The sequence below is a fragment of the Vibrio phycocola genome (genome assembly GCF_053850235.1).
This window is the reverse complement of record NZ_JBSQDJ010000007.1, coordinates 115,344-172,196: the sequence shown is the minus strand read 5'-3', so window position 1 is coordinate 172,196 and position 56,853 is coordinate 115,344. Positions and strand designations below refer to the sequence as shown.

67 protein-coding genes (2 of these 67 running past the window's edge) are annotated in these 56,853 nt (G+C 42.7%); 12 read left to right on the top strand and 55 right to left on the bottom strand.

What is annotated here, in order from left to right; all coding sequences use genetic code 11:
• On the top strand, positions 1–39 hold the 3' portion of the coding sequence (locus tag ACWU4D_RS12175; RefSeq protein ID WP_456051704.1) for an FKBP-type peptidyl-prolyl cis-trans isomerase. It extends 582 nt beyond the left edge of the window; 39 of the gene's 621 nt are visible here — the last part of the coding sequence; its start codon lies beyond the left edge, outside the window; the stop codon is at positions 37–39.
• A gap of 124 nt (positions 40–163) precedes the next feature.
• Positions 164–1,432 carry an O-acetylhomoserine aminocarboxypropyltransferase/cysteine synthase family protein gene (locus ACWU4D_RS12170; RefSeq protein WP_456051703.1) on the top strand — a complete coding sequence of 423 codons (1,269 nt, stop codon included), beginning with the start codon at positions 164–166 and terminating at the stop codon, positions 1,430–1,432.
• Between the two features lie 183 nt (positions 1,433–1,615).
• Here ACWU4D_RS12170 and rplQ read toward each other — a convergent pair whose 3' ends face one another.
• The 37 genes from rplQ to kefG form a co-directional block, all read right to left on the bottom strand.
• Positions 1,616–2,002, bottom strand: a complete 387-nt coding sequence (gene rplQ, locus ACWU4D_RS12165; protein WP_456051702.1) for a 50S ribosomal protein L17 — start codon at positions 2,000–2,002, stop codon at positions 1,616–1,618.
• 26 nt (positions 2,003–2,028) lie between these two features.
• A complete protein-coding gene (locus ACWU4D_RS12160) occupies positions 2,029–3,021 on the bottom strand; it encodes a DNA-directed RNA polymerase subunit alpha (RefSeq protein ID WP_456051701.1) in 993 nt (330 codons plus the stop codon).
• 24 nt (positions 3,022–3,045) lie between these two features.
• Positions 3,046–3,666 (bottom strand): 30S ribosomal protein S4, encoded by a 621-nt coding sequence (rpsD, locus tag ACWU4D_RS12155; protein ID WP_456051700.1) that lies wholly within the window; start codon positions 3,664–3,666, stop codon positions 3,046–3,048.
• Between the two features lie 27 nt (positions 3,667–3,693).
• Positions 3,694–4,083, bottom strand: coding sequence for a 30S ribosomal protein S11 (rpsK, locus tag ACWU4D_RS12150; RefSeq protein WP_126575281.1), 390 nt, complete (start codon positions 4,081–4,083; stop codon positions 3,694–3,696).
• Positions 4,084–4,104: 21 nt separating this feature from the next.
• Positions 4,105–4,461: a 30S ribosomal protein S13 gene (rpsM, locus tag ACWU4D_RS12145; RefSeq protein ID WP_456051699.1), complete on the bottom strand. Its 357-nt coding sequence runs from the start codon at positions 4,459–4,461 to the stop codon at positions 4,105–4,107.
• 149 nt (positions 4,462–4,610) lie between these two features.
• The gene (gene rpmJ, locus ACWU4D_RS12140) at positions 4,611–4,727 is read right to left on the bottom strand and encodes a 50S ribosomal protein L36 (RefSeq protein ID WP_042478686.1); all 117 of its coding nucleotides are present in this window, start codon (positions 4,725–4,727) and stop codon (positions 4,611–4,613) included.
• A 42-nt stretch (positions 4,728–4,769) separates the two neighbouring features.
• The gene (gene secY, locus ACWU4D_RS12135) at positions 4,770–6,110 is read right to left on the bottom strand and encodes a preprotein translocase subunit SecY (protein ID WP_456051698.1); all 1,341 of its coding nucleotides are present in this window, start codon (positions 6,108–6,110) and stop codon (positions 4,770–4,772) included.
• A 20-nt stretch (positions 6,111–6,130) separates the two neighbouring features.
• Entirely contained in the window at positions 6,131–6,565 is a 435-nt protein-coding gene (gene rplO / locus ACWU4D_RS12130) for a 50S ribosomal protein L15 (protein ID WP_456051697.1), read from the bottom strand.
• 5 nt (positions 6,566–6,570) lie between these two features.
• On the bottom strand, positions 6,571–6,747 hold the full coding sequence (rpmD, locus tag ACWU4D_RS12125; protein WP_456051696.1) for a 50S ribosomal protein L30: 177 nt from the start codon (positions 6,745–6,747) through the stop codon (positions 6,571–6,573).
• A gap of 7 nt (positions 6,748–6,754) precedes the next feature.
• Positions 6,755–7,258: a 30S ribosomal protein S5 gene (gene rpsE, locus ACWU4D_RS12120; protein WP_456051695.1), complete on the bottom strand. Its 504-nt coding sequence runs from the start codon at positions 7,256–7,258 to the stop codon at positions 6,755–6,757.
• A gap of 14 nt (positions 7,259–7,272) precedes the next feature.
• A complete protein-coding gene (rplR, locus tag ACWU4D_RS12115) occupies positions 7,273–7,626 on the bottom strand; it encodes a 50S ribosomal protein L18 (RefSeq protein ID WP_456051694.1) in 354 nt (117 codons plus the stop codon).
• Positions 7,627–7,635: 9 nt separating this feature from the next.
• Complete coding sequence (gene rplF / locus ACWU4D_RS12110) at positions 7,636–8,169, bottom strand: 50S ribosomal protein L6 (RefSeq protein ID WP_456051693.1); 534 nt, start codon at positions 8,167–8,169, stop codon at positions 7,636–7,638.
• A gap of 15 nt (positions 8,170–8,184) precedes the next feature.
• Positions 8,185–8,577, bottom strand: a complete 393-nt coding sequence (gene rpsH, locus ACWU4D_RS12105) for a 30S ribosomal protein S8 (RefSeq protein WP_456051692.1) — start codon at positions 8,575–8,577, stop codon at positions 8,185–8,187.
• Positions 8,578–8,606: 29 nt separating this feature from the next.
• Complete coding sequence (rpsN, locus tag ACWU4D_RS12100) at positions 8,607–8,912, bottom strand: 30S ribosomal protein S14 (RefSeq protein ID WP_456051691.1); 306 nt, start codon at positions 8,910–8,912, stop codon at positions 8,607–8,609.
• A gap of 17 nt (positions 8,913–8,929) precedes the next feature.
• Positions 8,930–9,469, bottom strand: coding sequence for a 50S ribosomal protein L5 (gene rplE, locus ACWU4D_RS12095; protein WP_456051690.1), 540 nt, complete (start codon positions 9,467–9,469; stop codon positions 8,930–8,932).
• Between the two features lie 23 nt (positions 9,470–9,492).
• Positions 9,493–9,810: a 50S ribosomal protein L24 gene (gene rplX, locus ACWU4D_RS12090; RefSeq protein ID WP_456051689.1), complete on the bottom strand. Its 318-nt coding sequence runs from the start codon at positions 9,808–9,810 to the stop codon at positions 9,493–9,495.
• Between the two features lie 11 nt (positions 9,811–9,821).
• The gene (rplN, locus tag ACWU4D_RS12085) at positions 9,822–10,193 is read right to left on the bottom strand and encodes a 50S ribosomal protein L14 (RefSeq protein ID WP_456051688.1); all 372 of its coding nucleotides are present in this window, start codon (positions 10,191–10,193) and stop codon (positions 9,822–9,824) included.
• 158 nt (positions 10,194–10,351) lie between these two features.
• The gene (gene rpsQ, locus ACWU4D_RS12080) at positions 10,352–10,606 is read right to left on the bottom strand and encodes a 30S ribosomal protein S17 (protein WP_456051687.1); all 255 of its coding nucleotides are present in this window, start codon (positions 10,604–10,606) and stop codon (positions 10,352–10,354) included.
• Complete coding sequence (gene rpmC / locus ACWU4D_RS12075) at positions 10,606–10,797, bottom strand: 50S ribosomal protein L29 (protein ID WP_456051686.1); 192 nt, start codon at positions 10,795–10,797, stop codon at positions 10,606–10,608. Before rpmC ends, rpsQ begins: the two co-directional genes overlap by 1 nt.
• The gene (rplP, locus tag ACWU4D_RS12070; RefSeq protein ID WP_456051685.1) at positions 10,797–11,207 is read right to left on the bottom strand and encodes a 50S ribosomal protein L16; all 411 of its coding nucleotides are present in this window, start codon (positions 11,205–11,207) and stop codon (positions 10,797–10,799) included. Before rplP ends, rpmC begins: the two co-directional genes overlap by 1 nt.
• Before the next feature lie 11 nt (positions 11,208–11,218).
• Complete coding sequence (rpsC, locus tag ACWU4D_RS12065; protein ID WP_456051684.1) at positions 11,219–11,917, bottom strand: 30S ribosomal protein S3; 699 nt, start codon at positions 11,915–11,917, stop codon at positions 11,219–11,221.
• Positions 11,918–11,935: 18 nt separating this feature from the next.
• Positions 11,936–12,268, bottom strand: coding sequence for a 50S ribosomal protein L22 (gene rplV, locus ACWU4D_RS12060; RefSeq protein WP_456051683.1), 333 nt, complete (start codon positions 12,266–12,268; stop codon positions 11,936–11,938).
• A gap of 9 nt (positions 12,269–12,277) precedes the next feature.
• Complete coding sequence (rpsS, locus tag ACWU4D_RS12055) at positions 12,278–12,556, bottom strand: 30S ribosomal protein S19 (protein WP_004736729.1); 279 nt, start codon at positions 12,554–12,556, stop codon at positions 12,278–12,280.
• A gap of 20 nt (positions 12,557–12,576) precedes the next feature.
• Positions 12,577–13,401: a 50S ribosomal protein L2 gene (gene rplB, locus ACWU4D_RS12050; RefSeq protein ID WP_456051681.1), complete on the bottom strand. Its 825-nt coding sequence runs from the start codon at positions 13,399–13,401 to the stop codon at positions 12,577–12,579.
• A gap of 16 nt (positions 13,402–13,417) precedes the next feature.
• On the bottom strand, positions 13,418–13,720 hold the full coding sequence (rplW, locus tag ACWU4D_RS12045; protein WP_456051680.1) for a 50S ribosomal protein L23: 303 nt from the start codon (positions 13,718–13,720) through the stop codon (positions 13,418–13,420).
• Positions 13,717–14,319, bottom strand: coding sequence for a 50S ribosomal protein L4 (gene rplD, locus ACWU4D_RS12040; RefSeq protein ID WP_456051679.1), 603 nt, complete (start codon positions 14,317–14,319; stop codon positions 13,717–13,719). The genes rplW and rplD overlap by 4 nt, the downstream gene beginning before the upstream one ends.
• Before the next feature lie 16 nt (positions 14,320–14,335).
• The gene (gene rplC / locus ACWU4D_RS12035) at positions 14,336–14,965 is read right to left on the bottom strand and encodes a 50S ribosomal protein L3 (RefSeq protein ID WP_456051678.1); all 630 of its coding nucleotides are present in this window, start codon (positions 14,963–14,965) and stop codon (positions 14,336–14,338) included.
• Between the two features lie 14 nt (positions 14,966–14,979).
• The gene (gene rpsJ, locus ACWU4D_RS12030; RefSeq protein WP_001181007.1) at positions 14,980–15,291 is read right to left on the bottom strand and encodes a 30S ribosomal protein S10; all 312 of its coding nucleotides are present in this window, start codon (positions 15,289–15,291) and stop codon (positions 14,980–14,982) included.
• Positions 15,292–15,639: 348 nt separating this feature from the next.
• A complete protein-coding gene (rlmB, locus tag ACWU4D_RS12025; RefSeq protein WP_456051677.1) occupies positions 15,640–16,377 on the bottom strand; it encodes a 23S rRNA (guanosine(2251)-2'-O)-methyltransferase RlmB in 738 nt (245 codons plus the stop codon).
• A 12-nt stretch (positions 16,378–16,389) separates the two neighbouring features.
• Positions 16,390–18,837: a ribonuclease R gene (gene rnr, locus ACWU4D_RS12020; protein ID WP_456051676.1), complete on the bottom strand. Its 2,448-nt coding sequence runs from the start codon at positions 18,835–18,837 to the stop codon at positions 16,390–16,392.
• A gap of 192 nt (positions 18,838–19,029) precedes the next feature.
• Entirely contained in the window at positions 19,030–19,665 is a 636-nt protein-coding gene (motX, locus tag ACWU4D_RS12015; protein ID WP_456051675.1) for a flagellar protein MotX, read from the bottom strand.
• 235 nt (positions 19,666–19,900) lie between these two features.
• Positions 19,901–21,199 carry an adenylosuccinate synthase gene (locus tag ACWU4D_RS12010; RefSeq protein ID WP_456051674.1) on the bottom strand — a complete coding sequence of 433 codons (1,299 nt, stop codon included), beginning with the start codon at positions 21,197–21,199 and terminating at the stop codon, positions 19,901–19,903.
• Positions 21,200–21,367: 168 nt separating this feature from the next.
• A complete protein-coding gene (locus tag ACWU4D_RS12005) occupies positions 21,368–22,309 on the bottom strand; it encodes an isoaspartyl peptidase/L-asparaginase family protein (protein ID WP_456051767.1) in 942 nt (313 codons plus the stop codon).
• A 93-nt stretch (positions 22,310–22,402) separates the two neighbouring features.
• Positions 22,403–22,993, bottom strand: a complete 591-nt coding sequence (gene slyD, locus ACWU4D_RS12000; protein ID WP_456051673.1) for a peptidylprolyl isomerase — start codon at positions 22,991–22,993, stop codon at positions 22,403–22,405.
• An 89-nt stretch (positions 22,994–23,082) separates the two neighbouring features.
• The gene (locus ACWU4D_RS11995; RefSeq protein ID WP_456051672.1) at positions 23,083–23,277 is read right to left on the bottom strand and encodes a YheV family putative zinc ribbon protein; all 195 of its coding nucleotides are present in this window, start codon (positions 23,275–23,277) and stop codon (positions 23,083–23,085) included.
• Between the two features lie 3 nt (positions 23,278–23,280).
• Positions 23,281–25,089 carry a glutathione-regulated potassium-efflux system protein KefB gene (kefB, locus tag ACWU4D_RS11990; protein ID WP_456051671.1) on the bottom strand — a complete coding sequence of 603 codons (1,809 nt, stop codon included), beginning with the start codon at positions 25,087–25,089 and terminating at the stop codon, positions 23,281–23,283.
• A 1-nt stretch (position 25,090) separates the two neighbouring features.
• On the bottom strand, positions 25,091–25,657 hold the full coding sequence (gene kefG, locus ACWU4D_RS11985; RefSeq protein ID WP_456051670.1) for a glutathione-regulated potassium-efflux system ancillary protein KefG: 567 nt from the start codon (positions 25,655–25,657) through the stop codon (positions 25,091–25,093).
• 129 nt (positions 25,658–25,786) lie between these two features.
• On the opposite strand from kefG, the gene ACWU4D_RS11980 reads away from it, so the two are divergent.
• From ACWU4D_RS11980 to crp, 5 genes are all read left to right on the top strand, one after another.
• Positions 25,787–27,706 carry an ABC transporter ATP-binding protein gene (locus ACWU4D_RS11980; protein WP_456051669.1) on the top strand — a complete coding sequence of 640 codons (1,920 nt, stop codon included), beginning with the start codon at positions 25,787–25,789 and terminating at the stop codon, positions 27,704–27,706.
• Positions 27,706–28,167 carry a TIGR02444 family protein gene (locus tag ACWU4D_RS11975; protein WP_456051668.1) on the top strand — a complete coding sequence of 154 codons (462 nt, stop codon included), beginning with the start codon at positions 27,706–27,708 and terminating at the stop codon, positions 28,165–28,167. Before ACWU4D_RS11980 ends, ACWU4D_RS11975 begins: the two co-directional genes overlap by 1 nt.
• 141 nt (positions 28,168–28,308) lie before the next feature.
• The gene (locus ACWU4D_RS11970) at positions 28,309–28,524 is read left to right on the top strand and encodes a YheU family protein (RefSeq protein ID WP_456051667.1); all 216 of its coding nucleotides are present in this window, start codon (positions 28,309–28,311) and stop codon (positions 28,522–28,524) included.
• 79 nt (positions 28,525–28,603) lie between these two features.
• Positions 28,604–29,473, top strand: a complete 870-nt coding sequence (locus tag ACWU4D_RS11965) for a phosphoribulokinase (protein WP_456051666.1) — start codon at positions 28,604–28,606, stop codon at positions 29,471–29,473.
• Between the two features lie 275 nt (positions 29,474–29,748).
• Positions 29,749–30,381: a cAMP-activated global transcriptional regulator CRP gene (crp, locus tag ACWU4D_RS11960; RefSeq protein WP_456051665.1), complete on the top strand. Its 633-nt coding sequence runs from the start codon at positions 29,749–29,751 to the stop codon at positions 30,379–30,381.
• An 84-nt stretch (positions 30,382–30,465) separates the two neighbouring features.
• Here the strand turns inward: crp and ACWU4D_RS11955 are convergent, their stop codons facing one another.
• From ACWU4D_RS11955 to pilM, 14 genes are all read right to left on the bottom strand, one after another.
• Positions 30,466–31,263 carry a 2-oxoadipate dioxygenase/decarboxylase family protein gene (locus ACWU4D_RS11955; RefSeq protein ID WP_456051664.1) on the bottom strand — a complete coding sequence of 266 codons (798 nt, stop codon included), beginning with the start codon at positions 31,261–31,263 and terminating at the stop codon, positions 30,466–30,468.
• 319 nt (positions 31,264–31,582) lie between these two features.
• Positions 31,583–32,797, bottom strand: a complete 1,215-nt coding sequence (locus ACWU4D_RS11950; protein ID WP_456051663.1) for an aspartate aminotransferase family protein — start codon at positions 32,795–32,797, stop codon at positions 31,583–31,585.
• A 257-nt stretch (positions 32,798–33,054) separates the two neighbouring features.
• Positions 33,055–33,633 carry an aminodeoxychorismate/anthranilate synthase component II gene (locus tag ACWU4D_RS11945; protein ID WP_456051662.1) on the bottom strand — a complete coding sequence of 193 codons (579 nt, stop codon included), beginning with the start codon at positions 33,631–33,633 and terminating at the stop codon, positions 33,055–33,057.
• A gap of 122 nt (positions 33,634–33,755) precedes the next feature.
• A complete protein-coding gene (gene trpS, locus ACWU4D_RS11940) occupies positions 33,756–34,772 on the bottom strand; it encodes a tryptophan--tRNA ligase (protein ID WP_456051661.1) in 1,017 nt (338 codons plus the stop codon).
• A gap of 107 nt (positions 34,773–34,879) precedes the next feature.
• Positions 34,880–35,560: a phosphoglycolate phosphatase gene (locus ACWU4D_RS11935; protein ID WP_456051660.1), complete on the bottom strand. Its 681-nt coding sequence runs from the start codon at positions 35,558–35,560 to the stop codon at positions 34,880–34,882.
• Between the two features lie 174 nt (positions 35,561–35,734).
• Positions 35,735–36,409, bottom strand: coding sequence for a ribulose-phosphate 3-epimerase (rpe, locus tag ACWU4D_RS11930; RefSeq protein ID WP_456051659.1), 675 nt, complete (start codon positions 36,407–36,409; stop codon positions 35,735–35,737).
• A 132-nt stretch (positions 36,410–36,541) separates the two neighbouring features.
• On the bottom strand, positions 36,542–37,366 hold the full coding sequence (locus ACWU4D_RS11925; protein WP_456051658.1) for a Dam family site-specific DNA-(adenine-N6)-methyltransferase: 825 nt from the start codon (positions 37,364–37,366) through the stop codon (positions 36,542–36,544).
• Positions 37,367–37,438: 72 nt separating this feature from the next.
• Positions 37,439–39,058, bottom strand: a complete 1,620-nt coding sequence (locus ACWU4D_RS11920; RefSeq protein ID WP_456051657.1) for an AAA family ATPase — start codon at positions 39,056–39,058, stop codon at positions 37,439–37,441.
• Between the two features lie 73 nt (positions 39,059–39,131).
• Entirely contained in the window at positions 39,132–40,220 is a 1,089-nt protein-coding gene (gene aroB, locus ACWU4D_RS11915; protein WP_456051656.1) for a 3-dehydroquinate synthase, read from the bottom strand.
• Positions 40,221–40,243: 23 nt separating this feature from the next.
• The gene (gene aroK, locus ACWU4D_RS11910; RefSeq protein WP_456051655.1) at positions 40,244–40,762 is read right to left on the bottom strand and encodes a shikimate kinase AroK; all 519 of its coding nucleotides are present in this window, start codon (positions 40,760–40,762) and stop codon (positions 40,244–40,246) included.
• Between the two features lie 186 nt (positions 40,763–40,948).
• Positions 40,949–42,145 carry a type IV pilus secretin PilQ gene (gene pilQ / locus ACWU4D_RS11905; protein WP_456051654.1) on the bottom strand — a complete coding sequence of 399 codons (1,197 nt, stop codon included), beginning with the start codon at positions 42,143–42,145 and terminating at the stop codon, positions 40,949–40,951.
• Positions 42,142–42,750, bottom strand: a complete 609-nt coding sequence (gene pilO / locus ACWU4D_RS11900; protein WP_456051653.1) for a type 4a pilus biogenesis protein PilO — start codon at positions 42,748–42,750, stop codon at positions 42,142–42,144. The genes pilQ and pilO overlap by 4 nt, the downstream gene beginning before the upstream one ends.
• Complete coding sequence (locus tag ACWU4D_RS11895; protein ID WP_456051652.1) at positions 42,743–43,300, bottom strand: PilN domain-containing protein; 558 nt, start codon at positions 43,298–43,300, stop codon at positions 42,743–42,745. Before ACWU4D_RS11895 ends, pilO begins: the two co-directional genes overlap by 8 nt.
• Positions 43,290–44,201, bottom strand: coding sequence for a pilus assembly protein PilM (gene pilM / locus ACWU4D_RS11890; protein ID WP_456051651.1), 912 nt, complete (start codon positions 44,199–44,201; stop codon positions 43,290–43,292). The genes ACWU4D_RS11895 and pilM overlap by 11 nt, the downstream gene beginning before the upstream one ends.
• Before the next feature lie 133 nt (positions 44,202–44,334).
• Between pilM and ACWU4D_RS11885 the strand changes: the two genes are divergently transcribed.
• The gene (locus ACWU4D_RS11885) at positions 44,335–46,785 is read left to right on the top strand and encodes a penicillin-binding protein 1A (RefSeq protein ID WP_456051650.1); all 2,451 of its coding nucleotides are present in this window, start codon (positions 44,335–44,337) and stop codon (positions 46,783–46,785) included.
• A 132-nt stretch (positions 46,786–46,917) separates the two neighbouring features.
• On the opposite strand, the gene oxyR is transcribed toward ACWU4D_RS11885, so the two are convergent.
• Positions 46,918–47,814 carry a DNA-binding transcriptional regulator OxyR gene (gene oxyR, locus ACWU4D_RS11880; protein ID WP_456051649.1) on the bottom strand — a complete coding sequence of 299 codons (897 nt, stop codon included), beginning with the start codon at positions 47,812–47,814 and terminating at the stop codon, positions 46,918–46,920.
• Positions 47,815–47,963: 149 nt separating this feature from the next.
• On the opposite strand from oxyR, the gene ACWU4D_RS11875 reads away from it, so the two are divergent.
• Positions 47,964–48,692: a glutathione peroxidase gene (locus ACWU4D_RS11875; protein WP_456051648.1), complete on the top strand. Its 729-nt coding sequence runs from the start codon at positions 47,964–47,966 to the stop codon at positions 48,690–48,692.
• 140 nt (positions 48,693–48,832) lie between these two features.
• Positions 48,833–49,081 carry a DUF3624 domain-containing protein gene (locus tag ACWU4D_RS11870; protein WP_456051647.1) on the top strand — a complete coding sequence of 83 codons (249 nt, stop codon included), beginning with the start codon at positions 48,833–48,835 and terminating at the stop codon, positions 49,079–49,081.
• A gap of 222 nt (positions 49,082–49,303) precedes the next feature.
• Here ACWU4D_RS11870 and argH read toward each other — a convergent pair whose 3' ends face one another.
• The 3 genes from argH to argC form a co-directional block, all read right to left on the bottom strand.
• The gene (gene argH, locus ACWU4D_RS11865) at positions 49,304–51,178 is read right to left on the bottom strand and encodes an argininosuccinate lyase (protein WP_456051646.1); all 1,875 of its coding nucleotides are present in this window, start codon (positions 51,176–51,178) and stop codon (positions 49,304–49,306) included.
• A 174-nt stretch (positions 51,179–51,352) separates the two neighbouring features.
• Positions 51,353–52,138 carry an acetylglutamate kinase gene (argB, locus tag ACWU4D_RS11860; protein WP_456051645.1) on the bottom strand — a complete coding sequence of 262 codons (786 nt, stop codon included), beginning with the start codon at positions 52,136–52,138 and terminating at the stop codon, positions 51,353–51,355.
• Positions 52,139–52,147: 9 nt separating this feature from the next.
• The gene (argC, locus tag ACWU4D_RS11855) at positions 52,148–53,152 is read right to left on the bottom strand and encodes an N-acetyl-gamma-glutamyl-phosphate reductase (protein ID WP_456051644.1); all 1,005 of its coding nucleotides are present in this window, start codon (positions 53,150–53,152) and stop codon (positions 52,148–52,150) included.
• A gap of 156 nt (positions 53,153–53,308) precedes the next feature.
• Here argC and argE point away from each other — a divergent pair, with 156 nt between their 5' ends.
• Both argE and ppc read left to right on the top strand, forming a co-directional pair.
• Complete coding sequence (argE, locus tag ACWU4D_RS11850; RefSeq protein WP_456051643.1) at positions 53,309–54,445, top strand: acetylornithine deacetylase; 1,137 nt, start codon at positions 53,309–53,311, stop codon at positions 54,443–54,445.
• Between the two features lie 197 nt (positions 54,446–54,642).
• Positions 54,643–56,853: the 5' portion of a phosphoenolpyruvate carboxylase gene (gene ppc, locus ACWU4D_RS11845; RefSeq protein WP_456051642.1), read on the top strand. It continues 423 nt past the right edge of the window; only the first 2,211 of its 2,634 coding nucleotides appear in the window; it begins with the start codon at positions 54,643–54,645; its stop codon lies beyond the right edge, outside the window.

Sequence of the window (56,853 nt, the reverse complement as noted above, 5' to 3'; positions counted from 1 at the left end):
GCTCTTGTATTTGAAGTTGAACTTCTAGCAATCCTATAATTTCCGTTTAAATCCCCATACCTAAAGGCAGTTCAAACTTTGACTGCCTTTTTTTGTCCTCTGCTTTCATCTAAATTAGCTTTGTGTTTTTATATCATCACTTTATCTAGATGGATTGATGAAAATGAAAGACGAAACACTCGCGATTCACCATGGGTACGAAACGGACCCAACCACAAAATCTGTTGCTGTTCCTATTTTTCAAACTGCAGCGTACGAATTTGATAACGCTCAACACGGTGCAGATCTATTCAACCTAGATGTTCCCGGAAATATCTATACACGATTAATGAACCCAACCAATGATGTGTTAGAAAAACGTTTGGCCGCATTAGAAGGGGGATTAGCCGCATTAGTGACAAGTTCAGGAAGTGCTGCCATTCACTATGCCATTCTTTCTTTAGCCAAATCGGGCGATAACATTGTATCTACTCCTCAGCTTTATGGCGGTACCTATACACTATTCGCTCACATGCTTCCTAACCTTGGTATTCAAGTTAAGTTTGCCAAAGATGATAAGCCTGAAAGCCTTGCAGAGTTAATCGATGACAATACCAAAGCAATATATTGCGAGTCGATAGGTAACCCCGCGGGTAATATTGTTGATTTAGGAAAAATTGCTGAATTAGCCCATGCTGAAGGTGTCCCTGTCATCGTCGACAATACGGTTGCAACACCAGTATTATGTAAGCCCATTGCTCATGGTGCTGATATTGTCGTTCATTCCATCACTAAATATGTTGGTGGTCATGGGACTTCTCTAGGCGGCGCAATTATTGACTCGGGTAATTTTGACTGGGTCAAAAATGCTGACCGCTTCCCTGAATTTAATCAGCCTGAGCCTTCATATCATGGTGTCGTGTATGCTGAGCAATTTGGAGCAGCAGCATTTATCGCGAGAGCGAGAACCGTCCCAATGCGAAACACAGGTTCAACCCTTTCGCCAATGAATGCCTTTCTATTGTTACAAGGACTAGAGACTCTCTCTTTGCGCATGGAGCGTCATTGTGAGAACGCATTTAAAGTTGCTGAATTTCTTCAAAATCATGAAAAAGTAAGTTGGGTCAGTTACGCTGGACTCAAAGATTCTCCTTTTTTTGGCCTAGCGCAAAAATATATGGATGGAAAGCCATCGGCGATTTTATCATTTGGTTTAAAAGGTGGATACGATGCTGGCGTGCAGTTCTACGATGCACTAACCATGGTAAAACGATTAGTGAATATTGGTGATGCTAAAACATTAGCCTGTCACCCTGCGTCGACAACCCATCGTCAACTAGAGCCAGAGGAACAGAAAAAAGCGGGTGTTGTTCCTGAAATGATTCGCTTATCTATTGGTATTGAGCATATCGAAGATATCATTGCTGACTTGGATCAAGCTCTGAGCTCTTGAGTAAGATAAAGGATAATAGCTCCGTAATCATCCATTGCTATTATGGACTTAGCCTCATCAGTTCTGTAATTAATGTATCAAATTGACGTATCTATGAGGTCAAAATAAAAAATCTGGCAACAAACAACAGATATAAAAAAACCGAGCTTTCGCTCGGTTTTCTCTTATTGAGTTACGAACTCATTATTCAGTTTCTGCTTCCGCATCAACTTCTGGGCGATCTACAAGCTCAATGTATGCCATTGGAGCTTTATCACCTGCACGGAAACCACACTTAAGAATACGAGTGTAGCCACCTTGACGTGCAGAGAAACGTGGACCGATTTCGTTAAATAATTTTGCTACAACTTCGTTATCACGAGTTCGTGCAAATGCTAGACGACGGTTAGCAACACTGTCTGTCTTAGCTAATGTAATCAAAGGCTCAATTACGCGACGTAGTTCTTTTGCTTTAGGCACGGTAGTTTTAATAACTTCGTGACGAACAAGAGAGCTAGCCATGTTGCTGAACATCGCTTTGCGATGACTGCTGTTGCGGTTGAGTTGACGACCACTCTTACGATGGCGCATGACCTAATCCTTCTAACTAGTATCGATTAATCTTCAGCGATTGACGCTGGCGGCCAGTTCTCTAGGCGCATGCCAAGAGAAAGACCACGTGAAGCAAGTACGTCTTTAATCTCTGTAAGAGATTTCTTACCAAGGTTGGGCGTTTTAAGTAGCTCAACTTCAGTACGCTGTACCAGATCACCGATGTAGTGAATCGCTTCTGCTTTCAAACAGTTAGCAGAGCGAACTGTTAGTTCAAGATCGTCTACAGGACGCAATAGGATCGGATCGAACTCTGGCTTCTCTTCTTTAGCCTCAGGTACACGTACATCGCGAAGATCTACGAACGCATCCAACTGTTCAGCAAGCACTGTTGCTGCACGGCGGATAGCTTCCTCAGGTTCAATAGTTCCATTCGTTTCCATATCGATAACGAGCTTATCTAAATCTGTACGTTGCTCAACACGAGCAGCTTCAACGGCGTAGGCAATTTTGTCTACTGGGCTGTAAGTTGCATCGACTAGCAAACGACCGATTGGACGCTCATCTTCTTCAGTATGAATACGCGCAGAAGCCGGAATATAACCACGACCACGCTCAACTTTGATACGCATAGCGATCTCAGCGTTGTCATCAGTTAGATGACAAATCACGTGTTCAGGGTTTACGATCTCAACATCACCATCATGAGTGATGTCACCTGCAACAACAGGGCCTGAACCGGACTTGTTAAGTGTAATGAACACTTCATCTTTACCATCGGCAACGCGAACAGCAAGACCTTTTAGGTTAAGAAGAATCTCTAGGATATCTTCTTGAATTCCCTCTTTGGTGCTGTATTCGTGTAGTACGCCTTCAATTTCAACTTCAGTCACTGCGCAACCTGGCATTGATGAAAGAAGAATACGACGAAGTGCATTACCCAGAGTATGGCCAAAGCCACGCTCTAACGGCTCAAGAGTTACTTTTGCGTGTGTCGCGCTGATCTGTTCAATATCAACAAGACGTGGCTTAAGAAATTCTGTTACAGAACCCTGCATTGTGTCCTCTCTTTTGTTTAAACCTTACTTAGAGTAAAGTTCGACGATCAATTGTTCGTTGATATCAGCTGATAGATCTGAACGCTCAGGCAAACGCTTGAATGTTGCTTCCATCTTGCTTCCATCTACTTCAATCCAAGTTGGTTTTTCACGTTGTTCTGCAACTTCTAGAGCAGCTTTAATACGTGATTGAGCTTTCGCTTTTTCACGAATAGAAACAACGTCATTCGCCGATACTTTGAATGAAGGAATGTTTACCACGTTACCGTTAACTAAAATAGCCTTGTGGCTAACAAGTTGACGAGCTTCAGCACGAGTTGCGCCAAAACCAATACGGTAAACTACGTTATCTAGACGACCTTCAAGAAGTTGAAGCAGGTTTTCGCCTGTGTTGCCTTTAATACGCGCAGCATCTTTGTAGTAGTTACGGAACTGTTTTTCTAGCACGCCGTACATACGACGAACTTTTTGCTTCTCACGAAGCTGTACACCATAATCTGATAGACGGCCACGACGAGCGCCGTGAACACCTGGTGCATTATCAATTTTACACTTGGTATCTATCGCACGAACACCAGACTTAAGGAATAAGTCGGTACCTTCGCGGCGACTAAGCTTTAGCTTAGGACCCAAATATCTAGCCATGATCTTTCTCCAATATTCCTAGAAACGTTATACGCGACGTTTCTTCGGTGGACGACAACCGTTATGAGGGATAGGAGTCGCATCAACAATATTAGTGATACGGAAACCTGCTGCATTCAGTGCGCGAACTGTTGATTCACGACCTGGACCAGGACCCTTAACCATAACTTCCAGATTCTTCAGGCCATATTCTTTAGCCATTTCAGCACAACGCTCAGCTGCAACTTGCGCTGCAAATGGAGTTGACTTACGAGAACCACGGAAACCAGAACCTCCTGCAGTAGCCCAAGCTAATGCATTACCTTGACGGTCAGTAATGGTTACGATTGTGTTATTAAAAGATGCATGGATATGTGCCACACCATCTGCGACTTGTTTGCGTGCACGTTTGCGCGCGCGTGTTGGTTGTTTAGCCATTGTACTCTCTACCTCACCCGATTATTTTTTGATCGGCTTACGCGGACCCTTACGGGTACGAGCGTTGGTTTTAGTACGCTGTCCACGTAGTGGTAGACTGCGACGATGACGAAGACCACGGTAACAACCAAGGTCCATAAGACGCTTGATGTTCATGGAAACTTCACGACGAAGATCACCCTCTACAGTGTATTTAGCTACACCATCACGCAGTTGATCGATCTGCTCTTCAGTTAGTTCACTGATCTTAACATCTTCAGCAATACTCAACTCAGCTAAAATAGCTTGAGAACGAGTTTTACCGATGCCATAAATTGCAGTTAATGCGATTACAGCGTGTTTTTGATCAGGAATGTTAATGCCTGCTATACGGGCCACTATTCACTCCTAGTACTTTTAATAAGAAATTATCCGTAACAAAGCCCGCTGAGGATACGTTACGGAATGCTACTTCTTTTGCACACAAAAGGTAGGCCGAGGAATATACTCGACCGACCCCTAATTTTCAAGTAAAAATTTCTGCTTAATTAGCCTTGGCGTTGTTTATGCTTTGGCTCACTGCTACAAATCACGCGAACGACACCGTTACGCTTGATAACTTTACAGTTACGACAGATTTTTTTAACGGAAGCACGAACTTTCATTGCTAAACTCCGTAAATAACATCTTCAAGTAATACAACCAGCTTAACGGTTGTAGTCTTTTAGATTTGCTTTTTTCAACACAGAATCATATTGACTTGACATCAAATGAGTCTGTACCTGTGCCATAAAATCCATGATAACCACTACTACGATAAGTAGAGAGGTACCGCCGAAATAAAAACGAACATTCCAAGCGATAGTCATGAACTGTGGGATCAGACAGATAAAGGTAATATACAGCGCACCGGCTAAGGTTAAACGAGTCATTACTTTATCTATGTATTTCGCAGTCTGCTCACCTGGGCGGATTCCCGGTACGAACGCTCCGGACTTCTTAAGATTATCAGCTGTTTCACGCGGGTTAAACATCAACGCCGAATAGAAGAAACAGAAGAAAATAATCGCTACTGCGTAAAGTATTACATAAAGTGGTTGTCCTGGGCTTAATGCCAAAGACACGTCGGTTAACCAGCTAAACGCTGAACCTTCGCCACCTAAACTACTACCAAACCACTGAGCCAGCGTCCCTGGAAATAGAATAATACTTGATGCGAAAATCGCTGGAATAACACCGGCCATATTAACTTTCAATGGCAAGTGAGTACTCTGTGCAGCAAAAACTTTACGACCTTGTTGACGTTTTGCATAGTTAACAACGATACGACGTTGACCACGCTCCATGAAAACAACGAAATAAATAACTGCAAACGAAATCACACCGATTAACAGCAGAAGAAGCACGTGCAATTCACCTTGACGAGCTTGCTCGATTGTTTGTCCGATTGCCTGAGGCAACCCAGCAACGATACCTGCAAAGATCAGTAATGAAATACCATTACCAATTCCACGCTCAGTGATCTGTTCACCTAACCACATTAAGAACATGGTGCCAGTTACTAGACTCACGGTAGCGATAAACGTAAACATGGTTTGGTCTATAACAACCAGATTAGAGACCATGTTTGGTAGTCCTGTCGCAATACCTAAAGCTTGGAATGTTGCAAGCACAAGCGTGCCATAACGCGTATATTGGCTAATCTTACGACGCCCTGCTTCACCCTCTTTCTTGAGTTCAGCTAACGCGGGATGAACTACAGTCAGCAATTGGATAACAATAGAAGCCGAAATATACGGCATGATACCCAATGCTAATATAGATGCACGCGACAGTGCACCACCGGAGAACATGTTAAACATTTCAACGATGGTACCTGTTTGCTGTTCGACTAAATCGGCAAGTACAGCTGCGTCAATACCAGGGATCGGCACAAATGAGCCGGCTCGGAAGACTAGAAGTGCACCAATTACAAAAAGTATTCGTGACTTCAGTTCACTTAAACCGCTTTTAGTACTACTAAAATCTTGTCCTGGTTTCTTAGCCATCTGTACCTCGTTCCTCGAGATTATTCCTCGATTTTACCGCCAGCAGCTTCAATAGCAGCTTTAGCACCTTTAGTCACGCGTAGACCTTTGACAGTCACAGCTTTCGCTAGTTCACCAGAAAGAACGATTTTAACGTTCACGATATTCTTAGTGACTAAGTTAGCTGCTTTAAGACTGTTCAGGTCAACAACATCACCCGTTACTTTCGCTAGTTCACCTAGACGAACTTCAGCAGACACTAGACTCTTACGAGAAGTGAAGCCAAATTTTGGTAGACGTTGTTTCAAAGGCATTTGACCACCTTCGAAACCTGGACGAACAGATCCGCCAGAACGTGATTTTTGGCCTTTATGACCACGGCCACCAGTTTTACCTAGGCCTGAACCGATACCACGACCTAAACGCTTCTTAGAAGGTTTAGAACCGTCAGCCGGTGATAGAGTATTCAAACGCATTCTGATTACTCCTCAACTTTAATCATATAGTAAACCTTGTTGATCATTCCGCGAACACACGGAGTATCTTCAAGTTCTACTGTATGATTGATTTTACGAAGACCTAAACCGCGCAAAGTAGCTTTGTGCTTTGGTAGGCGTCCAATTGAGCTCTTAGTTTGAGTTACTTTAATAGTTGCCATGGTGTTCTTACTCCGAAATAGCTTCAACAGTGAGACCACGCTTAGCAGCAACCATGTCTGGTGACTTAATGCTGCTCAAAGCGTCAATCGTTGCGCGAACAACGTTGATTGGGTTCGTTGAACCGTATGCTTTAGACAGAACATTATGTACACCTGCAACTTCAAGAACTGAACGCATCGCACCACCTGCGATAACACCAGTACCTTCTGAAGCTGGTTGCATGTAAACTTTAGAGCCTGAGTGGCGACCTTTCACTGCGTGGTGAAGAGTACCTTCTTTAAGCGCAACAGTAACCATGTTACGACGCGCTTTTTCCATTGCTTTTTGAATCGCAGCAGGAACTTCACGGGCTTTACCGTAACCGAAACCTACACGACCATTACCGTCACCAACTACTGTTAGTGCAGTGAAGCTCATGATTCGACCACCTTTAACCGTCTTAGATACACGGTTAACAGCAATCAATTTTTCTTGCAAATCACTTGCTTGAGATTGTTGTTCTTTAGCCATCTTCCAACCCTACCTTAGAATTTGAGACCAGCTTCGCGAGCAGAATCTGCTAGCGCTGCTACTCGACCGTGGTATTGGAAACCAGAACGATCAAATGCGACTTGTGCTACGCCTTTTTCAAGTGCGCGCTCTGCAATAGCTTTACCTACTGCTTTAGCTGCATCGATGTTACCAGAATATTTTACTTGCTCACGGATCGCTTTTTCTACAGTAGAAGCTGCTGCGATAACCTCAGAGCCGTTCGCTGCAATTACCTGCGCGTACACATGACGAGGAGTACGGTGTACGACTAGGCGAGTTGCACCCAGTTCTGCAATCTTACGACGCGCACGTGTAGCACGACGGATGCGAGATGCTTTCTTATCCATAGCGTTACCTTACTTCTTCTTAGCTTCTTTAGTACGCACATTTTCATCTGCGTAACGAACACCTTTACCTTTATAAGGTTCAGGCTCACGGTAAGAACGAATGTCAGCTGCAACTTGACCAACTAATTGCTTATCACAACCAGTTAGAACAATTTCAGTTTGGCTTGGACATTCAGCTTTAACACCGGCTGGCAACGCGTGCTCAACTGGATGTGAGAAGCCAAGGGTCAGACCTACAGCGTTGCCTTTAATAGCAGCACGGTAACCAACACCTTTAAGTACAAGCTTCTTCGTGAAACCAGCTGTAACGCCAACAACCATGTTGTTAACTAGTGCACGAGCAGTACCTGCTTGTGCCCAAGCGTTTGCAGCGCCTTCACGAGGACCAAAAGTTAGCTTTCCATCTTCCTGTGCGATAATTACTGCGTTATTTACAACGCGAGTAAGCTCGCCTTTAGTACCTTTTACAGTAACTTCTTGGCCGTTTAATTTCACCTCTACGCCTGCTGGAATAGAGACTGGTGCTTTAGCAACACGAGACATAGTCTACTCCTTAAATTAAGCTACGTAGCAAATGATTTCACCGCCAAGACCTGCCTTGCGAGCAGCACGGTCTGACATCAGACCCTTGGAAGTGGATACAACAGCAACACCCAAACCGCCCATCACTGATGGAATATCGCCTTTTTTCTTATAGACGCGTAGACCAGGACGTGAAACACGTTGGATTTGCTCGATTACTGGTTTAGCTTGGAAATACTTAAGAGTAATTTCAAGCTCAGGTTTTGCTTCGCTATCAACAGCGAAGTCTTCGACGTAACCTTCAGCTTTAAGTAATGCAGCAATTGCAACTTTAAGCTTTGAAGAAGGCATTTTAACAGCAACTTTGTTTGCTGCCTGACCGTTACGAACGCGGGTCAGCATATCCGAAATCGGATCTTGCATGCTCATAAACTATACTCCAAATGATTAAGTGGCAATTACCAGCTAGCCTTACGAAGTCCAGGAATCTCGCCTTTCATGCAAGCTTCGCGAACTTTAATACGGCTGAGACCGAACTTACGTAGGTAACCGTGTGGACGACCAGTTTGGTTACAACGGTTGCGCTGACGTGATGCACTTGAATCACGTGGAAGTGCTTGTAGTTTTAGTACAGCGTCCCAACGTTCTTCTTCAGATGCGTTTACATCGTTAATTGTTGCTTTTAGCGCCGCACGCTTTTCAGCGAACTTTGCTACTAGCGTTGCACGTTTTGCTTCACGTGCTTTCATAGATATTTTAGCCATAACAGTAACCCTTCACCTTACTTACGGAATGGGAAGTTAAAGGCAGCCAGCAAAGCACGGCCTTCCTCATCGGAATCAGCAGTAGTCGTGATAGTGATATCAAGACCACGGATGCGATCTACTTTATCGTAGTCGATTTCCGGAAAGATGATTTGCTCGCGAACGCCCATGCTGTAGTTACCACGACCGTCAAAAGACTTCGCGCTAACGCCACGGAAATCACGTACACGTGGAAGAGCAATAGAGATTAAACGCTCTAAAAAATCCCACATACGCTCGCCACGCAAGGTTACTTTACAACCAATTGGGTAGCCTTCACGAATTTTGAAACCTGCAACAGATTTGCGCGCTTTTGTGATAAGTGGCTTTTGACCTGCGATCGTAGCCATATCAGACGCTGCATTCTCAAGCAGTTTCTTATCGTTGATTGCTTCACCAACGCCCATGTTTAGGGTGATTTTATCAATCCTAGGGACTTGCATGACGCTCGAGTAGCTGAACTCTTTGGTCAGTTCAGCGACTACAGACGACTTGTAGTAATCATGCAGTTTCGCCATAGTAGAACTCCAAATTACTTCTATTAGTTAGAAACAGTTTCGTTGTTAGATTTGAAGAAACGAACTTTCTTGCCATCTTCGATACGAAAACCGATACGATCTGCCTTACCAGTAGATGCGTTGAAAAGTGCAACGTTAGAAGCATCAATAGCCGCTTCTTGTTCAACGATGCCACCTTGTTGACCTTGAGCCGGAACCGGCTTTTGGTGTTTTTTAACAAGGTTGATACCTTCAACAACAACTTTACCAGTTGTCAGTACCTTAGTTACTTTACCTTTCTTGCCTTTATCTTTTCCAGCAAGAACGATAACTTCGTCATTTTGACGGATTTTAGCTGCCATTTTAGCGCTCCTTACAATACTTCTGGAGCCAGTGAGACGATTTTCATGAATTTCGCATTGCGAAGTTCACGCGTCACTGGACCAAAGATACGTGTGCCGACAGGTTGCTCTGTAGTGTTGTTCAACAATACGCAAGCATTACGGTCGAAGCGAATGACAGAACCGTCAGGACGACGTACGCCTTTACGGGTGCGAACTACCACCGCCTTCAGTACATCACCTTTTTTTACTTTACTGCGAGGAATTGCTTCTTTTACAGTAATTTTGATGATGTCACCGATATGTGCATAACGACGGTGTGAGCCACCCAGAACCTTAATACATTTTACGCTGCGGGCGCCTGAGTTATCAGCTGCGTCCAGCATACTTTGCATTTGGATCATGTTAGTGCTCCGCTAAATATTAAAACTAGACCCATCACGGGTCGGGCTGCCCTTAAAAAGGGACGCGAATTGTAACACCCTTTATCGTGATTGGGTAGTCTAAAAACAAACGGCCCCGAAATTAATAGGGGCCGTTTTCGTTTTTGTAGAAAAATCAATTACATTTTAGCTTTTTCTACAACTTTAACCAATGTCCAAGACTTAGTCTTAGACAATGGACGGCACTCTTTGATTTCAACGGTATCGCCTAAGCCACAGTCGTTGGTTTCATCGTGTGCGTGTACTTTTGTAGTGCGTTTAATGAACTTGCCGTAAATTGGATGTTTTACGACGCGCTCAATTGCAACAACAATAGATTTATCCATCTTGTTGCTAACAACACGACCAGTTTGAGTACGAATTTTGTCGCTCATTATGCGCCTGCCTTCTCAGTCAAAACCGTTTTAACACGTGCGATATCACGGCGAACAATTTTCAGAGTATGCGTTTGCTGTAATTGTCCAGTCGCAGCTTGCATGCGCAAGTTAAACTGTTCTTTCAGCAAATTCAGTAGCTCTGCGTTTAGCTCATCAACGCTTTTCTCGCGTAGATCTTGTGCTTTCATCACATCACCTGCTTAATTACGAAAGTAGTCTTGAACGGCAGTTTAGCAGATGCAAGAGCAAATGCTTCACGTGCCAACTCTTCAGGAACACCGTCCATTTCGTACATTACCTTTCCAGGTTGGATTTGGGCTACCCAGTACTCAACGTTACCTTTACCCTTACCCTGACGAACTTCAAGCGGCTTTTCTGTAATCGGCTTATCTGGGAATACTCGAATCCAGATTTGACCTTGACGTTTCACGTGACGAGTCATAGCACGACGTGCTGCTTCGATTTGGCGAGCAGTTAGACGACCACGGCCAACCGCTTTCAAACCAAATGTACCAAAGCTTACTTCAGTACCTTTCGCTAGACCACGGTTACGACCTGTATGAACCTTACGGAACTTAGTACGTTTAGGTTGTAGCATCTATCGACTCCTTACTTCCGGCCTTTACGCTGCTTCTTAGGCTTGTCAGCCTTTGGCTCTACTGCATTAGCTGCTGGCATTCCACCAAGGATTTCTCCTTTGAAGATCCAAACTTTAACGCCGATCACACCGTATTGAGTGTGAGCCGAAGAAGTTGCGTAATCAATGTCTGCACGTAGAGTATGTAGAGGTACACGACCTTCACGATACCACTCAGCACGTGCGATTTCAGCGCCGCCTAAACGACCACTTACTTCCACTTTGATACCTTTAGCGCCTAGACGCATAGCATTTTGTACCGCGCGCTTCATAGCACGACGGAACATAACGCGACGCTCTAGCTGAGACGAGATGCTATCAGCCACTAATTGACCGTCAAGCTCAGGCTTACGTACTTCAGCGATATTGATTTGTGCTGGTACACCTGCAATTTTAGCTACAGCTGTGCGTAGCTTCTCTACGTCTTCCCCTTTCTTACCGATAACAACGCCAGGGCGAGCAGTGTGAACAGTCACACGAATGCTTTTTGCTGGACGCTCAATAACGATGCGTGAAAGAGATGCGTTTTTCAATTCCTTAGTTAGGAATTGACGTACCTTGAAGTCGCCGTCTAGGTTGTCAGCGAACTCTTTGGTATTAGCAAACCATGTGGAATTCCAAGGCTTAATAATGCCGAGACGAATGCCATTTGGATGTACTTTCTGACCCATTGCTTATCTCCTAGTCCCTTAACGATCTGCTACAACAACAGTGATGTGGCTCGAACGCTTCAAGATACGATCCGCACGACCTTTAGCACGAGGCATAATACGCTTCATGATAGGTCCCTCATCTACGAAGATTTTAGCGACATTAAGATCGTCGATATCTGCACCTTCGTTGTGTTCCGCATTGGCGATTGCCGATTCTAGAACTTTCTTAATTAATACAGCAGCTTTCTTGTTGCTGAATATTAAGATTTCTAGAGCCTGATCAACCGATTTTCCACGGATTAAATCTGCAACTAAGCGAGCTTTCTGAGGAGAAATGCGAGCAAAGTTATGTTTAGCTACTGCTTCCATTATCTACTCCTATTTCTTCTTAGCTTTCTTATCTGCAGCATGGCCGCGGTAAGTACGAGTTGGTGCGAATTCGCCCAGTTTGTGGCCAATCATTTCTTCAGTCACAAATACTGGAACGTGCTGACGACCATTATGGACAGCGATGGTCAAACCGATCATTGTTGGAATGATCATTGAGCGACGGGACCAAGTCTTAATAGGCTTTTTGTCTCCGCTTTCCACCGCTTTCTCTACCTTCTTCAGCAAGTGTAGGTCAATAAATGGACCTTTCTTGAGAGAACGTGGCATGGCTTATCCTCTTTAATAGATTACTTATTACGACGACGTACGATGTACTTGTCGGTGCGTTTGTTCTTACGAGTCTTGTAGCCTTTAGTTGGCATACCCCATGGAGATACAGGGTGACGACCACCAGAGGTACGGCCTTCACCACCACCATGTGGGTGATCAACTGGGTTCATTACCACACCGCGGACGGTAGGACGAACACCACGCCAGCGCGAAGCACCAGCTTTACCAAGCTCACGTAGCATATGCTCAGAGTTACCAACTTCGCCGATTGTTGCACGGCACTCAGAAAGAACTTTGCGCATTTCACCAGAACGTAAACGGAGTGTTGCATATGAACTGTCGCGAGCGACTAGTTGAGCATATGCACCCGCAGAACGAGCTAGCTGTGCACCTTTACCAGGCTTAAGTTCAACACAGTGAATTGTAGAACCCACTGGGATGTTACGCATCGGCAGAGTGTTACCTGCTTTGATTGGCGCATCAACACCAGACTGGATTGCATCACCAGCTTGAACACCTTTTGGTGCAATAATGTAACGACGCTCACCGTCTGCGTACAGAACTAGAGCTATGTTAGCGCTACGGTTTGGATCGTATTCTAGACGCTCAACTTTCGCTGGAATGCCATCTTTTGTACGTTTGAAATCAATAACACGGTAATGGTGCTTATGACCACCACCTACATGACGTACAGTAATACGACCGTTATTGTTACGACCACCATTCTTAGAGTTTTTCTCTAGAAGAGGTGCGTATGGCTTACCCTTGTGTAGGTCAGCGTTAACAACTTTAACGACGTGACGACGACCAGGGGAAGTCGGCTTACATTTAACAATAGCCATTTTTCAACTACTCCTGTTATTCCGCACCGCCAACGAAGTCAAGATCCTGACCTTCTTTCAAAGTCACATACGCTTTCTTAACGTCGCTACGGCGACCTTGGCGTTGACCTTGACGTTTGGTCTTACCCTTAGTGATAAGAGTATTTACAGATTTAACTTCAACTTCGAATAGCTGTTCTACAGCTGCTTTAATCTCATTCTTAGTCGCATCTAATGATACTTTGAAAACGATAGTGTTCGCTTTCTCAGCAGTCATTGTTGCTTTTTCTGAGATATGTGGAGCACGTAAAACTTTTAGTAGACGCTCTTGTTTGCTCATCCTAGCATCTCCTCAACTTGCTTAACTGCAGCAGCAGTCATTACAACTTTGTCGAACGCGATTAGACTTACTGGATCAACACCAGCAACATCACGAACGTCAACTTTGTACAGGTTACGAGCCGCTAGAAATAGATTTTCGTCTACTTCACTAGTCACGATAAGAACATCGTTTAGCTCAAGCTCTTTTAGCTTAGCTACTAGCTCTTTTGTTTTTGGTGCTTCAACTGAGAAGTTATCAACAACGATTAAACGCTCTTGACGAACTAGCTCAGAAAGGATGCTTTTCATAGCACCACGGTACATTTTTTTGTTAACTTTTTGACTGTGATCTTGTGGTTTCGCAGCAAAAGTAACACCACCTGAACGCCAGATAGGGCTACGAATAGTACCAGCACGTGCACGGCCAGTACCTTTTTGACGCCATGGTTTAGCGCCGCCGCCAGAAACTTCTGAACGAGTCTTTTGAGCACGAGTACCTTGACGAGCACCTGCTGCATACGCAACAACTACTTGATGAACAAGGGATTCGTTAAACTCACGTCCGAAAGTAGTTTCGGAAACAGTTAGTGCATCAGCACCTTTAACTATCAATTCCATTACTTACTCCTAGACGTTATGCTTTCACAGCAGGTTTGACGATCACGTTAGCGCCAGTTGAGCCTGGTACTGCACCTTTAATAAGAAGCAGATTGCGCTCAGCGTCAACACGTACGATGTCCAAGTTTTGAGTCGTAACACGCTCAGCACCCATGTGACCTGACATTTTCTTGCCTTTAAACACGCGACCTGGAGTCTGACATTGACCGATAGAACCAGGAGCACGGTGAGACAATGAGTTACCGTGAGTCATATCTTGAGTACTGAAATTCCAACGCTTAACTACGCCTTGGAAGCCTTTACCTTTCGATGTACCAGTAACGTCTACTTTTTTTACTTCATTGAACAGTTCAACAGTTAGTTCTGAACCAACTTCAAACTCTTCGCCGTTTTCTAAACGGAATTCCCAAAGACCGCGGCCTGCTTCAACACCTGCTTTCGCAAAGTGACCAGCTTCAGGCTTAGTTACACGGTTAGCTTTCTTAGTACCAGCAGTTATTTGGATTGCTGCGTAGCCATCATTTTCAAGTGTTTTAACTTGAGAAATACGGTTCGCTTCAACTTCCACAACTGTAACTGGGATAGAAACGCCTTCTTCGGTAAATACGCGGGTCATACCCACTTTACGTCCGACTAGACCAATCATTATTCCTATCTCCCTTAACCTAGGCTGATTTGAACATCAACGCCAGCAGCTAGATCTAGACGCATCAAAGCATCAACAGTTTTATCTGTTGGCTCAACGATGTCGATTAGACGTTTGTGAGTACGAATTTCATACTGATCACGGGCATCTTTGTTGACGTGTGGAGAGATAAGAACAGTAAAACGCTCTTTACGAGTAGGCAGTGGAATAGGACCACGAACCTGTGCGCCGGTACGCTTAGCTGTTTCAACGATTTCCGCTGTAGAAGCATCGATTAGTTTGTAATCGAACGCTTTAAGGCGGATACGGATACGTTGGTTCTGCATGAGACAGAGCTCCAATTGTTAAATAATTACACAAACAATATCGCCACTCATACACACAAAAGTGAGAGAATGCCGATTGATTTATGTGAAACCGTAGCACCCAGATTGGGTACATTGTCAGCTAATAGATGATTAACTCTATTGAGTTAAATTTTAATTAACTGCGAACATAAGCTGAGTATACATTACTAGGCAGTGCCTACTCCTCGCTGCTCATTGGTTCACAACTGACTTAAGCCAGTGCGCTGCATTATACAGATCGAGTAAGAGGTTGCAAGCAGTGTTTAATAAATAATCGAAACATTAAGCACTGCTTGATTTTATAGGTAGGTGAACTAAGAAAATCGACTATTTCAAGCGTTGGCGCACAGCCTCAAATAGGCAAACCCCTGTTGCCACAGATACATTTAAGCTCGAAACACTTCCTGCCATTGGAATTTTAATTAGATCATCGCATGTTTCACGAGTAAGGCGGCGCATACCATCCCCCTCTGCGCCCATGACGATAGCCAAAGAACCGGTCAATTTTGCCTTATACACATCATGTTTCGCTTCACCAGCCGTACCGACAAACCAAACTCCTTGTTCCTGTAAGGCTCTCATTGTTCGAGCTAAGTTCGTCACACGAACCAACGGAACGGTTTCTGCCGCACCGCACGCAACTTTTGAGACAGTAGCAGTCATTGGTGCAGACTTATCCTTCGGCACAATCACAGCAGCAACGCCAGCCGCATCTGCATTACGCAAGCAAGCTCCTAGATTATGTGGGTCCGTGACACCATCTAACACCAGCAGCAGTGGGTTTTCATGTTGCGCTATGATGGCATCAAGATCGTGCTCATTAAGGTTTTTTGCGGGTTTGACTCGAGCAATCACTCCCTGGTGATTTGCTCCTTGAGCTTTATCATCCAAAGCTTTTCGCCCCATCTGTTGTACAGATATGCCTAAGCGCTGTAATTCGTTGAGTACCGGCAATAAGCGGTCATCTTGGCGCCCTTTTAATACAAACGCCTCAATAAAACGTTCAGGGGATTTGGCTAGTACTGCATTAATGGCATGGATACCATAAATAAATTCATTACTCATTTGCTACCTTAGTTACGACTTTGGTTTACTGCGAGACGCTTTGACTCTGGATTTCTTTTTACGAGCTTTACTCGCTTTGCTTTTTCGGCTGCGTTTTTTATCTGTGTCGCTCGTCGTCTCATCTGGCCGTTTGGTTGGCTCGACTAACGCTCGTGCTTTTGTTGGGTTTTTCGCCACTTTTTTACCACGGGCTTTTATACGAGCTTCCTCTGCGCGTTTCTTTGCTGTTTTACCCGCGCCACGCAGTTTACGGCTCGTTTCGACTAATTCAAAGTCAATATGTCGTTCATCTAGGTTTACCGCCGCCACTTTTACTTTGACTGTATCGCCAAGTCGATAAATATTACCAAAACTCTCCCCTATTAAGCGCTGGCCGATTGGGTCGAATTGATAGTAGTCGTTGGCCAAACTCGATATATGCACTAGTCCGTCGATATGATATTCCGTTAAGCGAACGAAGAAACCAAAACCTGTTACATTGGCTATGACGCCATCAAGTACTTCACCGACATGGTCTTGCATGTATTCACATTTTAGCCAGTCGCTTACTTCTCGAGTCGCATCGTCAGCACGACGTTCAGTCATTGAGCACTGTTCTCCAAACCCATCCATATCATCAAATGAATAGTGATATCCGCCCGTTGGAGTCCAGTGATTTGTGGTTGTGCCTTCTTTTTTCGCGATAAGATACTTAATTGCTCTGTGAAGTAATAAGTCGGGATAACGGCGAATTGGCGAGGTAAAGTGGCCATAACGTTTTAATGCTAAACCAAAGTGACCCACATTATCTGGACTATAAACGGCTTGTTTCATCGAACGCAGCAGCATAGTTTGAATCAATTCTTTATCCGGACGCTCAATGACTTGCTTCATTAAATCGGCATAGTCCGTCGGTGAAGGTTCTAGCCCCCCCGTTAGATTCAAACCAAGCTCACCTAAAAAGTCACGAAATCCGGTTAGCTTTAATTCCCCAGGGGTTTCGTGAATCCGATATAATGCGGGCTCTTTTGCTTTTTCCACTAAGGAAGCCGATGCGATATTAGCCAGGATCATACATTCTTCGATAATCTTGTGAGCATCATTACGTTCAACCGGTTCTATACGGTCAATTTTTCTTTCAGCATTAAATATAAATTTGGTTTCAACCGTTTCAAACTCAATTGCGCCGCGTTTTTCCCTAGCGACTTTAAGTACGTTATACATGCGATAAAGTTCATTGAGATGAGGAATCAATGGCTGATATCGCTCTATCAACTCTTCATCCCCTTCCAAAATAGCGCCAACCTTATTGTAGGTTAAGCGAGCATGAGAATTCATTACCGCTTCATAATGTTTATAGCCAGATAGTTTCCCTGATGCGGAAATGGTCATTTCACATACCATACATAGACGGTCTACCTGAGGGTTAAGCGAACATAAGCCGTTCGATAGAACCTCTGGTAGCATAGGGACAACTTGTGAAGGAAAATAAACCGAGTTACCTCGATTAATCGCTTCTTTATCGAGTGCAGTATTTGGGCGAACATAATGACTGACATCGGCAATCGCTACCCATAAACGCCATCCACCACCTTTCTTAGCTTCGCAGTATACCGCATCGTCAAAATCACGAGCATCTTCACCATCAATGGTGACTAAGGGAAGCTGACGAAGATCGACTCGCCCTTCCTTTGCTTCTTCAGGAACGTCTTCGCCGAATTTCTGAATTTGTTCTTCGACTGCTTGAGGCCATGTCTCCGGAATTTGATGAGTTCGGATCGCAATTTGCGTCTCCATTCCTGGTGCCATATTCTCCCCAAGAACATCGATAACTTTGCCCATCATTCCACGAGAACGGCTTCCTCGATCAGTAATTTCAATCACTACGACATTCCCCATACGGGCTGTTGCACGCTCTTCATTTGGAATCAAAATGTCATGATGAATTCGTGAGTCGTCGGGGACAACATAAGAAAACCCTTGTTCGAAGAAAAAACGGCCCACAATCTGCCCGTTTCTCTCTTCAAGAATTCTAACTAAACGCCCTTCTTTGCGCCCTTTTTTGTCGGTACCTGAAGGTTGAACTAAGACGAAGTCACCATGTACTAAGGTTCTCATTTGATGATGTGCTAAGACAATATCATTATCCCGACCAGTTGCACCTTCTGGACGTACCCACCCATACCCATCTTTATGACCAATGACGTAGCCTTTGATCATCTCAAGTTTTTCAGGAAGTGCGTAACATTGGCGACGAGTAAAGACCAACTGCCCATCTCGCTCCATTGCCCGTAAACGACGACGCAACCCTTCGTAATGGTCTTCACCTTCAAGCTTTAATGCTTCGAAAATATCATTTCGATTCATCGGAACCTTTGCTTTACGCAAAAACTCAGTAATAAATTCACGGCTCGGAATTGGGTTTTCGTAATTACTTGCTTCGCGGTCAGCAAATGGGTCGTTTTGAATTGAGTCAGACATAAGTCAGTCCTAAAATAGAGAGGAGAGCTGTTCATAATGTGCATTAGATGTTTTCTCAACATTCCAATGCTTATATTTATTATACTAGTGCTATGTGACTGTTTCTCTAAAAATTAGTCATTATCAAATATTAAATGCAAAAAAGGCCATTTTCTTCGGAAAAATGGCCTTTTTAAGAAAGTAATCATGACATTACCAGAATGTTTCTCGCATTTTTGCACGAGATACAATATTTTGTGGCATACGTAACTCCAATCCTTGTCGTAACAATGCAATCCTTTTATGGAGTCGAGAATCTGCAGTCACGGAATGATAAAGCCAACGGTACGCGTCTTCATAGTCAAGTGGGCTCCCATAATCACGAAGCAACAATTCTGCTAACTGAATACGGGCATTTAAGTTCCCCATCGCAGATGCTTCTCTAAAGTACGGTATTGCACGCTCTTTATCTTGTTGTACCATAATGCCCTGAGCATAATATCGACCCAGTTGTTCGAGTGCAGTATCTAACCCTTGATGCGCTGCCGATTCAATATAATACAAGCCCAAATCAACATCTTGATCCACACAAACACCCGAAGCCAGCATATCACCATATAAAAACTCGTAGGAAGGTAAGCTTACACGTGTCGCACGCGCTACAATATCTTCCACTAACTGGCAATGATCAGCTTTCACTCGTTCTAGGTGCTTATTTTTCTCAATTAATTTGAGTAGTTCAGCCTCAGAATAGATTGGTACTGGTGCGCCAACATCAGCCACGTTAGCGTACGATGTCGACAACACAAACAACAATGATATTGAAGCCGCTACCGTTCGTAGCTTCATATAAGTACTCTTCATTCAATGTCATTGTCAAAAACAATGACGTAGATTTTTGTCCATCCAAAAAGGAACTCGACCTGAATAGAGTATCGGCAATAACGCCTATCACTTTAGAGAAAAGTGATCGTTATTTAAACAGTGACGATTGTTTAATAAATATAGCATATCAATACAAAAAAAAGCCGACTAAGAAGCCGGCTTTCACTATGTTTACTTAAATAACGTTTAGTTAATAAATCTAGACGCTAAATGGGTGTACTTTGATAATGGTTTCGATACGATCTGGACCGGTAGAAATGACATCAATTGGAGTACCTGTCAGCTCTTCAATGCGCTTAACATAATCTAATGCAGCTTGAGGAAGTTGTTCCAAAGTTGTCGCTCCAAACGTACTTTCAGTCCAACCAGGTACCGTTTCATATATTGGAGTAACATCATCAAACGCATCGGCAGCCATTGGTGAAACCGTTGCAACTGAACCATCTTTCATTTTATAGCCGGTACAAATTTTGATCTCTTCCAGTCCATCAAGAACATCTAATTTGGTTAGGCAGAAGCCTGTTATCGAGTTAATTTGAATTGCTCGACGCATTGCAACCGCGTCAAACCAACCACAACGACGCTTACGACCTGTTGTTGCACCAAACTCAGCCCCTTTAACACCAAGGTGGTTACCAACTTCATCATCTAACTCTGTTGGGAATGGACCAGAACCAACTCGAGTACAGTAAGCCTTAGCAATACCAAGGATATAACCTAAATGGCGAGGGCCAAAACCAGAACCAGCAGCAACACCGCCAGCAGTTGTGTTTGAAGAAGTAACATACGGATAGGTACCGTGATCAATATCTAACAATGTACCTTGTGCGCCTTCAAACATGATTTTATCACCACGCTTACGTGCTGCATCGAGTTCATCAGTGACATCGATAATCATAGAAGTCAAAAGATCAGAATAGCCCATAGCTTGTTCTAGAACTTCTTCGTAATTCACTGGTTCAGCTTTGTAATAATTTACAAGCTGGAAGTTATGGTATTCCATGACTTCTTTTAGCTTTTCAGCAAAGGAGGCTTTATCAAATAAATCGCCAACACGTAGACCACGGCGAGCAACTTTATCTTCATAGGCTGGACCAATACCACGTCCTGTTGTGCCAATTGCTTTGTTACCACGAGCAATTTCACGAGCTTGATCAAGTGCAATATGGTACGGAAGAATTAGTGGACATGCTTCAGAAATGAAAAGACGATCTCGAACTGGAATACCACGAGCTTCTAGAGGTTCCATCTCATTAATCAATGCATCTGGTGAAAGTACGACACCGTTACCAATGATGCACTTCACGTTGTCGCGGAGAATACCCGACGGAATTAAGTGAAGAACGGTTTTTTCACCGTCAATAACCAAAGTATGACCTGCATTATGACCACCTTGATAACGCACAACATATTTCGCGTCTTCAGTGAGCAGATCTACAATTTTCCCTTTACCTTCGTCACCCCATTGGGTGCCTAAAACAACTACGTTATTTCCCATCGTTCCAAGTCTGATAGCTAGTTAAAAATGGATTCTAGCATCGAATTACATGAGTTGCAGTCATTTTTTGAGCATAAATAGAGGTAGAAAAATAACTAATTGATCTGGCATAAATATTTACTCGAAGTCTAAAGTTTAAGACGAGAAGCGGCATAATCAACCATTTGACTAGTTATTTGAATAGATTGCTAATTTCAATTCTCCAGTACGGTCGATGGAAGCACGGTACATCCCTGAAGAATTTAATGAAAAGTGAATCTTCCCTTGCGCATCAATGGCAATAACGCCTCCCTCACCACCAATGTCACACAATTCTCCATGAAGGACAGCATCGCATGCTTCAGATACATCTTCTTTTAAATAACGCATGCGAGCCGCAATGTCAGCGGTAACACAATGACGAATAAATGCCTCTCCCATACCCGATGCTGATAATCCAACCAATTTATTCTCAGCATAGGTGCCAGAGCCAATTAAAGGTGAGTCACCTATTCTTCCATATTTTTTGTTGGTAACGCCGCCAGTGCTTGTTGCCGCAGCAAGGTTCCCATATTGGTCCAATGCTACCGCTCCAACGGTTCCAAACTTCTTGTCATCTGGGTACTTAGATTCTGACAACGCAAACAGACCTTTTGCCTTCATTGATTGAAGTTGCTGATATCGACGCTCAGTAAAAAAGTAATCCTGTTCGGTATAGTCGTAGCCCAAACTGAACGCAAACTCTTCAGCTCCTTTTCCAGCTAATAGAACATGTGGCGTTTTTTCCATCACATCTTTCGCTAATTCAACCGGATTTCTAATGTGTTTTACACCTGCGACAGCTCCTGCTTGACGTTGATCTCCCAACATCACCGCGGCGTCCATCTCTACCATTTCTTGATGAGTTAATACCGCACCATGCCCTGCATTAAAATGAGGACTATCTTCTAAACATTTAACCGCACTCACGACGGCATCAATTGCAGTACCACCTTGGTTGAGAACAGAATGACCAGACGTTACAGCTAGAGTGAGGGCTCGTTCTATCTCTTGTTGTAACTCCTTGCTCATCATACTTGGTTCAATCGTGCCGGCTCCACCATGGATTGCGATAGAAAAAGGGGTTTGCATCACATCAATACTCTTAAAGTAAGTTAAATCAAAAACACCTACCAAAAAGGTAGGTGTTTAAATAATTAATTTGTAGAGACAGCCAAAGTCCTCTTAGTGACTTCCACAACCACCGCCACCACAGCATTCATGTTCTTTACCTTCATCATGACCTTTTCCGCCACAACATTCGTGGTCGTCGCCTTTGTCTCCGCCGCCACAACAGCCTTCACCATGATCTTGACTGTGAATATGACCATGAGCAATTTCTTCTTCGGTACCTTCACGCATTGCTACAACTTCAATATCAAACGTTAAGGTTTTTCCAGCAAGCATATGATTGCCATCAACCACGACTTCGTCGCCATCAACTTCGGTAATCTCAACAGGAACCTGACCTTGGTCTGTGTCTGCCATGAAGCGCATACCAACTTCAATAGTATCAACACCATGGAATACATTTGCAGGAACACGTTGAACTAGTGCTTCATTATAGTCGCCATATGCACCTTCAGGTTCAATAACGGCAGTAAATTTATCACCAACCACTTTACCAACCAATTCTTTTTCCAAACCAGGAATTAGGTTGTTAAAGCCGTGTAAGTATTCAAGTGGCGCGTCTGCTGTTGACTGGTCTAATACCACGCCATCATCAAGTTTTAGTTGGTAGGCTAAGCTAACCACTACATTTTGTTCAATTTTCATATCGGCTCCAAGGCATCAAAAGCATCAGTCAAAGTTGAGATGCAAATTTATATACGTACATATTATGGGGATCTTAATCAGAAACTCAATTACTCTGGCTTAAAAATACCAATCATTGATTGATCGCTATGAGCTGTTTTCTCCATATTTTGTGGTGTTCGCTGTTCTACATAGTCACATTCAACACATTCTACGTGTTCAATATTATTCTCTTCCCACCAACGTAAAGAATCGGTCGCTTCACATTTAGGGCATCGAGCTCCAGCAATAAAACGTTTTTTCATTATTTACCCCTGCTCCTTATCCCATTCATCTCTAGCTTGATGGTCTTTTTCCATTTCTCGACCAAAAATAGCTTCTAGCTCTTTTCTTGCTTCTTTTGTTCTAATCGAAAATTGCTTCTCTTCACCTTGTTGAGGTAATAGCTCTTTTAACATGGCATTATCCAATCGACGAAAATGCCCTTCAGCACGCTTTGCTTGATAAGGGTGCATACCGAGCGCAACAAGGGTTTCACGCCCTAAATCCAACGCTCCACGAAACGTCTCTCGAGTATATCCATCTACACCGAGATTAATCAATTGATGCGCTTCTACTCTACTACGAGCACGAGCTAGAACCTTAAGACGAGGATAGTGTTGTTTACATAGCTCAACTATTTTTACTACTTCATCGGGTATATCTGTACAAATAATAATTGCTTCTGCGTTTGCTGCACCCGCTGCACGCAACAGTTCGACATTACTCGCATCACCATAAAAGACTTTATACCCGAACTTTCTTAGTAATTTGATCTGACTTGCATCACTTTCTAATACGGTCACTTTAATTTTATTGGCAAACATGAGACGGCCTATAATTTGGCCAAAGCGTCCAAAGCCAGCAATTATGACACGTGGCTCTTCGTTCGATACATCTACTTCAAGATCACTTTTAGGACCATTTAAATTTCTGGCATACCATCGTTTTTGCACATTTAAAATGAGTGGTGTCGTCACCATAGACAAGCTCACAACAACGAGTAGAAACGATACTTGAGACTGCTCTAGTAACCCATCTGCTTGAGCTGCGGTAAATATGACGAAGGCAAATTCACCACCTTGACTTAAGATTGCTGCCATCGAACTTCGTGCTTTAGAGCGAGTGCCAAATAAGCGTGCTAATAAATAGAGAGTTAAACCTTTTATTGAAACTAAAACCACTACGGCAGTTAAAATTTCGAGCGGATGTTGTAAAAACAGCCCGAGGTCAACAGCCATTCCCACAGCAATAAAAAACAAGCCTAAAAGTAAGCCTTTAAATGGTTCGATTGCGATTTCTAATTCATGACGAAACTCTGACTCCGCCAATAGCACTCCTGCCAAAAACGTTCCCAATGCCATCGATAAACCCAATGATTGCATTAGGATTGAAATACCAATCACCAAGAGCAAGGCCGCCACCGTAAACAGTTCTCGAACTCGGCTTGATACAATATAGCTAAAGAGTGGACTCAGTAAAAAGTGTCCCCCAACCAACAGTCCAACAATCCCACAGATCATCCATATACCATCAACCCATGTACCACCAGAGCTACCTGCCAATACAGGTAATAAAGCTAGAATAGGTATTACAGCTATATCTTGAAATAGAAGGACCGCAAACCCCGATTGGCCAGTTTCACTACGCTCAAGTTCTTGTTCTTCAATGACCCGTAGTGCAATCGCTGTTGAAGACATCGCCAGCCCCATTCCAATCACCAAACTCGTCTGCCATGGGATATCAAACATTCTTACAATGCAGGCTAACAACGCACTGGTAACAACGACTTGCGCACCTCCTAAACCAATAATGGGACCTCGCATCTGCCATAGTTTTTTCGGATTAAGTTCCAAACCAATCACAAACAGTAGCATCACGACACCAAACTCACCGAAGTGGAGAATCTCATCAACGTCGCTAATTAATCTCAGCCCCCACGGCCCAATGGCAACCCCTGCAAGTAAATAACCCAGTACCGAACCAAGTCCAGCTCGTTGGGCAAGTGGAACAGCAACAACCGCTGCAGTCAGAAAGATTGCTCCACTTTGAAGAAGATCACTGGTTTCTGCCGCCATACTACTTATCCTCTACTTTCATTGGTTCGCATAACCAACGGCGATACTTTTCTGCATGTTCGTAGCGCAAAACATCAGAGATATTCCTTGCATAATACAGCACGAGAGGTTCCAACCAATTCATACAACACAATGCTGCCGTCAATTCAAATGGCTGTAAAATTTCTTCCAAGGGATATTTGTTATACCCTTTTTCATCGAATGCGGTACGTTTCCCACCAGCAGAAATCACACTGCGCCAATATTTTCCTTTTAATTCCGTTTTAGAACCAAAAGCAAAGTCTTTACTGAGAACCCTATCCATCCATTCTTTTAACAAAGCCGGACACGAATACATATAAAGTGGGTGCTGAAAAACGATTACATCATGCTCAAGTAACAATTTTTGTTCTGCGGCTACATCAATAAAAAAATCAGGATAGATTGCATAAAGGTCATGAACTTTTACATGTTCCAGATGTTTTATTGATTTCAACAGCAGGTGATTGACCACCGAATTTTGTGGTTCAGGGTGAGCCACTATGACTAAAATTTTGGGGCGAACTAATGACGAAGTATTGGAAGTCATCTTGCTTTCTCACACTGATTCTATTTTGAAATTACATTATCAATCATAACTCATATTGGTTTGTGATCGACATTTATCCTCATTCCACCTACTATTCTGGGCAGATTATTACTTAATTTAGACGGCAATATGATTACGTTCTCAGATATTCAGCTTTTACGTGGCGGCAAACCTCTTTTAGATCAAGCATCAGCGACTATTCACCCAAGCGATAAAGTCGGTTTGGTCGGTAAAAATGGTTGCGGAAAGTCCACTCTGTTTGCTCTGCTAAAAGATGAACTGTCTATCGATGCCGGTAATTTTAGCATGCCTTCCCATTGGGAATTAGCTTGGGTTGCGCAAGAAACGCCGGCAATTGAACGTCGAGCAATTGATTATGTTATTGATGGCGATCGTGAATTTCGTCAATTAGAATCCGACTTACGTGCTGCAGAACAAAATGATGATGGCCATGAAGTTGCTATCCTCCATGGTAAAATTGAAACCATTGGTGGTTATACGATTCAATCACGAGCCGCTGAGCTTCTCGATGGTCTGGGTTTCAGCCAAGATCAAATGGGATGGAACTTAACTCAATTCTCTGGTGGTTGGCGCATGCGCCTTAACCTTGCTCAAGCCTTATTGTGTCGTTCCGATCTATTACTTCTCGATGAACCGACGAACCACTTAGACTTAGATGCTGTAATGTGGCTAGAACGCTGGTTACAAAGTTACCCAGGAACCTTAGTCTTAATCTCACACGATCGCGACTTTTTAGATCCTATAGTTACTCGAATCATCCACGTAGAAAACCAAGACCTTAACGAGTACACAGGCAACTACTCGTCATTTGAGACTCAACGCGCTGAAAAGCTCGTTCTACAACAAGCTATGTTTCAAAAACAACAGAAGCAAGTTGCTCATATGCAAAGCTATATCGATCGCTTCCGTTACAAAGCTTCAAAAGCTCGACAAGCTCAAAGCCGCATCAAAGCACTAGAGCGCATGGAAAAAGTGTTACCGGCACAATTTGATAATCCATTCAGTTTCGAATTCCGTGAGCCTGCCGCCCTGCCCAATCCAATAATAATGATGGACGAAGTGAGTGCAGGATACGGCGATAAGCTCATCTTAGAGAAAATACGCCTGAATTTGGTTCCTGGAAGTCGAATTGGACTTCTCGGTCGAAATGGCGCAGGTAAATCAACGCTGATCAAATTACTATCAGGTGAACTTAATCCTACAAGTGGTGATTTAACGTACTCTCAAGGTGTTAAAATTGGCTACTTTGCTCAACATCAACTCGAGACCCTGCATCCAGAAGAAACGCCTCTGCAGCATATGATGCAAATCGCCCCAAATCACACCGAGCAACAGATACGAGACTATCTTGGAAGTTTTGGCTTTCAAGGTGAAAAAGCGTTAGAAAAAGTGGCTCCTTTTTCTGGTGGAGAAAAAGCACGATTAGTTTTAGCTCTAGTTGTCTGGCAGAAGCCTAATCTATTGTTGCTGGATGAACCAACCAACCACCTTGATCTCGATATGCGTCAAGCCCTCACCTTTGCTTTGCAAACCTTTGAGGGTGCAATGGTTATCGTTAGTCATGACCGTTACCTTCTTCGCGCCACCACTGATGACCTTTATTTAGTCCACCAAGGTCAAGCCGCACCCTTTGATGGCGATCTAAATGATTACTACAAATGGTTAACAGAACAACAGCGCCAAGAACGCCGTGATGCACAACCAACGAGTAATGAAAAAGAAGGTGGGAATAGTGCCGCGGCGAAAAAAGAACAAAAGCGCCGAGAAGCTGAATTCCGAAAAACTACCGCTCCACTTCGCAAAAAGCTCTCTCAATTAGAATCGAAAATGGATGCTCTTTCTGAGAGTGTTTCAGAGATTGATGAGAAATTGGCTGACAGTAGTCTGTATGAGATCGAAAACAAAAGTGTCTTAACAGACCTAATCGCCACTCAAGCCAGCGCAAAATCCGAACTTGAGAAAATAGAAGCAACCTGGATGGAGCAACAGGAAGAGCTTGAATTATTAGAACAAGAGTTTCACCAATAATGAGAAAAACACAGGCTTCTCACACTCTAATGACGGAACAACTCTGGCAATTCAGTTTGTCATATTATGCTGTTATGGAAGTGAAAGAAGCGTGTTTAACCCTCCAAAATCAATTTGGAGGAAATGTAAATACATTGCTTCTTCTCAAGTATCTCGATCTACACAAACTCAGCATTAATAATGATGAGTTGGAAACATTAATAAAGGCAACAGACAACACTGATGGCTTAATCAATCATTACCGTCAACTAAGACAATCCCTAAAACCTTCTCTACCCGACAACTTATATCAAAAGACATTAAAGTTTGAACTAGAATTAGAAAAGCGTCAGCAGGCTGATCTAGTCGATCAATTTAACACCTTAAATTCCAAACCCACCACAACACCAAATCTTGTATCTACGTATTGTCAGCGACTTAATGCCACCCATTTATCCGCCTCTTTTATTGAGCCATCCTAATAATAAATAACGGAACCTAAACTGAGAGCGATTCTTCTTCCGTACAACAAATCTTCATCAATATCAGGTAATGCATTTCGCAATTCGAGCAAATAGACATAAAATAGGCGTAACTCAACATTAAGAATCAGGAAATTTGCGATGATCGTTCCATGGCAAGAAATAGCTCCAGACACCCTGAACACGCTGATCCAAGAATTTGTCCTTCGTGAAGGCACCGATTACGGCAATAGTGAAATTGATTTAACCACCAAAATAGAACAAGTTAAGTCACTTCTTAGCAAAAATGATGCAGTAATCGTTTACTCAGAGCTTCATGAAAGTATCGATATTCAGATCCACCCTAAATTGCGCTAATCCATTTCTGCTGTAATCATCGAAAGAATATTTCGTGCTATAGTGGCGTTAAAGAAAGTAAAAATAGACAGGGAAAGTCATGTCCGCAAAGCATCCAATTATTGCTGTTACTGGTTCTTCGGGAGCAGGTACAACTACAACCTCAGAAGCATTTCGCAAACTCTTCAATGGGATGAACATTAATCCAGCTTGGGTTGAGGGTGATAGTTTTCATCGTTTTACTCGCCCTGAAATGGATATTGAAATCCGGAAAGCTCGAGAACAAGGTCGCCATATTAGTTATTTTGGATCTGAAGCCAATGACTTTCCTCTATTAGAGTCGTTTTTCGATGAATACGGTAAAAGTGGAACAGGAAAAGTACGCCGTTATCTACATACATTTGACGAGGCAGTCCCGTATAACCTAACACCAGGGACGTTTACACCTTGGCAAGATTTGCCTCAAGATAGCGACCTCCTTTTTTACGAAGGTCTCCATGGGGGCATAATTGATGGCCCCGTTAATGTCGCACAACATGTCGATTTTTTGATCGGGATGGTTCCGATCGTCAACTTAGAATGGATTCAAAAATTTGTACGAGACACGCGAGATCGAGGCCACTCAAAAGAAGCGGTAACGGATTCGATCGTTCGTTCTATGGATGATTACCTCAACTATATGACGCCACAATTCTCACGTACTCACATTAACTTTCAGCGAGTGCCGACTGTAGATACATCCGATCCATTGAGTGCTCGAGATATTCCCAGCTTGGATGAAAGCTTTGTGGTTATTCGCCTGCAAGGGATTAAGCAGGTCGATTATCCTTATTTACTCGCCATGATTGATGGATCGTTTATGTCTAGCCAAGACACCATCGTTGTCCCTGGAGGAAAAATGAGTTTTTCTATGGAACTCATTGTTAGACCTATTTTGCAACAATTGATTGAAACGGGAAAAATTGGCTGACGGCTATCACATAAATTAAGGGGTAGCGCACCGTTAATCGAACAGCGTTCCTTTAATTTACTTCCAATAGCGTGACCATGTGCACACTTTTGCGTAGAATTTTGCACGTGTCACACGATTAAAATCAAGAAATTGAGCCCGAAAAAGGATATTATTTAATTCAGAATTAGAAAATACCTTGCGCGTTTTCTCCAACTCTTAGAGTAGAATTATCGCAATTGGGCATAGCTACTACACGAAACAGCAAGTATACCCTGCATAGGAAGAGAGATATTATGGTTCTAGGTAAACCTCAAACAGATCCAACGTTAGAGTGGTTTCTTTCACACTGTCATATTCATAAATACCCATCAAAAAGTACTTTGATTCACGCAGGTGAAAAGGCGGAAACTCTTTACTACATCGTAAAAGGTTCTGTCGCGGTACTGATTAAAGATGAAGAAGGTAAAGAGATGATTCTCTCTTATCTAAATCAGGGTGACTTTATCGGTGAGCTTGGTTTATTTGAAGAAGATCAAGAGCGTACCGCTTGGGTTCGAGCAAAGTCACCATGTGAAGTCGCTGAAATCTCATTTAAGAAATTCCGCCAGCTTATCCAAGTCAATCCAGATATTTTGATGCGCCTTTCGTCACAAATGGCTCGCCGTCTGCACGTGACTAGCCGTAAAGTAGGTGATCTTGCGTTCTTGGATGTGACAGGTCGTATTGCTCAAACGCTATTGAACTTAGCAAAACAACCTGACGCAATGACACACCCTGACGGAATGCAAATCAAAATCACTCGTCAAGAGATTGGACAAATTGTTGGCTGTTCACGTGAAACTGTTGGCCGAATCCTGAAAATGCTTGAAGAGCAAAACCTAATTTCAGCGCACGGTAAAACTATCGTCGTTTACGGAACTCGTTAAGCTCCCACTTTTCAGTAATTTAATTAAAAAACCACTTCAAATCTTGAAGTGGTTTTTTATTTTCTGGCGCATTGTTTTGTTGGATTAAAGACGTCGATCGGTACTTTCAAAAATTTTATTCGCCGATGCTTCTACAAAGCCACTGTATAACACACCACTATCGGTAGGATAACGTTTAGCGAATTCATAAAAACCTCCTGGTAAGCGAAGCTCTGTCTCTATCAAGGAAACCTCCACAATATCCGCCATGGTGGAGGATTGTTCCAGCATCAATTCTGGTGTTCCCTTCACTTCTCCACCAGACTCATTGATTGCGAAGTCATGTTGTCTTAGGTACTGATTAACGTTTTTGACTTGCTCGAATCGATTCAATTGATTCACACTGACCGTAAAGTGGTTAGCGCCATAACCGTGAGCAGCGACCCAAGCCGCATATTCGCTTTCTTCCGATAGAAGGTGGTACTGCTCAATTGAGAGTGACCATGGACGTCCAGCGTAAAGAAAGTCAGGTTCAGAAAAATAGTGTGAATCGACTTGTGCAACTAAGCTACGTATAACTTTCTGAGCAGTGATGGACAGTTCTTCAACCAAGAGTTCGCTAATAAATACTTTTGGTAAATCGGGATTTGGATGCTCATAATGCCTCGCCCTTAATTTTTTTGCCTCAAAATGATATTTTCCACCGACTTGATACCCTAGTTTTGCAAACTGAGCAGCTAATGTCTCTAGACCAAGAGGCTCAATATTAAAGGTTCTTAGAGCAATATGGTCGTTAATCAACTCTCTCTCTTCTTGCAATAAGTCTTTTATTTTATGTGCTGAAGGACAAAGGCGAGATGCATAATCCTGCCATAGGTAAGAAAACAGTTGTTCAGGTGTCATAGCGCTTCCTTAATCGTGAGCTAGAGATGAATCCCAGGCGAACATACTGCAGGAATTTCCAACTGTTCATCTTCAATAAGATGTGTAAACCATCTCCTTACAATTGGACCTTGAGCAGTAAAAAGAACGGGGTCGTCCTGAAATCTTGAAACAAGGTATTGCTAATAAGCATAGTGTGAAGTTGTGGGAGAACACTACCGAGTTGATCACACACCAAGATGTTTGCCACCATTGAATAACGTACAGAGTCAATTCAACCGTTGACCTTGCACGAAGATATTGACGTCTAAGAAGCCTGTACTTCTTAGACGTATTTACATTATGCGATAAGTGAAGCCACCGCCTTTTCTAAACGTGCTAAGCCTTCTTTAATCTCTTGTTCTGAAATGACCAAAGAGGGAGTAAATCGTACAACATTTGGGCCTGCTACTAATAATAATAGTCCACACTCTCCTGCTGCGACGAGTACATCTCGAGCACGATCTTTCCATTCATCATTCATTACCGCACCAAGTAATAAGCCTTTTCCACGGAACTCACTGAAAATATTGTACTTATCATTGATAGCGGTTAGCCCGTTTCTGAAAAGTTGCTCGCGTTCCAAAACACCAGCAAGAACATCAGGCTTAGAGATTGTATCGATAACAGCTTCTGCGACAGCACACGCCAGTGGGTTGCCACCGTAAGTCGATCCGTGAACACCCACTTTAAAATGCTGTGCTAACTTTTCTGTAGTTAACATCGCACCAATAGGGAAACCACCCCCTAATGACTTAGCAGTACTTAGGATATCAGGAGTAACACCAAGCCCTTGGTAAGCATAAAACTCCCCAGTACGGCCATTACCCGTCTGAACTTCATCGAAAATGAGTAACGCATTGTGCTCATCACACAAATCACGAACTGCTTTAGCAAACTCATCGCTTGGCGAAATGATTCCACCTTCACCTTGTAAAGGCTCCATCATCACCGCGCAGGTGCGGTCAGAAATATGAGCTTTGAGCGTTTCGATGTCGTTAAACGGTAAATGGGTCACATCAGAAGGTTTAGGCCCAAACCCATCGGAATAAGATGCTTGACCACCCACAGTTACGGTAAAAAATGTACGCCCATGAAAGCCTTGGTTAAACGCGATGATTTCTGATTTATTTTCATCATAGGTCTCCGCAGCCCAACGACGCGCTAATTTTAGTGCAGCCTCATTGGCTTCTGCCCCAGAGTTTGAGAAAAACACGCGCTCTGCAAATGAGAGATCAGTGAGTTTTTTCGCCAAACGCAACGCTGGCTCGTTAGTCATAACATTACTTAAATGCCAGACTTTATTCGCTTGATCTGTCAATGCTTTCACCATCACAGGGTGGCAATGACCAAGGCAGCTCACGGCAATTCCGCCTGCAAAATCGATGTATTCAGTACCTTCTTGATCCCACAAACGAGAACCTTCACCTTTAACCGGGATCATCGCCATTGGGCTATAACATGGCACCATTACATCATCAAATAGTGACCGCTCGACCTTATTATCATTCGTCATTTTGTTTTCCTTTCTTGCTACACTATCTTTAAGTGTCATCATTTTATGTCAGTATAGACGACTTCTTTTATCCAGATTTAAGCCCAAATCGTATATTTGACCACATAATTTCTATTCATCGTTGAGAAAGCCTTCAATTACACTCGTAAAATGAACTTCCATACAACTCATTATGACTAAATATTCATAAAAGTTAAGTTAATAATCACTAAGAAGGCAAATAAACTGAATAAATATATATAAAGAGAACTAATCCGCTACCGATTCAGAAAATTCGCAAGCAGTTCATGCCCCTGTTCAGTTTTGATCGATTCCGGGTGGAATTGCACCGCGTCTAATGCCAAAGTTTTATGCCGATATCCCATGATTTCATCAACGTTTCCCGAGCTATCAAGGCTCCAGGCGGTGACTTCAAAGCAATCGGGTAGAGACTCTTTCTCAACCACCAGCGAATGGTAACGTGTCACCGTCAAAGGATTATTCAAACCTAGAAAGACACTCTTATTATTATGTTGAATCGCCGATGTTTTGCCATGCATAACCTGCCTTGCTCTTACTACTTTTCCTCCGAAAGCTTGAGCAATTGTTTGATGCCCTAAACAGACACCGAGAATAGGAAGCTTTCCAGCAAAATGATGAATCACATCCAAAGAAATTCCCGCTTCATTTGGTGTTTTAGGTCCGGGTGAAATGACTAGATGGCTCGGAGCAAGTTGCTCTATCGCAGCAATGTCGATCTCATCATTTCGATACACCTCAACATCACACCCCAACTCGCAAAAGTATTGATAAAGGTTATAAGTAAACGAATCGTAATTATCGATAATTAATAGCATAAATGTCGCGATATAATAGTTAAGGGAGCTTTGTGTTGCATTGTGCAATAGCTTTAAAAAAATACAAACAAAAAAGCCCCAACATACGAGTCAGAGCTTTATCGTTACACTGCCATTGTCGTTTATGAACGAGGAATAAATCCAACTGCGTCATAAGCGCGTTTGAGCATGATACTCGCTCTTGAGGATGCTTTCTCTGCACCTTCAGACATAACATCATTTAAATAGCCACGATCAGCTCGAATGCGATGATATTCAGATTGAATTGGCTCTAACATCGAGACAATCGCCTCACCCACTTCTTTTTTGAATGGACCATACATTTCCATGTCTTGATACTTAGCCTCAATCTCTGCAAAAGAAAGGCCGGTTGCGGCTGAGTACAGTCCCATCAAGTTAGAGATCCCGCCTTTCGTCTCAATATCATGAGCAATACGCGGCGGTGTTTCAGTATCCGTTTGCGCTTTATTGATCTTCTTAAGAATCGATTTCGGCTCTTCAAGCAAAGTGATGACATTTTTCCGATTATCATCCGATTTCGACATCTTCTTCGACGCATCCTGCAAGCTCATGACACGAGCATTTACCGTCGGAATATACGGTTCGGGCACAGTAAATATTGGCGATTCCGGACTGTAAATATTATTGAATCGGGTGGCAATATCGCGCGCAAGTTCAAGGTGTTGCTTTTGATCACTTCCAACGGGTACTTGATCTGCTCCATACAATAAAATATCAGCCGCCATCAACACAGGATAACTGTATAATCCGGCATTCACATCATTAGCATAACGTTGAGATTTATCTTTAAACTGAGTCATACGATTCAGTTCACCCATTTGGGTATAACAATTTAGCAACCAACTCATTTGAGCATGTTCAGGTGCATGAGACTGAACAAATAGCGTGCTCTTCTTAGGGTCAACTCCAACCGCTAAACAAATTGCTAGCGCATCTAATGTCGCTTCTCTTAGCGCCTCAGGGTTTTGACGGACAGTAATCGCATGTAAATCAACAATACAATAAGAACAATCGTAATCATCTTGCATTTGTTGCCACTGACGTAGAGCACCCAAGTAATTACCTATACTTAGTTCACCTGATGGTTGAACACCACTAAATACAATGGGCTTGCTCATAACTTCGTTTTCCTTTTATGCAATATGGGTAGATATTTTTCTTTTCATCTTTTTAATGAAGTGTACTCATTGGCAAGTATAATGCTAGAGATTAAACCGCTTTTTATTCAAACAATCAGCAATTTGAGTAATTCATTTATATTGTCGGCTACATAGTCAGGGTTTGACTCCGAAATCGGCACTCCGTGATTGTAACCATAGGTCAACCCAAACGATAAGCAGCGAGCGTTTCTCGCAGCCAAAATATCATTCTTAGAATCACCAATCATTAAAAATTGTTCAGCAGTCACGGAATACTTTTCCATCAGCCAGTTAAGTGCAACTGGATCGGGTTTGCGGACAGGAAAGCTGTCTCCACCGATGACTTCACAGAAGAATTCAGCAATACCATGTTGTGCCAAAATCTCCGGAACAAATTTCAGTGGTTTGTTCGTGACGACGGCCATTGAATAGCCCGCTTGAGAGAGTGCTGACAATGTCGATAACACATCTTCATATAAGTGACTCGACTTATGCCCAGTAGCAGCATAGAAATCATCAAAACGCACTCGTGCTTCTTTGAGAGTATCTGCTGAAATCATTGGATCAATTTCTAGACTACGGCTTAAACTTCGCCCAATCAGAATATCAGCGCCATTCCCTACATAGTCACGAACCTGAGTCTCAGATACTGCTGGGTAACCTAATGATTGTGCGGCTTGATCTGCTGCAATCGCAAGATCAGGCACACTATCAAGCAAAGTGCCATCAAGATCAAAAGCGATAAATTTAATGGAAGATAAAGACATTTCAAACTCTCTTATCAAAAACGTTCATCCTAGAAACGTCAAAGCTTCAACAGTGAAGCACAAAAAAATCGTCGGAGTTTGATGCTATCAGAGTGGGGCGAACGAGATCCAGAAATCAAAACGATTTTATAAAAAAAGCCCCTAAAAGGAGCTTCTAAAAACAAGAATAGTAAATTATGCGTTTACTTTAGCGAGTTCAGCACGCATGGCATCAATCACTTCTTTATAATTCGGTTGATCAAAAATGGCCGAACCAGCAACAAACATATCTGCGCCCGCTTCAGCAATTTCTCTGATATTGTCTATTTTAACTCCGCCATCAATTTCCAAACGAATATCGTGCCCCGACTGGTCAATCAAAGCACGAACTTGACGTAATTTGTCTAATGTATGAGGAATGAAAGACTGACCACCGAACCCAGGGTTTACCGACATCAACAAAATCATGTCCACTTTATCCATTAAAAACTCTAAGTGACTAAGTGGAGTCGCAGGGTTTAATACAACCCCAGCTTGGCAACCACATGACTTAATTAATTGCAAAGTGCGGTCAACATGATCAACAGCGTCAACATGAAATGTAATCATCGTCGCGCCTGCTTCAGCAAAATCAGGGATAATACGATCGACAGGGTTTACCATTAAATGGACATCAATAGGAGCGGTAATACCGTAGTCTCGGAGTGCTTTACAGATCGGCGCTCCAAAGGTCAAATTTGGAACATAGTGATTATCCATTACGTCAAAATGAATAACATCAGCCCCCGCCTTGAGAACCGCGTCAACATCATCACCTAAACGAGCCAAATCGGCGGATAAAATAGATGGAGCAATAAGAAAATCAGTCATAGTTTGCCTCTGTTAGCAGTTGTATGGCGTACGAAATTGAGCGCGATTCTACCTAACCTCTACCCGAGTTCCTAGCCACCAATGTCAATATACTCGATATCAATCGCTAAAATGTATAATTTAAACTCAGAGTCACACTCTAGAGGGTGAGAACAATGCGAGAAGCTCATCAACCTTATTGCGACCTGCTCCATTTCGGCTAATAGTACGTTTCACTTTGACCGTATTTAACTTAGCGCCATTATACAATCGGCGAGTCAATACCGTATCGTGATTGGAAATAAGAACCGGAATACGTCTATCTTGCGCGGCGGTCTCAGCGACAATGGCTAACCCAGCTTGATCATCTAAAGAAAAGCCTGCACCAGCATAAGAGGTAAAGTTTGCAGTATTAGAAAGCGGTGCATAAGGAGGATCGCAATACACAACACTATCATCTGGAGCCTGCTCAAACGTCTGTTTGTATTCAGCACAGATAAAGGTCGCTTTGGCCGATTTTTGAGAGAAAAATTCGAGTTCTGCTTCAGGAAAATAAGGTTTTTTATACGACCCAAATGGAACGTTGAAACCGCCTTTCTTGTTATATCGGCACAAACCATTAAAGCCAAAACGATTCATATAAAGAAACGCGAGCGAGCGATATAGAATATCGTCGGTTTGATTAAAATCTTGCCTAACCGCTAAATACGCTTCTTTACGATTGTTTTCAGGAGTGAACCAGCGCCGAGCTTCATTAATGTAAAGATCGGGCTTCTCCTTGAGAAGGTTATAGAGGTTAATTAGGTCCGGATTAATATCGGCCAACAAGTAGCGATCATAGTCAGTATTAAGAAATACAGAACCGGCACCGACAAAGGGTTCAACCAATGTTGTTGCTTCTGGTAAATAGCGTTGAATATCGCCAACCAATCCGTATTTTCCACCAGCCCATTTGAGAAAGGCGCGCTGTTTTTTCATTGACTACTTGCTCTACTACCTACTTCAATCCAAGGCTGCGGAATGTAACATATTTTTTAAGACAGCTCAGGCTTATTTGCCCGCTTCGATGTCACGATGAACCTGACTTATTGATTTTGCCCAAGGATTTAGTGCCTTGATCGAGTCCGGTAATGTTTCAATGGCATCTCGGGTGAGTTGCAATGTCGAGAAATTATCGTAAACCATAATGTACCAAGTCACGCCGTTTCGAATCGTCGTGTAAGCGTAAAGTTTATCGCCCAATTGACTCTCGTTGATAAAGCGCCCAACATCACGTTGACGATTAAACGCAGCTAACTGCAAAGTATAACTACTTTCGGATAGTGATAATAACTGACTTTCATGATAATTCGCGGCGGCAAGTGCTTCAGCATCCACTGGAACAATATTCGTTATGGCCTGAGCATTTTCATCTTGTTCGGAGATCTCTTCTGCAACACTGATAATTGAATTTTCATCACCTAATGTCGATTCAGGTATACTGGTTACAGCTTGTTTGAGTTGCTCAACTTGCTCTGCAGTTGCTTCACCACTAGCGATCAATTCACTGACTTCAGCAGAATCTACATTGATAACGTCTTCATCAGGTTTCCCAGTCGTCAATTCCGAGTCGATGACAACCTCATCAAGAATTTGAGAATTTTCAGATGAGCCATCTAACAATGCATCGACCACGTCCGAGGTGATAACCACTCGTTGATTTTCTGTCGTCTCGTCAAATCCGACGTTACTCGTATTCTCAGCAATAACGGGAGGGAGGGAGTTAGAATCATCTTTAGAATCAATTTCCGGTAACGTTGGAATAATGGTTTGCTCGGTAGACCTTATTCTATCTGAAGCTTCAATATCGGTAACTTGCTGTCCCTTGTGGTCACTATTAGGCATCACAGTCCGATTTAATAACCACCAATATCCACCGCCGATAGCCAATGCCAATAACACTACAACAATCGCAATATTAATTGGTGACCCGACGATAGAGCGAATAATGATTCGCTTTTCCATTTTTTGTTCTCCCAACGCCATTATTTCACCTGGAGTTTTCCTAGCCTTACTATATGCGAATCGAACCCTACGCTCCATATCATCGTCAACAAATCTCATAACAGAGAACTCAAAAAAACGATCGGCATCTTCTTGCGGTAAAACATCGATTTCCAGATCAACTGGCTTTTGTTCTTGCCCATGACTGATTCGATTCAATAAGCGGTCAAGCAAATTTGGACGAGAAAATAACACGACACTGATCGACCAGTTTGATCTTAATTGAGCCGTTTGAACCAAAGACCAGAGTTCGGTAAGCATGATTTCCGACAACTGCTGTGCATCATCGACGACAATGACAATATTACAGTTGTCTCCTTCCATGATCTCACAAAAGCTATCAACTAAGTCGGCATTTTCATCAAATTCGACTTCCCGTCGAAGTTGGCTAAGGATAGTTTGCCTGCGTTGAGCATCAGATTGATTACGGAAACAGAGGAGTAAAGATTGATTTTTATCAGCAGCCCAGACTTCGAGGTAACGCTGAGCAAGCCAAGTTTTACCAGAACCGGCTTCGCCAGAAACATGAATAAAGTTAGAACCAAAATTAGTGAGTAAACCTAACCTTTCAAGTAACGCTGCTTGCGATGAAAGCTCAAGAACTCTATGGCCACCTGCTAAACTCATACTCTAACCCTTAGATAAATCCAGCTATAAGCTTCTCATATATATGAGAAGCTTACCGATTTGACGAGTAATGTTAAAGAGTTCGACAGAACTCAATAGCTTGTTCGATAATATTTTCTGGGGTATCACTTCTAACTTCTGATTGACCAATGCCTGTTGGTAACACAAGGCGTAATTGGCCAGAAAGCACTTTTTTGTCTCGCATCATGTGCTTGATAAAGTCATCATAAGACATGCTCTCAGGTGTATTAACCGGAAGTTTAGCTTTTTTCAATAGAGTAATAATGCGCTCGAGTTCACGCTCTGAAATTAACCCTTGTAACAGACTCGTTTTGGCAGCCATGACCATGCCAGCAGACACCGCTTCACCATGGAGCCAATTACCGTATCCTAGCTCAGCTTCAATCGCATGACCAAAAGTATGGCCTAAATTTAGCAGTGCACGGATACCTGACTCTTTTTCATCTTGAGCAACCACTTCAGCTTTGATTGAACAGCAACGTGCAATCGCATAGCTCAATGCCTGTTGATCTAAGGAATAGAGTGACTCCATATTCTGCTCAAGCCACGAAAAGAGCTCTGCATCGTATATAATGCCGTATTTAATGACTTCTGCCATTCCAGAAGCAAACTCTCGATCCGACAAAGTGGATAGGCAAGAAGTATCAATAATGACAGATTGAGGCTGATAAAATGCACCAATCATATTCTTGCCAAGTGGGTGATTAACCGCCGTTTTACCACCTACCGATGAATCAACTTGAGAAAGCAAGGTCGTTGGAATCTGAACAAAGTCAACACCGCGTTGATAACACGCCGCTGCAAACCCGACCAAATCACCGATGACACCACCACCGAGAGCAATCAATACCACATCACGGCTGTAGTTATTCTCGATAAGAAACGACATCACCGTATTAAAGGTATCTAAATTCTTGTACTTTTCCCCATCAGGTAATTTTAGTAGCTCTGATTGACACCCATGCTTAGTGACAAGTTCTGTAATTCGCTCAGCATACAGGGGAGCTACTGTCGTATTAGTGACAATAACGACTTTTTGTTTTGGGGAAAGAAAAGAAATTAGCGCCGGATCGTTAAATAATCCGGCTCCAATTGAGATTGGGTAACTACGTTCATCTAGGCTGACCGTAATTCGCTCCATGAGACACTCCAATATCTAGAATATTATTGTTCTTCCAACATTTTTACGATTTCGTTCGCGACAACTTTGGCGCTTTGTTCGTCTGTCTTCACAACAATATCAGCGATCTCTTCGTAAAGAGGATTTCGTTCTTTAGCTAAATCTTCAAGAATTTGACGTGGATCTTCTGTTTGCAACAGTGGGCGCTTTTTATCGCGATTAGTACGCGCAAGCTGTTTCTCAATCGTTGTTTCAAGATAAACAACAACACCACGAGCAGACAAATGATTACGGTTACTCTTGCTTTTAACCGACCCTCCTCCAGTTGCAAGGACAATCCCTTGCTCTTGAGTTAAGTCGTTGAGCACAGATTCTTCACGTTTACGGAAGCCGTCTTCACCTTCAACATCAAATACCCAAGCGATATCAGCTCCGGTTCGTTCTTCAATAACAGTATCTGAGTCAACAAACTCCATGTGAAGTTGTTGAGCAAGATATCTACCTATTGTACTTTTGCCAGCACCCATCGGGCCAACAAGAAAAATATTACGTTTTTCAGCCATGTTTAGCAGTAATTTATAATGTTAATTCAATGACATTGCCACAAGAACACTATCTTATTTAATTAAAAAAGTAGGCTCGTGACACCAATTCCTCACAGATAATTCGTGATAAGACCCGAAATTATCTAGATCTGAGTGGATGAATGCAACTTTATTTTTTCAAGCAAGCAAAAATTTACACCTAACTCATTGAATTAAAAGAGTTGGAGTGACAAATATTAATAATTCACTTTTTGTCATTTGCTGATAATCTCGCCTAAATAGTTTCCCTAATATCGGCAAGTCTCCCAACACAGGTACTTTATCACTACTATCACTGGTGCTTTGTTGCTTAACACCACCCAATACTATTGTTTCACCATCTCGGACTTTTACTTGTGTCGCCATGCGTTGAGTTGTAATTGCGACTGCTTCACCTGTTCCCGTTTTCACGACTTCTCCAGGTTGATCCTGGGTCACAGTGAGATCCAAGATAAATTGGTCATTTTCACTTAAGTAAGGTGTGACCTCCAAGCTTAATACCGCTTTTTTAAATTCAATACTCGATTCACCGTCAGAGCTCGACTCCTGATAGGGTATTTCGGTACCTTGTTCAATGTAAGCTGTTCGGCGATTGGTGGTGATCAACCTTGGGCTAGAAATAACTTCCGCTTTAGATTCGCTTTGCAGCGCAGATAATTCAAGGTCAAGCAAAGTTCCCGAACCTAAAGTTGCCAACTGAAAAGCTAACGATGAAGCACTACTTGACGTAGCAGGAAGGTTAATCGCCAATTGTTGGTCGATTCTATCAGAACTGACACTTTCCTCACTGCTACCGTTAATCGAGCCTCCCAATGGAAGGGTTGTCCCTTGCTGAAGAATTCCCCATCTGACTCCGATTTCATCCAAAGCTCCTTCACTCATCACAACAATTCTAGCCTCTATTTCAACTTGCTGAACTGGAACATCAAGTTGACTGACTAAGTCCCGTACCTTTTGGATCACCGATGGAGTGTCCATAATGATTAAACTGTTACTTCTTACATCGGTAGAAATACTGCCCAAAGGAGAGAGCAGCCCTCCACGGCTAGTGGAATCAAATACTTTAACCAACTCATCACAATTCGCATTTACCAAAGGGATAACAGAAAACTCAATTGACTCAGAAAGCTCTGACAATACATCATTCTTAATCAGCTTATGCTTTCTCTTATTCTCTGTTTTCTTAAGTATCTTAGGTTCGATAGTGGGCATAACGGCAAACGGGTTGCTATTGCTCTGTTCCGATGCAAAAGACAGATTTGAAACCATAAGTAATATCGCAACACTCACCCAGAAGGTACTAGAAGTATATATTTGACGACGAGTTCGACCATTCACTTCCATTGAACTTTTTCCTATCATTTCTTAGCCTCTATTTTGCGCTCAAGTTTGAAATAGCTCGCTTGAATATCAACATAAATATCGTCACTTTCTTCATTTATTCGTTGCCAATCTGCTCGCGAAACAACAATGATTGGTGGAGTAGAAAATGCCAAAAACAACTGTGTTAACGATGAGTATTGACCACGCACTTTCAATACAAATGGAAACTCTGAATAACCAACAAATTTAACCTCTTCACGCCACTCTATTTGCTCAATATCGATGCCTATTTTCTGGGCCAAATCAGAAATAATGCCCAACATATTTGTAGAATGGTCGACATCATCGAACTGGTTAAAATGAACCTCATATAAAACACGTTCTTGCTCCCATACTTCCATGAGCTCTTCTTGCTGTTTTACTTTCTGCTGGGCAGCATTACGCGTAAACTCAAGTTGTTGTCCTTTTTGAATAATGTGATCGATTTCGTTTTGTTTCGCGGGCCAAAGCATCAATTCAAGCAAAAAATAGAGTGCGAGAGTGATCAAAAAAGGCAGGGTAAGAGCAACAAGATATCGCATAGAAAACCCATAATGCCGATCACTAGAACGAACATTGTTGCGTGTTATCATCCAATTACTCATCGAGAATCCCATAAAACTCAACATTCATCTCAAAAGGATAAAAAGGGCGCTGCCAGCGCTGTAACACTGCGTCTACTTTCAAGCGATCAATACGAGCAGTTTTCATACGCCGTTCCAATGCTTTAGCAAATTGAGTAACGTTGCCGTCATGCTCAACCAAACCTGAAATAGCTAATTTGTTCCCCGCCACCATTAATCGGTCGAGATAGGTATTACTTGGCAATATTGCCTCAATCAATTTCATCACGTTATACGGATGCTTACTTTCTGATATCCAAGTATTTAATTTCTGATTCTCTTGACGAAGTTCTTCATACTCCAACTCTTGTTTTTGTAGTGCCTGATAGCGCTTACTCACCATATCCTGAGCAAAAACCCGCTGCTGATGCTGTTGTTGCGCGTGTGCTAATCCGACTTGATAGCCTTGGTATCGATGCCACTCAATGACTCCAAGGCCCAAAAAGCACACGACACTCATTCCAATCCATAACTGATGAACTGCACGCCGCTTAGCTGTGCGCCAATCAAGAAAATTAATGTTATGAAGCATAACGTTGCTCCATTGAAGTAATTCCTCGAAGTGCAATACCACAGGCTTTTTCTGCAAACTCTAAGCTTTTGGCTACCAGTGATCTTTTTACTAAAAAATGTAAACCCAATGGATAGTAATCAAAATAACCATTTGATTTAGTGACTATATTAGTAATTAGATCATCATGTTCTTTTCCCTTAATAAACCATATTTCATTAAAAATCGCCGTCTCATTTTCAACACGTAACAGTTCCAGTTGTTGTTCTATTTGAGCACTTATTGAACAAGAACTGAGCTCTACTAAATCAAGAGGAATATGGCGATAGAAAATGGATTCGTTCGTTAATGCACCAAAAGTCAAAGATTGCTCTTTTAATTCAATGAGTACTGGACAGAGTTGAGGGTTGTTTGCTTTCGCAACCAGCAGAAGTTGCAAAAATGCTTGTCGCTCGGTATCAATCAAAATTGGACGCATACCAATCTGCTTCGCAAGTTTTACTCTCTGCTGAACTGCGTGTTTTCTCGCAGCATAAACCTCTATTGCGTTAGGGTGTGGTACATAATCAAAGCAAAGTTCATCCCCTTTTAATGGTGAAGTGGATAAAAATTGATGCATAGCCGTTAACCTCTGTTGCTCCAAAGGTAATCGAGTATCTACTGTGATCATCTTATTCATCACCATGACATCTGGTATCGAAAACGCGACTCGATGTTGAAACAGAGGTTGCATATTTCGCACTTTCACTAGTTTCTTAACACTATCTTGATAAACTGAAGCCTTATTTTCAGCGAAAATATCACCACTAAGTTCAATGTGCTCTACTCCGAGTAATTTCGGTTTATGTAGACCCATTTCAACAATGGCTGCGGTTATATATTGGGTACCGATATCAATACCTGTCACGATTGTGTTTGCCATGTAAACTCCATTAAAAACGGATCTGTAAAAAGTTTCGTTTGGTAGTACAATAAACCACCTTTTAAGAGCTAGAGTTTTAGCGAAAAGCGGATGAGATTGCATCTGTGCAATCCGACGAAACAGGGATTATCCGGTGAAGTTCATAAAGTATTTGTTCATATTTACACTGATTTGCATTGTGCTGGGAGTCGCTACGATTTTTGGCTTTTATCGTCACGTAGAAGCGGATTTACCCGATGTAGCGGAATTGCAAGAAGTTCAATTACAAACACCAATGCAGGTACTTAGCCAAGATGGGAAGTTAATTGCACAATTTGGAGAGAAACGTCGTCTTCCGATGCGTCTCGATCAAATGCCCCCAATGTTGGTTAACGCGTTTATCGCCACCGAAGATTCTCGATTTTATAGTCACTTTGGGTTTGACCCTATAGGGATAACTCGAGCAGCTTATGCGGTATTCCAATCTGGGACCGCCAGTCAAGGGGCAAGTACGATAACCCAACAGTTAGCTCGAAATTTCTTCCTTTCTAATGAAAAGAAAATCATGCGCAAGATAAAAGAAATTTTTATCGCTGTTCATATTGAAATGCAATTAAGCAAAGAAGAAATTCTAGAACTTTATCTCAATAAAATTTATCTCGGTTATCGTTCGTATGGGGTTGGTGCTGCAGCTCGTTCGTATTTTGGTAAAGAGCTCGACCAACTCACGTTAAGTGAAATGGCAATGATCGCTGGCTTACCTAAGGCACCGTCCACACTTAACCCTATCTATTCGTTGGAAAGAGCTACACAACGCCGCAACATCGTATTAGCTCGTATGTTAGATGAAGGCTATATCTCTCAACAACAATACGATCAAGCTCGTAGTGAAACACTCATCGGGAAATACCATGGTGCAGAAATAGAGGTCAATGCACCTTATATTGCTGAAATTGCTCGCGCTTGGATGGTAGAACGCTACGGTGAGGAAGCTTATACATCTGGAATGCGAGTCATAACAACCATACGCTCAGATCTGCAAAAAGCCGCTGATAAAGCCGCTCTTAATAATTTGTTTAATTATGATGTTCGCCATGGTTACCGTGGAGCAGAACAGGTCGTTTGGCAACCAGGTGACACTGCATTCTCATCCCAACAAATAGAAAAGCACCTTAAAAATCAACCGACTTATGGTGCTCTAATCCCCGCTATCGTTACCCAAGTAAATGCAAAAAGTGCTGATGTTTGGTTAAAAGATATTGGCCAAAAAACCTTAGATTGGGATGGCATGAAGTGGGCTCGTCGTTATAACACCGATAGACATCAAGGTGCCGCTCCACGCAAAGCTGGAGATATTCTTGCCGCTGGTGAACAAGTCTGGGTACGATTAAAAGAATCAAATGACGCATCGAGTGACGCGAATAAAGAACATTGGATGTTGAGCCAAGTGCCTCTTGCTAACACTGCTTTTGTTGCAATGAACCCAGACCGTGGTGCCGTACTTTCTTTAATTGGCGGCTTTAACTTTACTCACAGTAAATTTAACCGTGCGACTCAATCGGTTCGCCAAGTTGGGTCTGGTATCAAACCATTTATTTACGCTGCGGCACTAGATAAAGGACTGACTCTAGCCACTTTAGTGAATGATGCACCCATTAATCATTGGGACGAAAGTATCGGTACGGCTTGGAGACCGAAAAACTCCCCACCAACCTATTATGGTCCAACTCGACTTCGAATTGGATTGGCTCAATCGAAAAACGTTATGGCTGTTAGAGTATTGCGTGAGGTTGGAGTAGAAAATGCGAGAAACTACCTGTCTCGCTTTGGCTTTGATTTAAGCAAGCTACCAAGTTCTGAGACGTTAGCACTTGGAGCAGGAAGTTTAACTCCGGTGAAACTGGCTCAAGGTTATTCTGTTTTTGCTAACGGCGGTCATTACGTCGAACCTTACTATATTGAGCGAATTGAAGACCCATATGGAGAAGAAGTCTATAAAGCGACGCCAAAGATTGTTTGTCACTCACAATGTTCAGAAAGTGATAATGAATTAATCGCACCGCAAGTTATCACTCAACAAAATGCTTTTCTTGTACGAGAAATGCTTTATGCCAATGTTTGGGGCGGTCGTGGTTGGCGCGGAACCGGTTGGCGAGCTCAAAGCCTAAAACGCCACGATGTAGGAGGCAAAACAGGAACCACCAATGATTCTAAAGATGCATGGTACAACGGGTTTGGTCCAGGAATTGTTGCCACTTCTTGGGTAGGGTTTGATACTCACGATCGTGATTTAGGCCGTACGTCACGTAATGATAACTTAGGAAAAGATCAATCACCGGGTGGAGAATCTGGCGGTAAAACAGCACAACCAGCATGGGTTGAGTTTATGCATACCGCTCTAAAGAATACAAAAGAGCAGTCAATAAAAGCCCCGGCCGACATCGTTCAATTACGTATCGATCGGGAATCCGGCCTACTAACGGAAGAAAATGACTCTAGTACCATGCTTGAATATTTCCGCCAAGGCACAGAACCAACTACGTTCGTACCAACCGAAGCCGATAATATTTACACCAGCACAGATGGCAGCGAAGAGCTTTTCTAGACTTATGACTTAATTTAATTCTAGTTAACTAAAAAGATACACAAACAAAAATGGGAAAGCTTCGTGCTTTCCCATTTTCTATTCAGAGCTTATGATGTGAGTGACTCAAAAAACACGAGCAATAGTGAATAGTTATATGCTGTATTCTTTTAGTTTTTCAGCCATGGACGCTGCAAGTTTTTCAAAACGTTGTCGTAACGGCGAGCCTGGACGATAAGCTAATACCAACTGACGTGAAGGCACTGGATTAAATGCGGGCACGTAGCACACTCCATCTTTTTCGCGACAATCTGGTAATGAAAGCTGAGGTAACAAGGTAATTCCAGCACCAGCGGCAACCATGTTGCGTAATGTTTCTAAACTCGTCGCCTTAAAGCGTTCATCGTCTTTTGCACCAGCGGCAAAACAATACCCTAAAGCTTGATCGCGCAAACAATGTCCATCCCCTAAGGAAAGGACTGTTCGTCCATTCAATTGCTCTAAATCGACTTTATCCAGTTCACTCCATTCATGATCAATAGGAACGGCGATACTTAATGGTTCGTTGAATATCTCTATCTCTTTAAAAGGCTCTGTCTCTTCTACGGCCGCAAGCACTAAGCAATCAAGCTTGCCTTCTTCTAACTGATGAACCAATTGTGCCGTTTGAGCCTCATGCAAATAGAGCTCTAATTCTGGAAAATCGCGTTTCAGATTTGGTACGATTTTCGGCAGTAAATAAGGGCCAACTGTCGGAATAAAACCAATATGTATCGGCCCAGTCATCCCGCCACTTTGTCCACTCGCCATATCTTTAAAGGTCTTCACTTCTTTTAAGATTTTCTTCGCTTGGTCGACTAACTGTAACCCAGAATCCGTAAATAACACGCGCCGACTACTACGCTCTAGCAACACAGTTCCGAGTTCATCTTCAAGCTTACGAATCTGTCCACTTAACGTCGGCTGACTAACAAAACAGGCTTCCGCAGCTTTACGGAAATGGTTGTGCTCTGCCAATGCAATTAAATATTCAAAATCTCGGATATTCATTAAACCACCTAATAGATTAGAACTATCAAAACCATAGCATCAAACGATTAGATCTATCAAAATATTTTTTCAATAATAGTTACATCAAAGTGAGCCGATAAGCGGTAAGCTTTCCAAGCTTATATCTAATTAATCAAAGGAAAAAAGCTATGTTTACATCAAAAGAAGGACAAGCTGTACCTCAAGTCACATTCCCTACACGTCAAGGTGATCAGTGGGTTAACGTAACAACTGATGAGCTATTTAGTGGGAAGACTGTCATCGTATTTAGTTTACCAGGTGCATTCACTCCAACTTGTTCGTCAAGTCACTTACCTCGCTATAACGAGCTCTACTCAGTATTTAAAGACAATGGCGTAGATTCTATCGTTTGTGTTTCTGTAAACGATACATTTGTAATGAATGCTTGGAAACAAGACCAAGAAGCAAACAACATCACATTTATCCCAGATGGCAACGGTGAGTTTACCGATGGCATGGGAATGCTGGTTGAGAAAAACGAAATTGGGTTTGGTAAACGCTCATGGCGTTACAGCATGCTAGTAAAAGATGGTGTAGTAGAAAAAATGTTTATCGAGCCAAACAAGCCTGGTGACCCGTTTGAAGTTTCTGATGCTGATACCATGCTGAAATACCTAGCTCCAGGACACAAAGTACAAGAGTCAGTGACCGTTTTCTCTAAACCAGGGTGCCCTTTCTGCGTAAAAGCAAAACAGCTACTCATCGATAAAGGCTTGGATTATGAAGAAGTCGTACTAGGTAAAGATGCGACGACCGTCAGCTTACGTGCTATTACTGGTAGAACAACGGTTCCGCAAGTATTTATTGGCGGCAAACATATTGGCGGCAGCGAAGAATTAGAAACCTATTTAGGTTAAAGAGACTCCCCCGTCTCTGATTGATAATGTTCCATTGACCTGCCCAGTTCGAGTTTTTCGTTCTGGGTCTTTTTTTATTGATCCTCCCAATACACTAACGTAGGCTTGATGCACCCTTGTAATCAAAACTGCAGACGCTCATGGCATGTAACAGTTGCGACAAAAATTGGTTCTTCAAAAAAATAGGCCGCTGTAACCGCTGTATTAAACAACTTACTGTATTGTGCCTAATCACTTGGGTATTTTGGTTTGTGTGGGGAACTCACAATAGCCGACAGGTCGAAACCATCGCGGTGCTCATTTTTGGTCTAGGATTTCACCTATTACTCATTGCTCATCTAGGAATGAAGCTCTTGCTTCTAAATAGAAGTGATAAACATAGGCTATAAGATTGGATAGTAAATCAAAAGAAATGGCGAAAACTTTAGTATAACTTTAATAAAGAAAAGCCCCGAGATCCAAATAGTGGTTTCGGGGCTTCTTAGAAGTATCTAAGAAAAAGCAGTGGTACAAATATAGACTCTGCCTTTTCTTGTTAGTTCCCAACAATTAATGATCTTTATGATCATTTGAATCAACATAGCTGGTAACTATTAATTTTCAATCAGTTGCTAAACCGCATCTGTCTTAAAGATTGCATCACCAGGAAGGTTAACCTCCAGAGCAACTTCATCACATGCATGGCGACGAGGGCATTGATCGCAATCTTTAAGTACTTTTTCAGGCAGCAAGGTTTTCGATGTTGGAATAAAGTCTAGCTTCATAAAGAACTCAGGCGTTCTCGTTAAAACAAACACTTTCTTAATCGCCATTTGACGCGCTTTTTTAACCAAATAGTTAACTATGGCTTTGCCTTGACCTTGGTTCTGCCAACCCGCTTCAACACCTAGAGAACGAATTTCAGCAAGCCCTGAATCATACACATATAATGACGCACAACCGGTCACTTCACCATGATGTTCAACTACTGCAAACGAGCCGATATCACGGACTAATTCATTACGCGAACGAGGAAGGTTCTCCCCCATATTGGCCCAGTATGTCACCATGCCTTCTAGCGCTTCGATATCCGTTAGACGAGCAGGGCGAACTTTAACTGCATTCAGATCGTGTTTACCCATACGAAGTTGTGCTTGCTCTACCGCATATGCGACTTGAACAGGTGAAACGCCTCCCAATGCGCTGCGCTTCTCTAAGCACGAATCAATGGTTAGAATTTTGTACACATCTTCTTCAATAATTTCTGAAAACTCTTTTAACTCCTCGATAGAGAGCTCTTCTAACGCGACACCTTTTGAGATAGCACCAACAACAGCAACCCCAACAATATGGTGAGCTTCACGGAAAGGAATACCTTTTGCAACCAAGTAGTCTGCAAGCTCAGTAGAGTTTGCATAACCCTGTTTTGCGGCTTCTAAAGTACGCTCACCGTTAACTTTTATTCCCTCGAAACAAAGTGCAGCCATTTCAAGACAATCGTTCCAAGTGTCATACGCATCAAACAAGCCTTCTTTGTCTTCTTGCATATCTTTGTTGTAAGCAAGAGGCAAAGCTTTTACTGTCATCATCATTGCTGTCAGGGAGCCGTATACACGACCAGTCTTACCACGAATAAGCTCTAACGCATCTGGGTTTTTCTTTTGTGGCATCAAGGAGGAGCCCGACGTCACGGTATCAGCCAATTCGATAAAGTTCGATTCACCTGAGTTGTAGAAAATCATATCTTCAGCAAGACGAGAAAGGTGCAGCATAGATACTGTTGCCACTGACATAAGTTCCATCACATGATCGCGATCGGAAACAGAATCAAGAGAGTTACGAGTCGCACGACGGAAGCCGAGATTATGTGCAAGCTTCTCTCGATCAATCGGGTACGCTGTTCCCGCTAGAGCACCAGATCCCAGTGGACAAGTATCCAAACGGGCAATTGCATCTTTCAAACGAGAATAGTCACGCTCAAACATTTCCACGTAAGCTAAACACCAATGGGCAAAGGTGACAGGTTGAGCACGTTGTAAGTGGGTATAACCAGGTAATACTGTTCCCTGATGTTCGCGAGCAACCGAGACCAATTGACGCTGGAGTAAATCAAGAGCAATAAGAAGTTGCTGACCTTGTTGGCGACACCACAATTTTAAATCCGTCGCAACTTGATCATTTCGAGAACGGCCAGTATGAAGCTTCTTACCCAAATCACCAACACGGTTGATCAACTGTTGCTCAACCCATGAGTGAATATCTTCAGCATCAGAACGTAAAATCTGCTCAGGATCTTCCATCACAGTTAGCTTTAATTCATTAAGTGCAAGCTCTAGTTTTTGCTGCTCTTCTTCACTCAATACATTGACTGATAGTAGTGCTTTCGACCAAGCGATTGAGCCCACAATATCTTGTTCAGCCAATCGGTAGTCAAAACGCAGAGAATCGTTAAAATCTTTAAAACGGGTATCTGCTGCTTGGGTAAATCTACCACCCCATAATGCCATTGCGTGTCTCCTGATACTGAAAAGGGACCTAGATTTCGCTTCTAGGTCCTCGCATTGCTTCTATGCTGGATTATATGTTAATTATTATTTATATGCAGCGTCTATCCACTGCTTACTGTCATGCTTTAACTCAAACACCTTAGTTCGACAGTTAAATGACTAAAGTAAGTTATCTTAAGCTTTGGGTAAAAAGCGCGTACCAATACTATTACCAGCAAAGACGTCTGACAATAGCTCAGGTTGACGCCAACCTGCAACTTCAATTGCTCTGCCTAAATCGTTTGCCGCTTCTAAAGCTGCTCTCACTTTTACAATCATACCATCGGTAATCACTTCATCTTTGATTAATTGCTCTGCACTCGCTTGATCTAATGAAGGAATCAGTTGTTTATCCGCATCAAGAACACCACTAACATCAGAAAGTAACACCAGCTCAGCATCCAAGGTTTTGGCAACCGCAACCGCTGCATCATCCGCATTTACATTCATCAATTGACCATTATTTGTCAGGCCAATAGAGCTGATGATTGGCACACCACCAGCAGTAAGAATCGCATTCACAACCGTTGCATCACCAGCACTAGCACGCCCTACAGCCCCAAGCTCAGGATCCAACTCCTCAACCTGACACAGCCCAGCATCACCCAAACATAACCCAATTGCATTTAAGCCGTTTTTTAGGGCTTCACCTTGAAGCAACTTATTCGCCGTTCCAGCTAATGCCCCTGTAATATAAGGAATTTGGTCATAAGGCGTCACTCGTAAGCCGTTCTTCTTAACTGTTTCAAATTGCAACTTGCTCATGAGTTCATCAACAAGAAAACCACCACCATGTACAATCACAATAGGGCGTTGGTTTTGATATTGTGCGACGGTCGCAAATAACGTAGACAAAACAGCTTCACTAGACAGAACTGCCCCACCCAGTTTAACGACAACAGGAGTTTGGTTGTTATTCATATTAATTCCTTACACCAACGCCGTTAATTCAGGGTAGCCATAATGGATGTTAAGGCATTGCATTGCTTGGCTTGATGCGCCTTTTAACAAGTTATCGATAGCGGATACCACGATGACATGCTGTCCCTTCACCTTCCAACCTATATCGCAAAACGGAGTAAACTCAACGTTTTGAATTCGAGGCAGTGTCGACTGATCCATTCGAACCGCAGGCTTATCTGTATACGCCTGTGCAAACGCTTGTGCTACTGCTTCTTCGGTAACACCTTCCGCTAATTTCATCGTAACGGTTGCTAATATTCCGCGCTTAAAATTACCTAGATGAGGAGTGAAAATAACATCACAGCCCAAGTGGTCTGCGATTTCAGGTTGGTGACGATGAGTAAAGACACCATAAGGCTGCAAACTTACTTCACAAAAGCTATTGGTCATCGTCGCTTTACGACCCGCTCCGGTCACACCGCTTGTGGCGTTAATAACAGGCCATTGGTTCAAATCAAGAAGTTTTGATTCAACTAAAGGTTTGATTGCCAATTGCGAAGCGGTCGGATAACAACCAGCAACCGCGACGAGCTGAGCTTGCTTAATTGCCTCGGCATTCCACTCTGCTAATCCATATGCGGCTTTTTCCAACCACTGAGAATGTTGATGCTCAAAACCATAGAACTCCGTATAGAAGTCACCATGATTAACACGATACGCTCCGGATAAATCGAAGACTTGGCAATCATTAGCCAGCAATGTTGGGGCTAAGTCATGACTGACTTCGTGAGCCGTACATAAGAATACGACATCACTCTCTTTAGCCACTAGCTCAAGATCGACCAAGGGCTGTACTTGCATATCAACCACACCAGAGAACTTACCGTGCAACTGCGCGAGTGGTTTTCCTGCGTCAACACTGTTGGCTGAAACATATAAACCTGATAGCGTTAACTCTGGATGTTTTTGCACCATAAGAGCTAGCTCTGCGCCGGTATAACCTGTCGCGCCGATAATGGTTGTTTTTAACATGCTTTTGTACCCGAAATTCGTAATGAATGACAACGAATAAAACTAACTAATAATTTATTAAATTCGTTATAAATTGGTTTTTTATTCATTAAAAGTGATTTAATATGTGTTTTACCTTCTCTACATAACTCTGTCAATAGTTGGAACTAAGATTCTATGGATTTACCTAAATTCCGCGAGGTTTACAAAGACCTTATTTCTACCTCTTCAATCAGTTCCACCGATCTAAGTTGGGATCAAGGAAACGAGAAAGTTATCGCAAAGCTTTCTGATTGGTTTACGACTCTTGGCTTTGAGGTTGAAGTAGTACAGGTTGAACCAACTAAATATAACCTCATTGCGAAAAAAGGCAGTGGTGAAGGTGGTCTACTCTTATCTGGTCACAGCGACACGGTTCCTTTTGATGAGGGGCGCTGGAACTTTAACCCTCATGATTTAACGGAATCGAATAATCGTTTCTATGGTTTGGGCACTGCTGACATGAAGGGCTTTTTTGCCTTTATAATAGAAGCGATAAAAAAAGTAGATTGGTCGAAACAACAAAAGCCACTTTATGTTTTAGCAACGTGCGACGAAGAAACCACGATGTTAGGCGCTCGTCATTTCTCCGATAATACTCCGTTTAAACCTGATTACTGCATTATAGGTGAGCCTACAAGTTTAATTCCCGTTTACGCTCACAAAGGACACGTTGCAAATGCTATACGAGTTACCGGACAGTCAGGCCATTCTTCAAACCCAGCCTTAGGTGTCAACGCAATTGAAATTATGCACGAGATTTTGTTTGCGATGATGAAGCTCCGTGACAGGTTGATTAAACAATACCAACATCCAGGATTTGATTTACCGTCCCCGACTCTGAATCTCGGTCATATCCATGGCGGAGACAGCCCAAATAGAATCTGTGGATGTTGTGAATTGCATTACGATGTTCGTCCACTTCCGGGAATGAGTCTTGAAGGCTTAGACGATTTATTACGTGACACCTTAAAAGAAGTAGAGGCTAAATGGCCAGGTCGGATCGCGATCTCACCACTTCATGACGCCATTCCTGGTTATGAATGTTCGCATGAACATCATTTTGTTAAGGAAATGGCTGACCTTTGTGAGAAACCCGCAGAAACAGTGAGTTACTGTACCGAAGCGCCTTTTTTACAACAGGTATGCCCAACGTTAGTTATGGGGCCTGGTTCCATCGATCAGGCTCACCAGCCAGATGAATTTTTGGCATTCGAGTACATAGATCCAACCATCAATGTATTAACAAAAGCAATCCATCAATATTGTTTTTGATTGCTGCTTAGCCAAACCATCTGATTTTTGTAGGAAATTTTCAACATTACCGTTAAAAACCATTAATGTTAATACTATCAATACTAAATGGTAAAATTGAATATTGTTAAGCTTTAATTGACTTGACGGGATGTTCTTCGCTATTTTGTGTCCTCGATAAGGACATTGAATGTAATTTTATTTCAAGGCAGGAAACAATGAACGAAACATACGCTGCACTAAAAAGTAACGTGAGAATGCTAGGCAAAATGCTAGGTGATACTATCGAAAATGCCGATGGTAGCGTTATTTTAGAAAAAGTGGAGACGATACGACAACTCTCTAAATCGGCCCGTGACGGTAATCATGACGATCACCTCGCCTTAGTTGAAGAGATTAAAAACCTTCCTGATGATCAATTAAAACCCGTCGCTCGTGCATTTAACCAGTTTTTAAACTTAACCAATATTGCCGAACAGCACCATACAATTTCTCGTCACTGTGATGAATACGTCTGTGAACCAGATGCAATCAATACGTTATTTACCAAGCTATCTCAAAATAAGATCAGTAAGCTTGAGACAGCGAAGGCGATTAACGAACTTAACATCGAATTGGTTCTTACGGCTCACCCGACGGAAATTACTCGTCGTACCATGATCAACAAATTGGTAGAAATCAACAAATCGTTATCTCAACTTGAGCAAACTGAACTTCCTGTTAAAGACCATCGAAAAGCAAGACGCCGTCTTGAACAATTGATTGCTCAGTTCTGGCATTCCGATGTAATGCGCAAACAGCGTCCTACACCAATGGATGAAGCAAAATGGGGCTTCGCCGTTGTTGAGAATTCTCTGTGGGAAGCCGTTCCAGAATTCATGCGTGATCTAAACGATAAAGTACAGGATTACATTGGCGAACCTCTACCTATAGATGCAACACCAGTCAATATCTCTTCATGGATGGGTGGTGACCGCGACGGTAACCCGTTCGTTACCCATAAAATTACTCGAGAGGTATTACTCTTATCTCGCTGGAAAGCTTCGGATCTCTACCTGAATGACATTAACGAGCTGATCAGTGAACTGTCGATGACCAAGTGCAGCAACGAAGTAAGAGAACTAGCAGGTGAAGGTCAACACGAACCTTACCGTGCTATTTTAAAACAAATTCGTGCTCTTCTTACCGACAACATTGAAATTCTCGATGCTAAAATTCAAGGCCAAGAGATATCGGTTAAAGCGCCACTGCGCGATGTTAGTCAACTATGGGAACCGCTACACGCGTGTTATCGCTCACTTCACGAATGTGGAATGGGCTCGATTGCTGAAGGCTCACTCCTAGATACATTGCGTCGGGTAAAAACGTTTGGTGTTCATCTTGTTCGTCTGGATATTCGTCAAGAGAGTACTCGTCATGCCGACGTACTTTCAGAACTGACTCGCTACTTAGGAATGGGCGATTATAACCAATGGACAGAGCAAGATAAGATTACGTTCTTAACCACTGAGTTAAACTCGAAACGACCGCTTTTCCCGAGAGATTGGCAACCTTCTGAGCAAGTCGATGAAGTAATCAAAACATGTCAAACCATCGCAAATCATCCAAAAGATGCATTTGGTGCCTATGTTATCTCAATGGCTCGAACGGCATCAGATGTCTTGGCCGTCCACCTGATCCTTCAAGAATCAGGTTGCCCATATCGTATGGATGTTTGTCCATTATTTGAAACCCTAGATGACTTGAATAATGCTGAGAGCGTTATCCGACAGTTAATGGATATCGATCTGTACCGCGGCTTTATTCAAAATCACCAAATGGTAATGATTGGTTACTCAGATTCGGCTAAAGATGCTGGTGTACTTTCTGCTGGTTGGGCGCAGTATCGTGCAATGGAAGCTCTCGTCAACGTAAGTGAAGAGACGGGTGTCGTGTTAACACTGTTTCATGGTCGTGGCGGCACGGTTGGACGTGGTGGTGCACCTGCGCATGCCGCACTACTATCTCAACCACCGAAAAGTTTAAAAGGTGGCCTGCGCGTTACCGAACAAGGTGAGATGATTCGATTTAAATTAGGATTATCTGAAGTGGCCGTAAACAGCTTCAATATGTATGCGAGTGCGATCTTAGAAGCGAACCTACTTCCACCTCCAGAACCGAAAAAGGAGTGGAGTGAGCTTATGGATGTGCTGTCTGAGGTTTCCTGTGAAGCTTATCGCGGCATTGTACGTGGAGAGCCTGACTTTGTACCGTACTTCCGTCAAGCAACGCCTGAGCTAGAGCTAGGGAAACTTCCTCTAGGCTCACGCCCTTCTAAGCGCAACCCGAACGGTGGTGTAGAAAGCTTACGTGCCATCCCATGGATCTTCTCGTGGAGCCAAAATAGATTGGTTCTACCTGCATGGTTAGGTGCTGGTGAAGCGATTCAG

Coding starts and splice junctions, on each gene's coding strand:
- ACWU4D_RS11935 (WP_456051660.1), bottom strand. CDS start 35,560: ATGTCTTTATCTTCCATTAAATTTATCGCTTTTGATCTTGATGGCACT.
- aroB (WP_456051656.1), bottom strand. CDS start 40,220: ATGGAGCGAATTACGGTCAGCCTAGATGAACGTAGTTACCCAATCTCA.
- rpsJ (WP_001181007.1), bottom strand. CDS start 15,291: ATGCAGAACCAACGTATCCGTATCCGCCTTAAAGCGTTCGATTACAAA.
- ACWU4D_RS11895 (WP_456051652.1), bottom strand. CDS start 43,300: ATGCTTCATAACATTAATTTTCTTGATTGGCGCACAGCTAAGCGGCGT.
- ACWU4D_RS11950 (WP_456051663.1), bottom strand. CDS start 32,797: ATGACGAATGATAATAAGGTCGAGCGGTCACTATTTGATGATGTAATG.
- rplX (WP_456051689.1), bottom strand. CDS start 9,810: ATGGCAGCTAAAATCCGTCAAAATGACGAAGTTATCGTTCTTGCTGGA.
- argE (WP_456051643.1), top strand. CDS start 53,309: ATGGATTTACCTAAATTCCGCGAGGTTTACAAAGACCTTATTTCTACC.
- rnr (WP_456051676.1), bottom strand. CDS start 18,837: ATGTCTGACTCAATTCAAAACGACCCATTTGCTGACCGCGAAGCAAGT.
- ACWU4D_RS11870 (WP_456051647.1), top strand. CDS start 48,833: ATGGCATGTAACAGTTGCGACAAAAATTGGTTCTTCAAAAAAATAGGC.
- rpsN (WP_456051691.1), bottom strand. CDS start 8,912: ATGGCTAAAATATCTATGAAAGCACGTGAAGCAAAACGTGCAACGCTA.
- rplF (WP_456051693.1), bottom strand. CDS start 8,169: ATGTCTCGTGTTGCTAAAGCACCAGTCTCTATTCCAGCAGGCGTAGAG.
- rpmJ (WP_042478686.1), bottom strand. CDS start 4,727: ATGAAAGTTCGTGCTTCCGTTAAAAAAATCTGTCGTAACTGTAAAGTT.
- ACWU4D_RS12170 (WP_456051703.1), top strand. CDS start 164: ATGAAAGACGAAACACTCGCGATTCACCATGGGTACGAAACGGACCCA.
- rplQ (WP_456051702.1), bottom strand. CDS start 2,002: ATGCGCCATCGTAAGAGTGGTCGTCAACTCAACCGCAACAGCAGTCAT.
- ACWU4D_RS11965 (WP_456051666.1), top strand. CDS start 28,604: ATGTCCGCAAAGCATCCAATTATTGCTGTTACTGGTTCTTCGGGAGCA.
- rlmB (WP_456051677.1), bottom strand. CDS start 16,377: ATGAGTAATGAATTTATTTATGGTATCCATGCCATTAATGCAGTACTA.
- rplV (WP_456051683.1), bottom strand. CDS start 12,268: ATGGAAGCAGTAGCTAAACATAACTTTGCTCGCATTTCTCCTCAGAAA.
- rpsQ (WP_456051687.1), bottom strand. CDS start 10,606: ATGAGCGACAAAATTCGTACTCAAACTGGTCGTGTTGTTAGCAACAAG.
- trpS (WP_456051661.1), bottom strand. CDS start 34,772: ATGAGCAAGCCCATTGTATTTAGTGGTGTTCAACCATCAGGTGAACTA.
- argC (WP_456051644.1), bottom strand. CDS start 53,152: ATGTTAAAAACAACCATTATCGGCGCGACAGGTTATACCGGCGCAGAG.
- ACWU4D_RS11945 (WP_456051662.1), bottom strand. CDS start 33,633: ATGCTATTAATTATCGATAATTACGATTCGTTTACTTATAACCTTTAT.
- ACWU4D_RS11970 (WP_456051667.1), top strand. CDS start 28,309: ATGATCGTTCCATGGCAAGAAATAGCTCCAGACACCCTGAACACGCTG.
- argB (WP_456051645.1), bottom strand. CDS start 52,138: ATGAATAACAACCAAACTCCTGTTGTCGTTAAACTGGGTGGGGCAGTT.
- rplE (WP_456051690.1), bottom strand. CDS start 9,469: ATGGCGAAACTGCATGATTACTACAAGTCGTCTGTAGTCGCTGAACTG.
- rpsC (WP_456051684.1), bottom strand. CDS start 11,917: ATGGGTCAGAAAGTACATCCAAATGGCATTCGTCTCGGCATTATTAAG.
- ACWU4D_RS11995 (WP_456051672.1), bottom strand. CDS start 23,277: ATGAAAAAACGTTTTATTGCTGGAGCTCGATGCCCTAAATGTGAAGCG.
- ACWU4D_RS12005 (WP_456051767.1), bottom strand. CDS start 22,309: ATGCAAACCCCTTTTTCTATCGCAATCCATGGTGGAGCCGGCACGATT.
- ACWU4D_RS11925 (WP_456051658.1), bottom strand. CDS start 37,366: ATGAAAAAACAGCGCGCCTTTCTCAAATGGGCTGGTGGAAAATACGGA.
- rplN (WP_456051688.1), bottom strand. CDS start 10,193: ATGATCCAAATGCAAAGTATGCTGGACGCAGCTGATAACTCAGGCGCC.
- argH (WP_456051646.1), bottom strand. CDS start 51,178: ATGGCATTATGGGGTGGTAGATTTACCCAAGCAGCAGATACCCGTTTT.
- rpsH (WP_456051692.1), bottom strand. CDS start 8,577: ATGAGCATGCAAGATCCGATTTCGGATATGCTGACCCGCGTTCGTAAC.
- rpmD (WP_456051696.1), bottom strand. CDS start 6,747: ATGGCAACTATTAAAGTAACTCAAACTAAGAGCTCAATTGGACGCCTA.
- rpsK (WP_126575281.1), bottom strand. CDS start 4,083: ATGGCTAAACAACCAACACGCGCGCGCAAACGTGCACGCAAACAAGTC.
- secY (WP_456051698.1), bottom strand. CDS start 6,110: ATGGCTAAGAAACCAGGACAAGATTTTAGTAGTACTAAAAGCGGTTTA.
- ACWU4D_RS11875 (WP_456051648.1), top strand. CDS start 47,964: ATGTTTACATCAAAAGAAGGACAAGCTGTACCTCAAGTCACATTCCCT.
- oxyR (WP_456051649.1), bottom strand. CDS start 47,814: ATGAATATCCGAGATTTTGAATATTTAATTGCATTGGCAGAGCACAAC.
- ACWU4D_RS11955 (WP_456051664.1), bottom strand. CDS start 31,263: ATGACACCTGAACAACTGTTTTCTTACCTATGGCAGGATTATGCATCT.
- ACWU4D_RS12010 (WP_456051674.1), bottom strand. CDS start 21,199: ATGGGAAATAACGTAGTTGTTTTAGGCACCCAATGGGGTGACGAAGGT.
- rplC (WP_456051678.1), bottom strand. CDS start 14,965: ATGATTGGTCTAGTCGGACGTAAAGTGGGTATGACCCGCGTATTTACC.
- rplO (WP_456051697.1), bottom strand. CDS start 6,565: ATGCGTTTGAATACTCTATCACCGGCTGACGGTTCTAAACCTTCTAAG.
- rpsD (WP_456051700.1), bottom strand. CDS start 3,666: ATGGCTAGATATTTGGGTCCTAAGCTAAAGCTTAGTCGCCGCGAAGGT.
- motX (WP_456051675.1), bottom strand. CDS start 19,665: ATGAAGCTACGAACGGTAGCGGCTTCAATATCATTGTTGTTTGTGTTG.
- ACWU4D_RS11920 (WP_456051657.1), bottom strand. CDS start 39,058: ATGAGTTTAGCAGGTGGCCATAGAGTTCTTGAGCTTTCATCGCAAGCA.
- rpsE (WP_456051695.1), bottom strand. CDS start 7,258: ATGGCTAAAGAACAACAATCTCAAGCAAGTGATTTGCAAGAAAAATTG.
- rplD (WP_456051679.1), bottom strand. CDS start 14,319: ATGGAATTGATAGTTAAAGGTGCTGATGCACTAACTGTTTCCGAAACT.
- rplB (WP_456051681.1), bottom strand. CDS start 13,401: ATGGCTATTGTTAAATGTAAGCCGACTTCCCCTGGTCGTCGTCACGTC.
- ACWU4D_RS12160 (WP_456051701.1), bottom strand. CDS start 3,021: ATGCAGGGTTCTGTAACAGAATTTCTTAAGCCACGTCTTGTTGATATT.
- pilQ (WP_456051654.1), bottom strand. CDS start 42,145: ATGATAGGAAAAAGTTCAATGGAAGTGAATGGTCGAACTCGTCGTCAA.
- kefG (WP_456051670.1), bottom strand. CDS start 25,657: ATGACTTCCAATACTTCGTCATTAGTTCGCCCCAAAATTTTAGTCATA.
- rplP (WP_456051685.1), bottom strand. CDS start 11,207: ATGCTACAACCTAAACGTACTAAGTTCCGTAAGGTTCATACAGGTCGT.
- ACWU4D_RS11975 (WP_456051668.1), top strand. CDS start 27,706: ATGAGAAAAACACAGGCTTCTCACACTCTAATGACGGAACAACTCTGG.
- rpmC (WP_456051686.1), bottom strand. CDS start 10,797: ATGAAAGCACAAGATCTACGCGAGAAAAGCGTTGATGAGCTAAACGCA.
- ACWU4D_RS11980 (WP_456051669.1), top strand. CDS start 25,787: ATGATTACGTTCTCAGATATTCAGCTTTTACGTGGCGGCAAACCTCTT.
- kefB (WP_456051671.1), bottom strand. CDS start 25,089: ATGGCGGCAGAAACCAGTGATCTTCTTCAAAGTGGAGCAATCTTTCTG.
- aroK (WP_456051655.1), bottom strand. CDS start 40,762: ATGGCTGAAAAACGTAATATTTTTCTTGTTGGCCCGATGGGTGCTGGC.
- rpe (WP_456051659.1), bottom strand. CDS start 36,409: ATGACTGATTTTCTTATTGCTCCATCTATTTTATCCGCCGATTTGGCT.
- crp (WP_456051665.1), top strand. CDS start 29,749: ATGGTTCTAGGTAAACCTCAAACAGATCCAACGTTAGAGTGGTTTCTT.
- pilO (WP_456051653.1), bottom strand. CDS start 42,750: ATGAGTAATTGGATGATAACACGCAACAATGTTCGTTCTAGTGATCGG.
- slyD (WP_456051673.1), bottom strand. CDS start 22,993: ATGAAAATTGAACAAAATGTAGTGGTTAGCTTAGCCTACCAACTAAAA.
- rplR (WP_456051694.1), bottom strand. CDS start 7,626: ATGGATAAGAAAGCATCTCGCATCCGTCGTGCTACACGTGCGCGTCGT.
- rpsS (WP_004736729.1), bottom strand. CDS start 12,556: ATGCCACGTTCTCTCAAGAAAGGTCCATTTATTGACCTACACTTGCTG.
- pilM (WP_456051651.1), bottom strand. CDS start 44,201: ATGGCAAACACAATCGTGACAGGTATTGATATCGGTACCCAATATATA.
- rplW (WP_456051680.1), bottom strand. CDS start 13,720: ATGAGCAAACAAGAGCGTCTACTAAAAGTTTTACGTGCTCCACATATC.